Here is a 47,598-nt window from a genome sequence, read left to right on the forward strand (position 1 = left end):
GAACGAGAGTTATCTTTAAAGGTAATCGGATGAAAAAAGATATATTTAATGTGCAGTTTTGAGGGAGCAATCCTTTGGCATAGGGGTGTGGTGAAGTGGTATCATAGGGGTCTCCAAAACCTTTGGTGGGAGTTCGATTCTCTCCACCCCTGCTACGATTTTAAAAATCAAAAATGCTGTGTGAAGTCACATAAATACTGGACGAATGTGGAATTCTGAACGTCATCAGTTTTTGTTAAAATTTAAGAAGTAATTAAAGTTATGAAACGCCGTGAAGGCGTTATTTTTTTACTTATTTTTGATGTATAACTGATTAATTTATGGCAGATAATCCATCTTTTTATGTCAAAATTTAATACGAGGTGATAATTATAGAAATATAATATAATGAAACAATTTAAACATCCATTTATGTAGATTGACAAAAATATTACAAGAGAATATATTTGAGATAACAAAGATATGGAGGTGCTTTAATATGTCACTTTTGCAAAAACTATTGAGTATTGGAATGTATAATCAACAACCGAAGCAGATTCAGCAAAGACAACCACAATTAAATCCTGATTTTAAAGGGGTTTATAGACCTGTTGGCAATACATTACAAGAAGTTTATTGCCCGAGGTGTGGAAGTTGGGAGTGTTCACATACTCAAATTCCAATAAATGTACCCGGTAGAGTTAAAACAAGGTATACAGCTAACCTAAATCCATTTAGACCTTTTACGTTAGTAAATAAAAAAGAAAAAGTTGTTCAACAGTGTGGGACATATTATCAACATAGATTTGTATGCAATAAATGTGGCTTGATTTTTATGTAAATGTTATAATCAATTTAATAAGATTTTATTGATTAAGAGGTAAACATTATGTATACTAATAACAAAGTAGGAAATGTTATATATAAAGTAATTGAATACTTTGGAGATGACGTAAGAAGAATAAATCATTTTCTTAAAGTTTATGGTTATGTTAAGATGATTGGTGAGTGTGAGAATCTTGATGACAGCATGCAGGAGATTCTGGAGGTTACGGCTGTTTTGCATGATGTAGGTATCAAGGTGGCAGAACAGAAGTATAATTCAAGTGCAGGACATTACCAGCAGTTGGAGGGACCTCCTGTTGCAAAGAAGATTCTGGACGAACTTGGATACCCGGATGATTTTGTAGAAAGGGTTATGTATCTAATAGCACATCATCATACATACACTAATATTGATGGCATGGACTATCAGATTTTAGTTGAAGCAGATTTTCTTGTTAACGCGGATGAAGATAGGCTTAGCAGTGATGCGATAGAGAATTTTAAAGAAAAGATTTTTAAAACTACGACAGGAATTGCAGTTTTGGAGAATAATTATCTTAATTTATAAAAGCTGTACTTTTATGGATTGGGATTATTTATATAATTTTAGATAAGATTTTAATTACATTTCAGGAGGAGTTATGCCAAACGTTAACGGAAAGATGTTCAAAAATAATCAGCCACAGAAAAAAAAGGTTAATCCAATTGTTGCATTGATTTTTATAATGGTTTTAGCAGCGGTATTAATAGGATTACAGTATTTTCTGTTGGATGTTCAGACTGAGATATATAATCAGCAACAGCTTGAGTCTACACAGAGTGCAGAATAATAGAGCAGTGACGAAAAAGAAAATAAAAGATTCTAAATTTTATTAGCAAGTAAAGTTTGAAGCATAAATAAAACCAGAGCGGTAACGTAATTAATACATACGCTCTGGTTTTTCTTTATTAATTAATCACTTTTAAGCTGTGATTGTTGTGCCGCTCTTTCCGGCAAGGCTGAGTTTTGCTTTATCTAGGTTAGATATTACAGCTTTACGGCTTGAATCGGCAGTTACAAATCGAATTGATGCATCAACTTTTGGGAAAGTAGTCTTTGCAGGGAAATGACCAGCTTTTATGTAGCCATGTAAATCTGATGCAGTAACATTATCAAATGACTTTTCGTCAGGAGTTCCGTTTCCGATTGTAAGTTTGTCATAAGCAGTAAGGAAAAGAAGTGTTTCTGCATCTACAAGTTCCGCAAGTTTAGCTGCAGTGTAATCTTTCTCAATGATAGCACTTGCACCTTTGAGGTGTGAACCCTGCTGAAGAACAGGAATTCCGCCGCCGCCGGCAGCGATTACAATCTGGTCTGCATCAAGAAGAGCTTTGACAGCATCAATTTCATAAATGTCAATTGGCATAGGAGATGCTATGATTCTTCTGAATTTACCAGGTTCTTCTTCTGTAACATAGTTACCTTTTTCTTCTTCAGCTTCAGCTTCTTCTTTTGTCATATATCGTCCGATAATCTTTGATGGTTCACTGAATGCAATATCAAATGGGTCAACGCGTACCTGTGTGATGATTGTAGATACTGTTTTGTAAATACCACGATTTAAAAGTTCTTCTCTTATAGCATTCTGTAAGTCATATCCTATATAACCTTCGCTCATTGCACCACAAACAGACATTGGTGCAACTGTTCTGTCGTCAGGATTCAAACGGGCAAATTCAGTCATGGCTGTCTGAATCATTCCAACCTGTGGTCCGTTACTGTGTGTAATTACAACCTGGTATTTAGCTTCTACGAGGTCAGCTATAGCACAGGCAGCTTTTTTAACATTAGTCTGCTGCTCAGGGAATGTTTCACCGAATGCATTTCTTCCAAGAGCAACAACAATTCTTTTATTATTCATAATCAGCCTCCGTTTTATCGTAGCACAATTTAAAAATGTGTACATATAATAAATTATTATAAGATATTTACATACAAAAAGCAAATTATTACGTGCTTTTTTTGAAAATTAAAAGAAGTGAAAATATAAATTAAAAATCGATTGAAATAAATTTTGAAAACAGTGTTGAGTGGGGAATTAAAATGTATGTCAGTGTTGCTGTTATGGATACCGGAATTTTCAGACATATGGATTTTGATACAAGGATAGCTGGATTTGCAGATTTTGTCGGAAGAAAAAAATATTTATACGATGATAATGGTCATGGTACGCATGTTGCAGGAATAATTGCCGGGAGCGGAAAAGGTTCTAATGGAAAATACAGGGGAATTGCACCGGATACATTTCTTGTAAGTGTGAAGGTGCTTGATAAATCAGGAAATGGCAAGATAGAAAATGTTGTGGAGGCAGCCGGCTGGATTATAGAAAATAAATCGGCTATGAATATAAGAGTTGTGAATATTTCATTTGGGACGCGTGCAAAAATGGAGAATGGACCGGCAATTGAGACAGGAGAGGATGATTATGCACTTATCATGGCAGTTGAAAAAATGTGGGATTCCGGAATAGTTGTTGTTGCGGCGGCGGGGAATAATGGACCGGGAAATGCAAGTGTTACCGCACCGGGAATAAGTAAAAAAATTATAACGGTAGGTGCATTTGATGATAAGAATTTTTTTTCCGGAAGAGGACCGACAAGGGAGTGTATCGTAAAACCTGAGGTTGTTGTTACGGGAAGTAATATTATTGCATGTAACAATCATCAGGGAAGGTATTCTTCAAAAAGTGGTACCTCTATGGCGGCACCAGTAGTTTCAGGGGCCGTGGCACGACTTATTAAAAACAATCCAGATATTACTCCTAAAGAGGTAAAGATATGGATGAAAAGCTGCTGTAAAAAGATAAACGTGCCATCGGAAAAACAGGGATGGGGAGTGCTGGATATCAGAAAGTTTGTTACCGGATGAAATATTATTATAAAAAAACGAAAAAAGTAATAGCATTTATATAAAAATAATGGTATACTTATTACAGGCGTTCAAATTAAATATTTAGGAGAAGAACAGGGAAGTGATACTTATTTATGAAAAAGGGAAGAAGGGCAGCATCGAAGTTATAGCGGAGGATTTACAAACAAGGCTTGAAGGATATGGAATAGATATTCATAAAGAATCATATGATTTGGGCGAATGTATGATGGCAGCTGATGAATCGAAGGTTTACATGTCCGGGAAGAAGAGAAGCAGGAGCAGAGGATTTGAGATATGTTATGATATACAGGATTCTGGCAGCGAATTCGACAACATGACATATGATGAATTATATAGCAGATTTTTATGGGAAAAGTATGTGGTCGTGATAGCATCGGATGAACTTTTTTCAGAGGCAGAAGGCTTAATTAAGCTTGATATTGCAATGCAGCTGTTTCAGAGTTGTAATATTACAGTTTTTACAATATATAATGACAGAATATTAAAAAAGATACCTAAGAGGGCAGAGTGGCTTGAAAAAACATATTTATTGAGTATTCCAAAGAATATGGATTTACAGAATGTGACGGCTGCTATTGCAAAGATTTACTGGAGAGACAGGCTGTCTGTTCAGAAGAGTAAAGGAAATGACATATATACTGATAATGTAAGAAGGAGCAAGCTGTGTATTGATACAGTTTTGTCAAATATTCTGGCTGATAATGCGACATGTGATGATGAATTAACAGCGATGAACTACTGTATGCTTGATATGATTAAGAATTTATAGTATACTATATTTATATTGCCGTTTTATGCGTTGCTTTTGATAAAAAGCCTGCATAAAACGGTGTACATTTGAGTTAAATGCAGTATTTTAGTTTTGGAGGAAATTTTTTAATGATTAGTGCAAATAATGTAACACTTCGTATTGGTAAGAAAGCACTCTTTGAAGATGTTAATATTAAGTTTACGGAAGGCAACTGCTATGGTCTTATTGGTGCAAACGGTGCCGGCAAGTCAACATTTCTTAAAATACTTACAGGACAGATTGAACCGAGTAAAGGTGATGTGAGTATCACACCTGGACAAAGACTTTCATTCCTGGAGCAGGATCACTTCAAGTATGATGACTGTGTTGTTCTTGATACCGTAATCCGTGGCAATGAGCGTCTTTATGAAATAATGAAAGAAAAAGAAGCAATATATGCAAAGGAAGATTTTACGGAAGAAGATGGCAATAAGGCAAGTGAGCTTGAAGCAGAGTTTGCTGATATGAACGGATGGGAAGCAGAGTCTGATGCGGCACAGCTTCTTAACGGACTTGGTGTTACAACAGATTTGCATTATAAACTTATGTCAGAGCTTAATGGTAGTGAAAAGGTTAAGGTTCTTCTTGCAAAGGCTTTATTTGGTAATCCGGATATACTTCTTCTTGATGAGCCTACGAACCATCTGGATCTTGATGCTATTGCATGGCTTGAAGAGTTCCTTATTAATTTTGAGAATACTGTAATTGTTGTATCACATGACCGTTATTTCCTTAATAAAGTATGCACACAGATTGCTGATATTGACTATGCAAAGATTCAGCTTTATGCAGGTAATTATGATTTCTGGTATGAGTCAAGCCAGCTTCTTATTAAGCAGATGAAAGAGGCCAATAAGAAGAAGGAAGAAAAGATTAAGGAACTTCAGGATTTCATTCAGAGATTCTCTGCTAATGCATCTAAATCTAAGCAGGCTACTTCAAGAAAGAGAGCATTGGAGAAAATTGAGCTTGATGAAATCAGACCATCAAGCAGAAAGTACCCATACATTGATTTCAGACCGGCAAGAGAGATTGGTAATGAAGTTCTTCAGGTAGAAGGAATTTCTAAGACTATTGATGGTGTAAAGGTGCTTGACAATATTTCATTTATTGTTGGACATGATGATAAGATTGCATTCGTAGGCTCAAATGAGCTTGCAACAACAACACTTTTCAAAATTCTTACGGGTGAGATGGAACCGGATGAAGGAAGCTTCAAATGGGGAGTTACGACATCAAGAGCATATTTCCCTAAGGATAGTGCAGCAGAATTTAACTGCGACGATACTATTGTGGAGTGGCTTACACAGTACTCACCGGATCCGGACCCAACATATGTAAGAGGTTTCCTTGGAAGAATGCTTTTTGCAGGTGAAGACGGAGTAAAGAAGGTTAAGGTCCTTTCAGGTGGTGAGAAGGTAAGGTGCCTTATTTCAAAGATGATGATTATGGGTGCTAATGTACTTATATTTGATGACCCTACAAACCATCTTGATATGGAATCTATTACAGCACTTAATAATGGTCTTATTAAGTTTAGCGGTGTTTCATTATTTACATCGCATGACCATCAGTTTATACAGACAACTGCCAACAGAATCATGGAGATTGTTCCAAGCGGACAGCTTATTGATAAAATCACAACATATGATGAATATCTTGAGAGTGATGAGATGGCAAGAAAACGTCAGGGATTTGCTGAAGCAGCAAATGATGATGAGGATTAATATTATGATGTACACAAGCCTGTGTCCCATTGGGATACAGGCTTGTTTTAACTGCTGGTAAATGGTATAATATTAAAATATGCAAAATAATGGCTAATTGTCTGCATTGCATCCGGCAGCAGATATCAGAGCTGAAAGTGGAGGAAAGAAAATGGCGGAAAGCAGAAAGAAAAAAGACGTGCCGGAACGCTCAGGTAAAAGTAGTAAAACAACGCAGAAAAGTGCCGCTAAAAGAAAAACCACAAATTCTTCGGCAAAGAAAAGTACAAGACAGACAAAACAGGAAGCAGCTGCTAAAGCTGCTTATGGTGCCAAAATGCAGGATGAAGTTATGGTACTTTTGTCTTTTGCTGTTGCACTTATTCTTATTCTGAGTAATTTTAATCTTGTAGGAAGTGTCGGTAAAGGCATTAAATGGTTTATGTTCGGGCTGTTTGGCGTAGTAGAATATATATTTCCTGTAATTATGGCATTTACGCTTGTTTTTATGATTTCCAATAAGAATATTATTGCTGTAGCAAGAATTAAGACGGCAGCAGTATATATTTTTACAATAATTTTATCAGCTGTATGGTTAAGAATTGTTAATGAACCTAAGATAGCCGATGCAGGAATTATGGAATTTTTTACATACAGTGCTGATTATAAATCCGGTGGAGGATTATTTGGAGGAATTTTATGTAGAATCCTTTCGCCTATGGGATTCTGGGGAACAATGGTTGTCCTTATTATTCTTGCAATTATATGTATTATTGTAATTACGGAAAAATCATTTATTAATGGTATTTTAAAGGTTAAAAAGAATGGTTCACGTATGATGATGGCTGCAAAACAGGATTATGATATTTACAGGGAACATTCAAATGAGCGTCTTGCGGGTCGTGATATGTATGATGATGAAGATGAAGAAACACAGGAAGAATATCTTGCTAGACGGCGTCGTGAAAAAGAGGCAAAGCTTCAGGAAAAATATGAGAGGCAGGAAGAGCGTGCAAGGAAAAGAATGAATAAAAAAGCACACGGTGTGACACTTGATACACAGCTTCCGAAGAAAGAAGAGGCTGTAAAAAGTGTGGATGTGCATGAGATTGTACCTGATATATCAGTGCATGATGAATATTCGGCAGATATATATGATCCGGGTGACTCATTTGAATATATGCAGGAAAATGTAGATGATAATATAGAAGAACATATAGAGAATGATTCATATATTGATTTATCTGATAGTTCAGGTGTTGATTTATATGAAGATTCAAATGAAAATTCAAATGAAGATTTATATGAAAATTCATATGGAAACCCAAATGAAGGTACAGACACTAATTCATATGATAATACATATGAGAGTCCGGCAGAGGATACAGATATATCAGTAACTTCAGATAATAGAACCAATACAGCAGACATGGCTGAATCAGATAGTCAATTAGAAGAAACTGAAGAAATCCGGATGGAAAATAGTGTGGATAAAAAGAAACAGGAATATGTTTTTCCACCTGTCAGCCTGCTTAACAGAGGAAAAGGTACAGATAAAGCCGGACAATCGCGTGAAAATAAAGAAACTGCAATGCGGCTGCAGCAGACATTGCAGAACTTCGGTGTTAAAGTTACTATCACAGATATTAGCTGCGGACCTGCAGTTACAAGATATGAACTGCAGCCGGAGCAGGGTGTTAAAGTAAGTAAGATTGTATCACTGTCAGATGATATAAAACTTAATCTTGCAGCAGCAGATATCCGAATAGAGGCACCAATTCCGGGAAAAGCCGCAATAGGAATCGAAGTTCCAAATAAAGAAGCGGGAAGTGTATCTTTAAGGGAACTTATAGAGACGGATGCATTTAAAAACAATACATCTCAGATTGCATTTGCAGCTGGAAAAGATATTGCCGGAAAACCTATAATAGCAGATATAGCAAAGATGCCGCATCTTCTTATTGCAGGTGCGACAGGCTCAGGTAAGTCTGTATGTATAAATACAATTATTATGAGTATTCTTTACAGGGCAAATCCTGAAGATGTCAAGCTTATAATGATTGACCCTAAGGTTGTTGAACTTAGTGTATACAACGGAATTCCACATCTTTTAACTCCGGTTGTGACAGACCCGAAGAAGGCGTCTGGAGCATTGAACTGGGCTGTTGACGAGATGACGAAGAGATATAAGCTTTTTGCAAAAATGGCGGTCAGGGATTTGAAAGGATACAATGCTAAGGTATCAAAGATACAGGTTGGTGAAGGCGAGACACCGCCTGAAAAGATGCCACAGATTGTAATTATTATAGATGAGCTTGCAGACCTTATGATGGTTGCACCGGGAGAGGTTGAAGATTCAATCTGCCGTCTTGCACAGCTTGCAAGAGCAGCGGGTATTCACCTTATAATTGCAACACAGAGACCGTCAGTTAATGTTATAACAGGTCTTATCAAGGCGAATGTACCATCAAGAATTGCATTTTCGGTATCATCAGGTGTTGATTCGAGAATTATTATTGATATGAATGGTGCAGAAAAGCTGCTTGGTAAAGGTGATATGTTATTCTTCCCATCGGGATATCCAAAGCCTGTACGTGTGCAGGGAGCATTTGTATCAGATGATGAAGTTGGAAAAGTTGTCGATTTCTTAAAAGAACATATGCAGCAGGAAGTTACATATAACGAAGAAGTGACTAATACCATGACGGCAGCAGCGGGAAATGTGTCAGGACAGGATAATGAAAAAGACAGTTATTTTGCCGATGCGGGACGATTTGTAATAGAAAAAGAAAAAGGTTCTATTGGAATGCTGCAAAGATATTATAAAATCGGATTTAACAGAGCCGGACGAATAATGGACCAGCTTGCAGATGCCGGCGTTGTAGGTCCGGAACTTGGAACAAAGCCGAGAAAGATATTGATGACAGCCGAAGAGTTTGAAGAATACTTAAAGAAAAATAATTTATAATTAAAGGAGAACAGACATGGGCGTAAAGAGTGATATTGAAATAGCACAGGAAGCACAGATGCTTGATATAAGAGAGGTGGCAGCAAAAGTAGGCGTTGCAGAAGATGACCTTGAACTTTATGGTAAGTATAAGGCAAAGATTTCTGATGATTTATATTCAAAACTTGAAGATAAAAAAGATGGAAAGCTTATCCTTGTAACAGCAATTAACCCTACACCGGCTGGAGAGGGAAAGACAACAATAACGATAGGGCTTACACAGGCACTTAATAAGATGGGCAAAAAATCAGTTGCAGCATTAAGAGAGCCTTCACTTGGTCCATGTTTTGGAATAAAAGGCGGTGCAGCAGGTGGTGGATATTCACAGGTAGTGCCTATGGAAGAACTCAATCTTCATTTTACAGGAGATTTTCATGCAATAACATCTGCAAATAACCTTCTTGCAGCAATGCTTGATAATCATATTATGCATGGCAATGAATTAAGAATTGATACCAAGCATATCGTTTGGAAACGCTGCATGGATATGAATGACAGAACATTAAGAAATATCGTAATCGGCATGGGCGGACGTATGGACGGTGTTATGAGAGAAGATCATTTTATCATAACAGTTGCATCAGAAATAATGGCTGTTTTATGTCTTGCAAAGGATATGAAAGATTTAAAGGATCGTCTTGGAAGAGTAATAGTTGCATATAATGTTGACGGTGAACCTGTTACAGCAGATGATTTAAAGGCAACCGGTTCTATGGCGGCACTTCTTGCAGACGCAATTAAGCCTAATATGGTACAGACACTTGAACATACACCTGTACTTGTTCATGGCGGACCATTTGCCAATATTGCACATGGATGTAATTCAGTAAGAGCTACGAGACTTGCATTAAAATTATCAGATTATGCTGTTACAGAAGCCGGATTTGGAGCTGACCTCGGGGCAGAAAAGTTCCTTGATATAAAATGTCGTCTCTCAGGATTAAAACCGGATGCAGTTGTCATTGTTGCTACAGTAAGAGCACTTAAATATAATGGTGGTGTTGCAAAAGATAAGCTGGGTGAAGAAAATATGGACGCACTTAAAGCCGGCATTGTTAATCTTGACAAACATATTGAAAATATGCAGAAGTTCGGCATACCTGTTGTAGTTACACTTAATGCATTTATAACAGATACACAGGAAGAATATGAATTTATAAAGAAGCATTGTGAAGATGCAGGCTGTGAGTTCGCACTTGCAAAAGTATGGGAGAAAGGCGGCGAAGGCGGTCTTGAGCTTGCAGAAAAGGTAATAGAGAGTATAGAAAATAAGAAAGCTGAATATAAACCAATTTATGAAGATTCAGATTCGCTTAAAGAAAAGATTGAAAAAGTTGCAAAAGAAATATATGGTGCAGATGGTGTTACATATGACGATGCAGCTACAAAAGAATTACAGCATATTGAGCAGATGGGATTTGGAAACTTTCCTGTATGTATAGCTAAAACACAGTATTCACTTTCTGATAATCCTAAGCTTCTCGGAAGACCGGAAAACTTTACAATAAATGTAAGAGAGGCATATGTTGATGCCGGTGCCGGATTTGTTGTAATACTTACAGGAAAAATACTTACAATGCCGGGACTGCCTACTCATCCGGCTGCCGAAAATATTAATTATGATGAAGAATCAGGTAAAATAACAGGTCTGTTTTAATATGAAAGGAGAACTGCATGAAATTATCAGAACTTTTACAGGGACTGGAATGTGAAATTGTACAAAAAGGTTTTGAATGTGAGATAACTTCTCTTACTTCTGACTCAAGAAAAGTTACTGAGAATGGTGTGTTTATATGTATCACCGGAGCTGTGAGTGATGGACACAAATATATTCCACAGGTTATACAAAAGAAAGCAGGAGTAATTGTAATTCAGGATAGTGCACTTGGAAATGATGAAACGGCTTCTCTTATAAAAGAGATTCCTTCAGATATAACAATTGTCAAAGCACAGAATACAAGACTTGCACTTGCAGTTATGTCGGCAAACTATTTTGGCAATCCGGCAAAAAAGCTTTTTACAATTGGAATTACAGGAACAAAAGGCAAGACAACAACAACATATATGGTCAAGAATGTTCTTGACGCATGTGGAATTAAGACCGGTCTTATAGGTACTATTGAGACAATTATAGGAGATGAACATACGCCGGCATGCAATACGACACCGGAGTCTTACGATATTCATAAAAGTTTTGCGAAAATGGCTGAACAGGGATGTAAGGCTGTTGTAATGGAAGTGTCATCACAGGGGTTAAAGCTTGACCGTACTGCCGGAATTATGTTTGACATAGGCGTATTTACAAATCTTGAGCCAGACCATATAGGACCTAATGAACATGCATCATTTGAGGAATATCTTGAATGTAAGGCAAAGCTTTTTTCACAGTGTAAGGTTGGCATTGTCAATGCCGATGATGAACATACGCCAAAAATTCTTGAACATGCAACATGCAGTATTGAAAGTTATGGTATATCAGATAAGGCTGATATTCGTGCAAAAAATATAACGCTTTTCCATGAACCGGGAAAAATAGGACTTAGTTATGACTGTGAGGGGCTTGTGAACATGCCTGTTACATTAAAACTGCCGGGTAAGTTTTCAGTGTATAATTCACTGTGTGCAATAGCTGTTACGAGACATTTTAATGTGGATAAAGATACGCTTGAAAAAATGCTGTATGAAGTTAAGGTAAAAGGCAGAATAGAGATAGTTCCTGTATCTGACCGATTTACACTTATGATAGATTATGCACATAATGCAATGGCATTGAAAAGTATACTTGAAACATTAAAAGAATACAATCCTAACAGACTTGTATGTCTTTTCGGATGTGGCGGCAACCGCTCAAAGGAAAGACGTTTTGAAATGGGAGAAGTTTCCGGAAAGCTTGCTGATCTTACAATAATCACATCAGATAATCCAAGATTTGAGGAACCTCTTGATATTATTGAGGACATTAAGACAGGTATTTCAAAGACAACAGGAAAGCATGTTGATATTCCTGACAGAAAAGAAGCAATAAAATATGCAATAAAAAATGCACAAAATGGCGATATTATTGTTCTGGCAGGAAAAGGACATGAAGATTATCAGGAAATAAAAGGTGTAAAATATCCTATGGATGAGAGAGTTCTTATAAAAGAAGTTGTTAAAGAACTTGAATCAGAAGGCTGGAAAAGATAAAGCTGCAAAAATATGTGAAAGGGTGTGACGGATGTACGCAAATATTATTGTTGATATTTCACATGAACAATTAGATAAAACATTTCAATATCATGTACCCGATGCATTACTTTCGCAGATAGATACAGGAGTTATGGTTAATATTCCGTTTGGAAGGGGAAATCGTATTATAACAGGCTATGTTATAGAACTTACATCGAAAGCAGAGTTTGATGAAGAAAGAATAAAAGACATAGACAGTGTCGTTCCTAATCGTGTAAAAGCTGTTGAAGATATGATAAAGCTTGCAGCATGGCTTAAACATAATTACGGCGGAACTATGAATCAGGCTTTAAAAACAGTAATTCCTGTCAAAGAAAAAATCAGGCAGAAAGAAAAAAAGCATATAAAGCTTAATGTTACAAAAGAAGAAGCAAAAGAATTTATAAAAAATGCGAAGAGAAAATCACCGTCAAAGGAGAAACTCATAGAGTATCTTTCTGATAGAGAAGAAGCAGATATGGATGTGCTGAAAAATGAAACAGGCATATCGCCTTCGACAATAAAATCGTTGGAAAACGATGGAATAATACAGATTATTTCAAGGCAGCTATACAGGAATCCTGTAAAAGAAGATGAAATACAGGAAGATAAGATAAGCCTTAATAATGAACAAAAAAATATTGTTGATGATTTTATAGGTGATTATGATAGAGGAATAAGAAAAACATATCTTATTCATGGTGTGACAGGAAGTGGAAAAACTCTCTGCTATATCAATATGATTGAACATGTTGTCAGACAGGGAAAACAGGCTGTTATGCTTATACCTGAAATTGCATTGACATTTCAGACTGTAAAAAGATTTTATGACAGATTCGGTGAGAGAGTTTCAATTCTTAATTCAAGAATGTCCAAAGGGGAGCGTTATGACCAGTTTTTAAGGGCTATGAGAGGTGAGATTGATGTGATAATAGGACCCAGGTCTGCTTTGTTCACACCATTTTCAAATCTTGGACTTATAGTTATAGATGAAGAGCATGAAATGGCATATAAAAGCGAGCAGACACCATCATATCATGCAAGGCAGACGGCAATTCACATAGCGGAGACAAAAAATGCTTCTGTTGTGCTTGGCTCTGCAACTCCGTCGGTTGAAAGTTATTATAATGCAAAAAAAGGCATATATAAGCTTTATGAATTAAAGAACAGAGCTGCGGGGGCAGATATGCCGGACGTTGCCGTGGTAGATTTAAGAGAAGAATTAAAACAGGGGAACCGTTCGATATTTTCAAGAAAGTTAAAAGAACTGATTGAAGACAGAATAAGAAAAAAACAGCAGATAATGCTTTTTCTTAATAAAAGAGGTTATGCCGGTTTTATTTCATGCCGTTCGTGTGGTTATGTCATGAAATGTCCACATTGTGATATTTCTTTGACATCACATAATAATGGCAGGCTTGTATGCCATTACTGCGGATATCAGACTGGGTCTGTTAAGTTATGTCCCAAGTGTGGTTCAAGATATATCTCTGGATTTAAAGCCGGGACACAGCAGGTTGAGGAAATGCTGAAAAAAACATTTCCGGGAATAAGAGTTCTCAGGATGGATATGGATACAACATCAGGTAAGGATGGGCATGAAAAAATAATTTCAGAATTTGCAGCTCATAATGCAGATGTGCTTGTAGGCACACAGATGATTGTAAAAGGCCATGATTTTCCAGATGTTACACTGGTAGGTGTGCTTGCGGCAGATATGTCTTTGTATACAAGCGATTTCAGGGCAGGAGAGAGAACATTTCAGCTGCTTGTCCAGGCGGCAGGGCGTGCCGGAAGAAAAAATCTTCACGGTGATGTTATAATACAGACATATACGCCGGATAATTATAGTATTGTGGCTGCACAAAAACAGGATTATGAAATGTTTTATGATGATGAAATATCATTCAGGAAACTTATGGGATATCCGCCGGTAATGCATATGCTTGAAGTAAAAATTTCATCAAAGAATGAAGGAAATCTTGAAAAATCATGTGATGATATGAAAAAATTTTCAGACATGGCAGACGATAAAAAGCTTTTTATAACAGGTCCCGTTGTTCCGCAGGTATATAAGCTCAATGATATTTATACACAGGTATTATATGTTAAGGCGGCTGATTATGAGAGGCTTACGCAATTTAAAGATAATATAGAAGTGCATGTAAAGGATAATATATTATATAAGAATGTAAGTGTACAGTTTAATTTTGATTAAGGAGGTAATGCATAATGGCATTAAGAAACATTAGAATACTCGGAGATGAGATTTTAAAAAAGCAGGCAAAAGAAGTTACAGAGATGACACCTAAGATTGAGGAATTAATCGATGACATGTTTGAAACTATGTATGATGCAAACGGATGCGGACTTGCTGCACCACAGGTAGGAATAAGAAAAAGAATAGTTGTAATTGACTGCGGTGACCAGCCACTGGTACTTATTAATCCTGAAATTCTTGAGACAAGCGGAGAACAGACAGGTCAGGAGGGCTGCCTTTCTGTTCCAGGAAAAGTGGGCATTGTGACAAGACCCAATTATGCAAAGGTTAAGGCTCTTGATGAAAATATGGATGAAATAATTGTCGAGGGCACAGAACTTCTGGCAAGATGTCTCTGCCATGAAATAGACCATCTTAACGGAATAATGTATGTTGATAAAGCGGAAGGACCGCTTATGGATACAGAGGAGGCAGAAGAAAATTAATGAAAGTTGTATTTATGGGAACGCCTGATTTTTCAGTTGGTACATTAAAGGCAATTGTAGAAGCAGGACATGAAGTTGCAGCAGTTGTCACACAGCCTGATAAACCGAAAGGAAGAGGCGGTGCGATGAGTTTTTCAGATGTAAAGCAGGCAGCTATTGAACTAGGACTTTTAGTGCTTCAGCCGAAACGTGCAAGGGATGAAGAGTTTGTAAATGAACTTAGAAAGATAAATCCGGATGTTATAGTAGTAGTCGCATTCGGACAGATTCTTTCAAAAGAAATTCTTGATATGCCAAAATATGGATGTGTCAATGTTCATGCTTCACTTCTTCCAAAGTACAGAGGTGCATCGCCGATACAGTGGGCAGTAATTGACGGTTGTGAGTATTCCGGCATAACAACAATGATGATGAATGAAGGAATTGATACCGGTGATATTCTTCTTGTTGAAAAAGTAAAGCTTGATAGTAAAGAGACAGGAGGAAGCCTTTTTGATAAGTTAAGCGGTGTCGGTGCTGCTCTTCTGGTGAAAACTCTTGATGAACTTGAAAAAGGTACAGTAAAGCCTGTAAAGCAGAATGAGACTGAAGCAACTCATGTAAAAATGCTTGATAAATCATTTGGTAATATAGATTTTTCAATGGAGGCTGCAAGAATTGAGAGACTTATAAGAGGTCTTAATCCGTGGCCGAGTGCATTTACACATTTCAATGGAAAATTGTTGAAAATATGGGATGCGGATGTTTGTGATGATGTTGTTTGTGAATCATGTGAATCTGTTGTGAACGGAATGATAACACATGTGGACAACAATTCGTTTATCGTAAAATGTGGGGATAACTCGCTTAAAATCAATGAACTTCAGCTTGAAGGCAAGAAGAGAATGAAAACACAGGATTTTTTACGTGGAAATCATATTAATACAGGGGATATCCTTGGAAAATAAATGATTTTTGTGGATATATGTTAGTATTTGGATTTAAGGAGGTAGCAGCTTATGCCATATGGATATTACGGATATTATTTTGACCCGACATATATTTTGATAATTATTGCAGCTATTATATCACTTATTGCACAGTGGAGAGTTAATTCAGCATTTTCAAAATATTCAAGGGTGGCGAGCATGTCAGGAATGACAGGTGCACAGGCAGCAAGAATGATTTTGCAGTCAAACGGAATAAATGATGTGTCTGTACAGAGGATATCAGGTAAACTAACAGATCATTATAACCCATCTACGAAAGTGCTTAATCTTTCGGAATCTGTGTATGGTTCAACATCTGTTGCAGCTATAGGAGTTGCGGCACATGAGTGCGGTCATGCTATACAGCATGCAAGAGGATATTTTCCACTTTCTTTAAGAACTGCACTTGTGCCTGTTGCGAATATCGGTTCACAGCTCTCATGGGTATTTATCATAGTTGGTGCAATTTTAAGCTTTAACCAGACACTTATAACAATAGGTATTATTATGTTTAGTGCGGCCGTGCTTTTTCAGCTTGTTACGCTTCCTGTGGAATTTAACGCTTCTGCAAGAGCTCTTGAACAGCTGGAAAGTAATGGTATACTTTACAGGGATGAAGTAAGCCAGACAAGAAAAGTATTGTCAGCTGCTGCACTTACTTACGTTGCAGCAGCGGCTACAGCAATCTTGCAGCTTTTAAGACTTATAATTCTTTTTGGAGGAAGAGGCCGGAGAGATGACTGATAAAATGCAGGTTAATTTACGACAGGTAGCTATGGAAATACTGTATGAAGTACAGAAGAATAATGGACTGCTTCATGTTGTATTATCGGATGCTTTAAAGAAATACCAGTATCTTGATAAAAATGAGCGTTCATTTATCTCAAGACTTGTACAGGGAACAGAAGAAAGAAAAATAGAACTTGATTATATTATAGACAGTTTTTCAAAAACTCCTGTAAAAAAACAGAAAGATGTTATAAGAATTATTCTGGAAATGTCTGTCTACCAGTTAAAATATATGGACAGTGTGCCGGCTTCAGCAGTCTGCAATGAAGCGGTAAAGCTGGCTGTAAAGAAAAACTTTGGGACGCTTCGCGGTTTCGTGAATGGTGTTTTGAGAAATATAGCAAGAAATATTGATAATATTGAATATCCGGATAAAAGTACGAATACAGATAAATATTTATCTGTAAAATATTCAGTTCCGGAGGAGCTTGCAGGATATTTTCTTAAAAAATTCGGTGATAATGAAACAGAAGAAATGTTTGAAGCATTTAACAAAGATAAGTCAACATATATAAGATGTAATACAAAAAAGACAGATATTGCAGGCCTTACGGCTGCACTTGAGGCAGAGGGAGTTACAGTTACAAATGAAGGCATAGATAAAAGAATTGATTATGCTTTGAAAATATCAGGGTATGATTATCTTGGCGGACTGAAGTCATTTCGCGATGGACTGTTTTTTGTGCAGGATATAAGTTCCATGCTTGCATCACAAGGCGGCTTTATTAAGCGGGATGCGTATGTTATAGATGTGTGTGCCGCACCGGGTGGAAAGAGTATTAATGCTGCTTTAATGGCTGACATCGGACATGTAAGTTCAAGAGATATAAGCGGGCGTAAAGTATCACTTATAAAAGAAAATGCTGAAAGACTTGGGATTGATAATATTACGTATAAAGTATGGGATGCTGTTAAAAAGGATGAAGAAAGTGTAGAAAAAGCAGATGTGCTTATATGTGACCTGCCTTGTTCCGGACTTGGAATTATAGGAAGAAAGCCGGATATAAAGTATAATGTTACATATGAAAAAATAAAAGAACTCGCTTTACTTCAGAGGAAAATACTTTCAACAGTCTGGGAATATGTAAAAAAAGACGGAATACTTATATATAGTACATGTACGGTTACTCCTGAGGAAAATGCAGAAAATACTGAATGGCTTGTGAATAATTATCCATTTGAACTCATTGGAAAACCGGAACAGATTATGCCTCAGGACGGCACAGGAGACGGATTTTACATAGCAAGGCTTAAAAGGACGGAATGACAATGGAAAATATTGATAACAGAATAGATATAAAGTCAATGACAATTGATGAACTTGAAGAACTTCTTGTGTCAATGGGAGATAAGAAGTTCCGTGGAAAGCAGATTTTCTCATGGCTGCATGAAAAACTTGTTGTTTCATTTGATGACATGACTAATTTATCAAAACCGCTACGTGAAAAACTTGAAGAAAAATGCAGAATTACAGCGTTAAAAGCAGAAACTGTGCAGGTTTCAAAAATTGACGGAACATCAAAATTTCTATTTGAATTATATGACGGCAATCTTATAGAAAGTGTTCTTATGAAATATCATCATGGTAATTCTGTATGTATATCTTCACAGGTTGGCTGCCGTATGGGATGCCGTTTCTGTGCGTCCACACTTGATGGCTGTGTGAGAAATCTTACGCCATCAGAGATGCTTGACCAGATATATACGATTCAGAAAATTTCCGGTGAGAGAGTTGATAATGTTGTAGTCATGGGTTCTGGTGAGCCAATGGATAATTTTGATAATATTATCCGCTTTTTAAGTCTGTTAAACAGTGAACAGGGGCTTAATATCAGTGCGAGAAATATTACTGTATCGACATGTGGAATTGTACCTAAGATTATAGAGCTGGCAGATAAAAAACTGCAGATAACGCTTGCAATATCGCTTCATGCTCCTAATGATGAATTAAGAAAAACGATGATGCCCATTGCAAATAAATATTCAATTGAAGAGATTATGGAAGCATGCCGGTATTATTTAAAGCAGACTAACAGACGAATTTCATTTGAATATAGTCTTGTAAAAGATGTTAATGATACAGAGGAGTGTGCACAGCAGCTGATATCGCTTGTGAAAGGGATGAATTGCCATATAAATCTTATTCCGGTTAATCCTATTAAAGAAAGAGATTACAGGCAGTCAGAGCAAAAAGCTATTTATGCTTTTAAAAATAAACTTGAAAAAAATGGAATAAATGTTACTATAAGAAGGGAAATGGGCAGAGATATTGATGGTGCCTGTGGACAATTAAGAAAAAGCTATATAGGCAAATGAATGTAAAGAATGGAGATAACAATGGAAGCATTTGCTTTGACAGATGTGGGGATTGAAAGAAAAATTAATCAGGATTATGTCTATTTTACCCTGAAACAGACAGGGCATCTTCCGAATTTGTTTATAGTTGCTGACGGCATGGGAGGACATAAGGCAGGAGACGTTGCATCAAGGTACACTGTTGATGAATTTGTATCTTTAATAGAAAATGCTACTGAAAAAGATGACATAACGGTTATAAGTGAGGCAGTTACAAAGGTAAATACGATGCTTCTTGAAAAGGCAAAAGAGTCACCTGACTATACAGGAATGGGAACAACTCTTGTTGTTGCTACGATTAAAGATGAAATGCTTCGTGTTGCAAATGTCGGTGACAGCAGACTGTATGTTATAGGTACAGATGGCATACGTCAGATTACAAGAGATCATTCGCTTGTTGAGGAAATGGTTTCTATGGGAGAAATAGACAGAAAAGAAGCAAGAACACATAAAAGGAAAAATATTATTACAAGAGCTATAGGTGGAGACAGTTATGTTGAACCGGAAATGTTTTGCGTAGAACTTATGCCGGATGATATAATTATGATGTGTTCTGACGGACTTACGAATATGATTGAAGACGAAGATATATTTAAGATTGTTAAACAGAATCTGCCGCTTGATAAAACAGCAGAAACATTAGTTGATACAGCTAATAGTAATGGCGGTAAAGATAATATTTCAGTCATTTTAATAAAACCTTAAAAGGTGAAACAGCAAACAGAAATGGAGAATTTTATGTTAAGAAAAGGAATGTTTTTGGCAGACAGATATGAAATTCTGGAACAGATTGGTACAGGTGGAATGTCTGATGTCTACAGAGCAAAGTGTCATAAGCTCAACAGATTTGTAGCAATCAAGGTCTTGAAAAAAGAGTATAGCGAAGATAAGACTTTTGTATCAAAATTCCGTGCAGAAGCACAGGCAGCAGCAGGACTTACACATCCTAATATTGTAAATGTATATGATGTTGGTGATGAAAATGGCATTTATTATATTGTAATGGAACTTGTAGAGGGAATTACCCTTAAAAAATATATAGAAAAGAAGGGAAAGATTCCATATAAAGAGGCTGTAAGCATTGCAATCCAGGTAGCAAAAGGCATGCAGGCGGCTCACAGCCATCATATCGTGCACCGCGATATCAAACCGCAGAACATTATTATTTCAAGGGATGGCAAAGTCAAGGTTACTGATTTTGGTATAGCAAAAGCAGCATCTTCAAGTACAATTACATCTTCTACAATGGGTTCTGTTCATTATATAAGCCCTGAACAGGCCAGAGGTGGTTATTCAGATGAGAGAAGTGATATATATTCATTTGGTATTACACTATTTGAGATGCTTACCGGAACAGTTCCGTTTGATGGGGATTCAACAGTTTCTGTAGCTGTACAGCACATACAGGAAGAGATTCCAAAGCCATCGACAGTTGCCGATGGTATTCCTGTAAGCATTGATATGATTGTACTTAAATGTACACAGAAAAAAACAGAGAGAAGATATCAGGATGCAGCAGAACTTATTGCTGATTTGAAAAAATCTCTTGTGGCACCTGATGAGAATTTTGTTAAGATGATGCCTGTATATAATGCACCTGGTCAGCCTGAAACAGTTCAGGCTGCAGAGGAAAGCAGCGAAAATAATGATGAACAGGAAAATCAGAATAGTAATGAAAGTATGGCAGAAAATAAAAAAGACAGTGAAGATATCGATGATGAATTATTAGATGATGAACTTCTTGACGATGATGACGATGAAGAAGATTCTGATTCCGATGATGACGATGAAGAAGATATTGACGATGAGAATAATGATAAACTTGATAAGATATTCAAGTGGATTGGTGCCGGAATTATAGCATTAATAGTTATTATAACAATATTTGTTGTTGCAAAACTTTTCATAGGTGGTTCTTCAAATAAAAAGGAAGAGGAAACAACAACTCAGGCACAGACAACTACAGCAGCTTCAAAAGAAGATGCTTCAAAGAAAGTTTCTGTTCCTAGTGTTATCGGTAAGACTGAGGAAGAAGCAAAGACAACACTTAATTCACTTGGTCTTGGATATAAGGCGACGTATCAGCCATCGAATACAATCCCTGAAGGAACAGTAATTTCACAGGGAACAAGTTCAGGTACAAAGGTAGCAAAGAATACAACAATAACACTTTCAATAAGTTCAGGTCCTGAAAGTTCATCAGTTCCTAATGTTGTCGGACAGGATCAGGTTGGAGCATCATCGCTACTTGAGTCTGCCGGATTTAAGGTATCGGTAAAACAGTCATACAGTGATTCAGTAGAACAGGGCAAGGTAATAAGCCAGTCACCTTCAGGCAGCACAACTGTATCACCGGGTTCAACTGTAACAATTACAGTAAGCCAGGGCAAAGAGACAAAGATGGTTACAGTGCCAAGTCTTGCAGGAATGAATCTTAAAGATGCACAGAATACTCTTAGTTCATTGGGACTTAATTATAGTATTGAATATAAAGAGGGTGGCACTAAGAAAGATACAGTAATTAATACCAGCCCATCAGCAGGACAGTCAGCTGAGGAAGGCTCATCCGTTAAGATTTATGTAAGTAAAGGTCAGGAGACAACACCTGCTGCACCTGGGAGCGGAGCGGGAAATAATAATTCCGGTTCAGGAAATAATACAGGAAATAACAGCCAGCAGGGTGCTGCAGGCAGTAACTAACAGAATATGGTTTACGGAAAAATAATTAAAGGTATTGCAGGCTTCTACTACGTTCATGTAGAGGCCTGCGGTATTTATGAATGTAAAGCAAAAGGAACCTTCAGAAATAAAAAAATCAAACCGCTTGTAGGAGATAACGTACGTATTGAAATAATTGACGAAGAAAATTTCAAAGGCAATATTGAAGAGATACTTGAGCGGAAAAATGAGCTTATACGTCCCGCTGCGGCTAATATTGACCAGGCACTGCTTTTATTTGCAATTAAAGATCCTGCTCCAAACCTGAATCTGCTGGACAGATTTCTTGTTATGATGGATTACCAGAATGTACCAGTTATAGTATGTTTTAATAAAGTGGAACTTGTAGACGAAAAAGAGCAGGAAAGGCTTCGCAGCATATATGAAAAATGTGGATGCTGTGTTTTATTTATGAGCATATACGAGAATAAAGGCGTAGATGAATTAAAGAAACTTCTGCATGATAAAACAACAATTCTTGCAGGACCATCAGGTGTTGGTAAATCGTCATTTACTAATATTTTACTTGATTCAGATACAATGGAGACAGGCGGAATAAGCAGAATCGGAAGAGGAAGACATACTACAAGGCATTCAGAGATATTTAATATGTATGGAAAGTCATATATATGTGATACACCGGGATTTACTTCACTTATGCTTCCTGAACTGGAAAAAGAGGATTTAAGATATTATTTTCCGGATTTTGAAGAATTTGAAGGTAAATGCAGATTTAATGGCTGTGTTCATGTAAATGAGCCGGGATGTGCGGTTAAAATGGCTGTTGATGAGGGAATACTAAGCAAAGACAGATATCAAAGTTATGTCACTTTGTATGAAGAGTTGAAAAATAAAAAGAAGTATTAATTTCTTTTGAAGAACAAGGAGAAAATTATGAATATTTTATCGCCGTCTATTCTTTCAGCAGATTTTACCAAGCTGGGAGAAGAGATTGAGACAATAGATAATGCCGGGGCAGAATATATCCATGTTGATGTAATGGATGGAATGTTTGTTCCGAGCATTTCTTATGGAATGCCTGTTATAAAGTCAATAAGAAAATCAACAGGCAAAGTCTTTGATGTTCATCTTATGATAAGCGAGCCAATAAGATATATTGCTGATTTTGCTGCATCAGGAGCGGACATGATTACTGTTCATGTTGAGGCGTGTTCGGATGTTGTTGCAACAATTGAGAAAATAAGAGAGTATAAGCTCAAAGTTGGTATAACCTTAAATCCGGACACACCGGTATCAGCTATAAAACCTTATCTTAACAGAGTTGATATGGTATTGATTATGAGTGTTAATCCGGGATTTGGAGGGCAGAAGTTTATTACTTCATCAGTCGATAAGATAAAAGAAGTCAAAAGATTAAGAGATGAGTTGAATCTTTCATATGATATCGAGGTCGATGGCGGAATTAATATTGACAATCTGGCAACGGTTCTTGAAGCAGGTGCCAATGTCATTGTTGCAGGTTCTGCAATTTTCAGAGGTGATGCCGCTGAAAATGTTAAGAAATTTAAGAGTATTATGAGTGTATGGTAATATTTTATGATGAGTCCTGTGACGGTTCTGACAGGACTCAAAATTAATTATGTAAATTAATAAAAAAGTGTTGATATTTACAAAAAACATGTATATAATACAGATAGGAACAGATAAAGTTCTCTTCATCATCTATGATGAGTCCTGTAACGGTTCTGACAGGACGGTAAAATAAAAATTGACCGAGTAATGAGTCCTGTGACGGTTCTGACAGGACGGTAAAATAAAAATTGACCGAGTGATGAAGCTGATTACGAGAGGCTTATAAAAGTCTCTCGTTTCTTTTACCCTGCTTAATCAAGCAGATATTTCCCAAAGGAGAAAATTGAATGATATTATCTGAGAATGATTATCAGATTCTAAAATTGACGGACGCATTTTATAAGGCATACCCTAATCCGCCATATAGAGAGATTTTAAAGAAAAAACAGAGAGCGTATAATTGTTTATTGTTTCAGACTCATTATAATTATTTTATATGTATTCCATATAGAACAGAAATCAGTCATAGATATGCATTTCATTTTACCAATACATTAAGAGCAAAAAAACATAAATCAGGATTGGATTACAGCAAAATAGTTATTATAGAGAAATCAGAATATATTGATTCTACAGATGCGATTATTGATAAAGATGAATTTAATGAGACTATGGTGAATCTTGGACGTATAAAAAAAGAGTCATTAAATTTTGTTGAAGATTATATTGCACATATGAAAGGTGAAAAGCCGTTACATAAAAAAGAATTTGACAGAAGGTATGGTTTTTCTCCGTTGAAATATTTTCATAAAGAATTGGGAATATAAGAAAATCCTTCCTGCATTTCATTCGTGCTGAAAAAACTGTAATTCGTGCAAATTGTTACACAAGATGTTTTATTTTTTATATTATAAATACAACGTATAGCAGAAACAATTAAATAGAAGTACATTTTATTTCAAATGTGAAGGAGGAAACAAGATGAAGAATAAATTATTTACAATTTTAATCGGTCTTGCCATGGTGGCAGCAATTCTACCTGCCTATAAAGTAAAGGCGGAAGAAACAGGACACAAACATTGCATATGCGGTGCACAGCATACAGAAAAAGGAGACCATATAAGCGATACGCAGACAGAGTATTCTACAAGATTGTATATGAAAGACGGAAAACTTATGATGGGTGACGGAGAGTGGGAAACAAGAGAAACTGCTCTTACACCATATGTTTCATATGATGCGTATTCATTGGAAAGCGGAAATTATTATCTTGACACGGACCTTGAGTTTAGTTATGAACTTATAGAAATGCCTGTTCTTTTTATTGACGGAGATGTAAATCTTTGCCTTAACGGTCACAGTATTATACTGGCTTCATCACAAAGTTCTGTAATTGAAGTTATTAAAGGAAAAAGTCTTACTTTGACCGATTGTAAAGGCGGAGGAAATATTTCACACAAAGGTATTTATTCTGCAGGACACGGAATAACTACAGCAGGAACATTTAATATGTATGGAGGAAATATCACTAATAATTTTACATTTGGAGTGACCAACAATATTGCTGATAAGGCCAACAACGGCGGTGGTGTGTTTATTGAACCGAACTGTACAATGAACATGTATGGCGGAACAATCACTAATAACAAAGCTGTAAGCGGAAAGGATTCTTCAACAGGTGAAGCCATTGAAGGACACGGCGGCGGTGTCTATGTTTCAAAAGACAGCGAATTTAACATGTATGGCGGTGAGATTAGTGGTAACAAATCAAATTTAACAGGAGGCGGTGTATACAATCTCGGCACAATGACTGTGTCAGGTGATGCAAAGATTTCCGGAAACGGAAAAAACAGCAGAAATTACAGCAATGCTTATATGGGAGAAGGAGGAACACTCACAATCGGCGGTAAACTGACAGGAAAGATAGGCGTCAGCAAGTATGACAGTAAAGTTGGTGACGTTGTCGTAACAGGTGCCGATGCGGACAAAGATTACAGTGCAATATTTTTTAGTGACAATTTTAACTTCGATGTTAAACATGATGGTAATAATATTGTGTTGATACCACATACACATGTTTTGGGAGAATGGGAACACAATGGTATTTTACACTGGCATGAATGTGAGGTTTGTTCCAAAGTGCTTGATGATGCAGAACATACATGGGATGAGGGCGTAATTACAAAGGAGCCTACAACCGATGCTGAAGGTGAGAAAACTTTCACATGTGATGTATGTAAAGCAACAAAAACGGAAGCGATTGACAAGCTGCCTGTTGTAAATGACGAAATTCAGGATGGCTCAAACAACTCACAGTATACAGATACTTCTGACAAAAATCAGAATAATGGCACAACAGGTGAACAGAATAACGACACGTCTGCAATAACATCTCCAGAGACAGGAGACAAGATGAATCTTGTATTGTGGATTGCCCTGCTGGTTGTAAGTGCAAGTACAGTTATTGGTACGGCTGTTGTAAACAGAAAAACAATATAATATATAAACAATAAAATGTATTAAATTGCAAGGCGGCTATCGGAAACGATGGCCGCCTAAAATTATGAGAGAATAGTATTGAGAAGGTTAGTAAATAATGATATTATTATTACAAAATACAGATAAAAGAGGAAATATGTCTATGCAATCAAAAGTGAATGAAGCGGCAAAAAGAAAAAATTGTGGTTATAATTGTGCCCAGGCAGTGGCATGCACGTATTGTGACATGGCTGGTATTGATGAAGAAACAGCAAAAAATCTTACACAGGGTTTTGCTGCTGGTATTGGAGGCAGTATGGAAGCAACATGTGGAGCGATAATAGGTGCAGTTAGTGTATTAGGTATGATTAATAAAGATGCCGTGAAAACAATGCAGGGTTCAAGAAGAATAATCAATAGATTTAAGGAACAAAATGGTACAGTTGTCTGTAAGGAATTAAAAGGAATAACTGATGGAGTTGTAAAAAGAGAATGTATTGACTGTGTGAAAGATGCAGCGTTATTTCTTGAGGATGAATTAAAATAAGATGGTATTTTGAGCTATACTTTTAATGTGTTATTTAATAATTATCAGAGGATATTTTTATGAAAGAAAATGAAAAAAAATCCAGAATACTTTTACAGCTTTTTATAACATTTATGAAAATAGGCACATTCACTTTCGGCGGTGGTTATGCAATGATTCCGCTTATTCAGAGAGAGACTGTGGTGAAAAGAAAATGGGTAGATGATGAAGATATACTTAATATTGTAGCAATAGCAGAGAGTACGCCGGGCCCCATAGCGATAAATACTTCGACATTTGTAGGGTATCGTGTTGGCGGATTTTGGGGAGCTGTTGTTGGAACGGCTGGCATGATACTGCCGTCATTTGTAATAATACTGGCGATTTCTTTTGTATTGAAAAGATTTCAGGATATACAGATTGTAAAGTATGCATTTAATGGTGTACGAGCTGGTGTACTGGCACTTATAATAAGAGCATTGTGGCTTATGTACAAGAATGTTAAAAAGTCAGCTGTGACATATATAGTTATGGCTGCAGTATTTGTTTTAAGTGCATTTGCTGATGTTAATGTAATTATTGTTATAGCATGCTGTGCATTATTTGGACTTATAACATCTTATATAAAAACAGGAAATGAGAAGCAGAATATATGATATATATCAGATTATTATGGACATTTTTTAAAATAGGTGCTTTTACATTCGGAGGAGGCTATGCAATGCTTCCGCTTGTAGAGAGTGAAGTCGTGGCACATGGGTGGATGGATGAACAGGATATCGTTAATTTTATAGCGGTCAGCGAAAGTACGCCGGGCTCATTTGCTGTAAATGTTGCTACATATGTAGGAGAAGAAGTTGCCGGTATTGCCGGTTCGGTATGTGCAACACTTGGTGTTGTGCTGCCGTCGTTTATAATAATTCTCATAATAGCCGGATGTTATAAGAAATTCAGGGACAGCGGCATTATAAAAGGGTGTATGAGCGGACTTAAACCAGCAGTTGTCGGACTTATCGGAGCTTCAGTTATATCAGTAGGCAGGGAAGTATTTATTCCTGATGGATTAGCAGTGGGAATTTTTAAGGCAGCAGGTACATATGTTTCCGCAGGAATACTTGTGATTGCACTTATTTTGTCATTTAAAAAAGTACATCCGATTATAATAATCATTTTAAGTGCAATATTAGGGATAGCAGCCGGATATATTGCATAAAAATAAGAAATGTACATTTTACCATATATGTGATATACTATATTCTATTGTATTATGACATTAAATACTTTTAAAGGAGAAAATAAATTATGAAACTTGGTATCGTAGGTCTGCCAAATGTTGGTAAGAGTACATTATTTAATTCACTTACAAAAGCCGGAGCTGAGTCTGCAAACTATCCGTTCTGTACAATTGATCCTAATGTTGGCGTTGTTACAGTTCCAGATGAAAGACTTGACAGACTTGCAGCACTCTATAATTCAGCAAAGATTACACCTGCTGTTATTGAATTTGTTGATATTGCCGGTCTTGTTAAAGGTGCATCAAAAGGTGAAGGACTTGGTAATCAGTTCCTTGCAAATATCAGGGAAGTTGATGCGATTGTCCATGTTGTAAGATGTTTTGAAGACAGCAATATTGTTCATGTAGATGGTTCAATTGACCCATTAAGAGATATTGAGACAATTAATCTTGAGCTTATTTTCTCAGATATGGAAGTTCTCGAGAGAAGACTTTCTAAGCAGAAGAGAGCATCATATAACAATAAAGAGATTGCAAAAGAATGTGATTTGATTGAGAGACTTATTGCGTTCCTTGAAGCAGGCAATCTTGCAAAGAATTTTGAACTTGAAGATGAAGATGAAGAGGCATTTTTCAAAGAATACAATCTTCTTACAGCAAAGCCTGTAATTTTTGCGGCAAATGTAACAGAGGATGATCTGGCAAATGATGGTGCTGATAACAAGTATGTTCAGGCAGTACGTGAATTTGCAGAGAAAGAACATTGTGGAGTATTTGTAATCTGTGCACAGATTGAGCAGGAAATTTCAGAACTTGATGATGATGAGAAGAAGATGTTCCTCGAAGACCTTGGACTCAAGTCTTCAGGACTTGACAAGCTTATTTCAGCAAGCTACAGTCTTCTTGGACTTATCAGCTATCTCACAGCAGGTGAGACAGAGACAAGAGCGTGGACAATTACTAAGGGTACAAAAGCACCTCAGGCAGCCGGAAAGATTCACAGTGATTTTGAGAGAGGCTTTATTAAGGCAGAAGTTGTATCTTATGACGATTTAATTAACTGCGGTTCATATAATGCTGCAAAAGAAAAAGGTCTTGTAAGAATGGAAGGAAAAGAATATGTTGTTAAAGATGGCGATGTTATTCTTTTCAGATTCAATGTATAAAACCAATTTATAAAGAATTATAAAAATTTTGTGAAATATATTACAAAATAAAAAAACTATATATTGTGGACTTTACTACGTTAATACACTATATAAATATAAACAGAGCAGATATTGAGGAATTTCCAATATTTGCTCTGTTTTTTTTGTACAAAAAAGACTTGTATTTTATCTAAAATAAGTATAAAATTGACCATAAAGTGGTGGAAAGTGGTAGCAAATGGTTTAAAGTGGTAAATGGAGGCACGAAATTATGTTTATGGGAGAATATAACCATACAATTGATGCCAAAGGGCGTCTTATTGTACCGGCGAAGTTCCGTGAAATATTAGGTGATAATTTTATTGTTACCAAAGGTCTTGACGGCTGCCTTTTTGTTTACCCGAATGATGAATGGACCAGATTTGAAGAAAAGCTGAAAAGCTTACCACTTACTAATAAAAATGCCAGACAGTTTACACGTTTTTTCCTTGCCGGAGCAGCGGCATGCGAAGTTGATAAACAGGGAAGAATACTTCTCCCACAGGTTTTAAGGGAGTTTGCCAGTCTCGAGAAGGACGTTGTGCTTGTCGGAGTTGCAAGCAGAATCGAAATATGGAGCAGAGAACGCTGGGATGAATCTATGAATACATATGATGGTGACATGGATGAAGTGGCAGAAAATATGGAAAGTCTGGGATTTAGTATATAGCAGTTTACTAAGTGTAAAGGAAAGATTCGGATATGGAGTTTAAGCACAAATCAGTTTTATTGGAAGAGACAATTGAAAATCTGAATATAAAGCCGGATGGTATTTATGTGGATGGAACGCTTGGCGGAGGCGGACATTCATATGAGATTGCTAAAAGACTCACTGCCGGAGGAAGACTTATAGGAATAGACCAGGATGCAGATGCGATTAAGGCAGCTACAGACAGATTAAAGGAATTTGCTGACAGGGTTACGATAGTAAGAAATAATTATTGTAATATTGCAGATGTACTTGACGAACTGGGAATAGTCAAGGTTGACGGAATAATACTTGACCTTGGAGTTTCATCTTATCAGCTTGATACAGCTGAACGTGGATTTACATATAATGTAGATGCACCTCTTGATATGAGAATGGATCAGAGGCAGCAGATAACAGCAAAAGACATAGTAAATACATACAGTGAATTTGATTTATACAGAATAATCCGTGATTATGGAGAAGATAAATTTGCAAAAAATATTGCAAAACATATAGTTGCAAGACGTACTGAAAAGCCAATAGAGACAACATTTGAACTCAATGATGTCATAAAGGCAGCTATACCGATGAAGTGCAGGATTAACGGAGGACATCCCGCAAAAAGGACATTTCAGGCAATAAGAATAGAATTAAATCATGAGCTTGATGTTCTTGAAAATTCTATTGATACAATGATAGACCGCCTAAATGCGGATGGAAGATTATGTATTATTACATTCCATTCTCTTGAGGACAGAATTGTAAAAGTAAGATTTAAAAATAATGAGAACCCATGTACATGTCCACCAGATTTTCCGGTATGTGTATGTGGAAAGAAATCAAAGGGAAAGGTTATTACAAGAAAACCGATACTTCCGTCTGAAGAAGAACTTAGTGTTAATTCACGTTCGAAAAGTGCTAAGTTAAGAGTGTTTGAAAGAGCAGGGGAGGCTTAAAAATGGCTGGTAGGAGAGTTGAAAATCAAAGAAGACAAAAATATGGCACAAGTTCATATGTGAGTGGAAATACAGCAAGAAAACTTGCAGCTGCACCACAGAGAAGATATGAAGAATATGATATACCTAAGGAAGTTGAAATAACAGAGGAAGACCGGATTGCCATCAGAAAGAAGCGTAAGGCAATACATCGTGCCAACAGACTTAATTTCCTGTATACAGTCGGAGTGTCAGCTATTATTATTACAATATTTGCAATATGCTTACAATATCTGAATGTCCAGTCACAGGTCAAGACAAACTCAACAGCAGTTACAAAGCTTCAGTCAGAACTTAATGAACTTACTAATTCTAATGATGAACTTGAACTTGAAATTAATGCAGGCATAGACTACGAACAGATTTATAATACAGCTGTAAATGAACTTGGAATGGTTTATCCTGAGAGAGATCAGGTTATTACATATGATGCGGGAGTAAGTGAGTACGTAAAACAGTATCATGATATTCCATAAGAGTATATTACATTTGATATATGGGAGAATTCGGAACGCATATGAATAACGAAGAACTTAGACGTAATAAATACAGAAGAAAAAAGGCAATGCTTAGGAAAGTACAAAACAAAATGGGCGTTGCCTTTTTTGTTATAATTCTTGCACTCTTTGCATTGGCAGTGAGAATACTTCTCATCAATTATAATCACGGAGAAGCTTATTCTAAGACGGTACTTGACCATCAGAGTTATACATCTACAACAATACCTTACAAGAGAGGTCAGATTCAGGATGCTAATGGAACAGTTCTTGCGTATAGTGAGAGAGTATACAACCTGATACTTGACCCGAAACTTATATTGTCTGATGAAAAGTATAAAGAACCGACACTTACGGCATTGACAGAATGTTTTGATTTAAAAAGAAGTGATCTTGAGTCAATTCTTGCAACTAAAAGCACAAGCCAGTATGAGAAGCTGTTAAAAGAGCTGACAAAAGATGAAATCTCAGAATTTGAGAACCGTGTGGAAGATACAAAAAATAATCCATATATAAAAGGTGTGTGGTTTGAAGACAGCTATATAAGAAAATATCCATTTTCTACACTGGCGGCCGATGTAATTGGATTTGCAAGTGCTGCAAATGGCGGTGAGCTTGGGCTTGAAAATTATTATGATGAGGAACTGTCCGGAACCGATGGTATTTCATACAGTTATGTAGGTGAAAATCTTGATGTTGAGACACAGGAGAAAAAAGCTGAAGATGGCTATAATCTTGTGACAACAATAGATTATAAAGTACAGAGCATAATTGAAAATAAAATAAAAGAATTAAATGCCGAAAGACCATCAAAGTCAACGGCTGTAATTGCAATGAATCCAAAGACGGGGGAGATTCTTGCAATGGCAAGTTATCCGACATTTAATCTTAACAATCCGAGAGACCTGAGTGGTGTGTACACACAGGAAGAATTGAGCACAATGACTGATATAGAGATGACTAATGCCATGTATGCATTGTGGAGTAATTATTGTGTTTCTACTATATATGAGCCGGGTTCAACTTTCAAGCCATTTACGGTAGCAGAGGGACTTGAGGAAGGTGTTATACATGATGGCGATACATTTTACTGCGGCGGTTTCATGGAAGTCAGCGGAAGCATAATCAACTGCCATGAACACAGCGGACATGGTACTGTTACAGTAAAAGAAGGTCTTATCCAGTCATGTAATCCGACTATGATGCAGATTGCAGCAAAGCTTGGTGGTGTGAAAATTGCGAAATATGAGGCACTTTTTGGATTTGGTAACAGGACAGGCATTGATTTGCCGGGCGAGGAAGCCGGTCTTACAATCGGTGAGAAGATGAAAGTCATTGATGCAGCATGTAACTCTTTTGGACAGAATATCAATGTAAATATGGTTCAGATGGCAGCGGCATTTTCATCACTTGTAAATGGTGGTAATTATTATCAGCCTCATATAGTAAAAAGAATTGAAAAGAGTACAGGAGAAGTCGTAAAAACGATAGAACCTAATCTTGTAAGACAGACTGTAACATCAGAGACATCACAGCTGCTACGCACATATTTAAGAGCCGGCGTAGATGAAGGACTTGCCAGAAAGTCAGGTGTTGCAGGATATGCTATCGGTGGTAAAACGGGAACGGCACAGAAACAGCCGCGAGAAGATAAGAAGTGGGTTGTATCTTATATAGGATGTGCACCTACTGATGACCCACAGCTTGTGTTGTATACAGTAATTGATGAACCATTTGAGACAAACGGAACATCAGGAAGTTCTCTTGATGCACTTAATCTTTCAAGAAGTATCTACGAGGAGGCTCTTCCATATCTTAATATTTATAAAGATATTAAGGCAGAACCGGTTGATACAACCAATAGTGCAGTTGAATCAACTGTAGAACTTCCAGATACAACAAATACAAATAATAATTAAAAAGAGTGATTATATCCGTTATATAGTACATAAAATTATGTAAGCCACTGACATATCAGGAGATGTTTATGAAAAACCGTGATGAAGGCATGGTTAAGACTTATCACCGCAAGAAGCTGCTGGTTAGTATTACATGTGTGATTCTCGCACTCTTACTTATAAGCATAAGACTTTTATATGTATGTGTATTCCAGTCATCGTACTATCTTGAAAAGGCACAAAAGCTGCATGAAAGAGAGCGTGACATAAAAGCGTTAAGAGGTGAAATCCTTGACAGAAACGGAGTTGTGCTTGCATCAAACAAAACAGTATGTACCGTTTCGGTTATACATAGCCAGATTACACAGCCACAAGAAGTAATACAAATGCTTGTAAAAGAGCTTGACATTACGGAAGAAGCTGCAAGAAAGAGGGTTGAGAAAGTATCCTCAATTGAGAGGGTGAAGACAAATGTAGACAAAGAGACCGGTGACAGGATAAGAGAATATAATTATTCAGGTGTCAAAGTGGATGAAGATTATAAAAGATATTATCCATATTCAAAATTATGTTCCAAAGTTCTTGGGTTTACAGGAAGTGACAATCAGGGGATACTTGGACTTGAAGCGAAATACGACGCATATCTTTCAGGTACTCCCGGGCAGATACTCACACTGACTGATGCGTGGGGGGTTGAGGTGAAAAATGGTAATGAAGAACGTGATGAACCTGAAAAGGGGAGTAACCTTTATACCAGCATAGATATTAATATACAGTCATATGCACAGCAGCTTGCACAAAAAACTCTTGAACAGAAACAGGCAAAAAGCGTTTCAATAATCGTTATGAATCCTGAAAACGGAGAGATTCTCGCTATGACAAATGAACCGGAATATGATTTGAATAACCCGTATGAATTAAACAGTGATTTGCTGATATCATCAACAGGAACATCAAAAATGGATTTATTAAATAATATGTGGAGAAATTTCTGTATTAATGATACATATGAACCAGGCTCAATATTTAAAATGGTGACAGCAACTGCCGCACTTGAAACGGGGAGTGTAACATTAAATGACCATTTCACATGTGGAGGAAGTGCTATTGTTGCTGACAGAAAAATAAGGTGCCACAAGACGACAGGACATGGAACACAGACGTTTACACAGACCGTAATGAACTCGTGCAATCCGGCATTTATAGAGTGGGGAAGAAGAGTCGGAACTGAACGGTTTTTTGAGTATATGGGAAAACTTGGGCTGCTTGAAAAGACAGGAATTGATATAGCAGGTGAAGCATCGACAATCATTCACAAGCAGGAAAATGTAGGTGAAGTTGAACTTGCAACAATGTCTTTCGGACAGTCATTCCAGATAACACCGCTTCAGATGCTTCGTGCTGCAAGTGCAATCATAAACGGCGGAAATCTTGTCACACCTCATTTTGCAGTTAAAAGCGTGTCAGAGGCAGATGGAACAGCGGTTGAATTCAATTATGAAATTCAAAGTAATGCCATAGAAGAAAAAACAAGTCTTATGATGAAAGATATTCTCAGGCAGGTAGTTGAAGAGGGAGGCGGTAAAACTGCAACCTCGCAGAAACTTCCGCGAGGCTCGGGAAAATATATTTCAAGCTTCATCGGATTTTCACCTGTTGATAATGCAAAGGTAATAGCAATGTGTCTTATTGATGAACCACAGGGCATATATTATGGCGGAACAATCGCGGCACCCGTTATAAGGGAGCTTTTTGAAAATATACTGCCTTATCTTGAAATACAGAATAATTGAGAGTAAAATGTGAACATAAAAGCGAATTTAAAGCATGCAAGGGAGAAAGCTGAAATGTTAGATTTAAAAAATAAAAAGATTATGGTCGTAGGAGCAGGAATAAGCGGAATCGGAGCAGTACATCTTCTTAATCAGGTAGGAGCTGATGTTGTATTGTACGATGGTGGTTCAAAACTTAGCGAAGACGATGTGATAAAGAAGTTAAATGGAGATAAAGCACAGATTATTCTTGGCGAATTCAGCAGAGAGTATATGGAAGGAATAGATATGCTTGTCATAAGCCCGGGCGTACCTATAGATAATCATGTGGTTGTAGAATTTAAAAAGGCAGGCGTTCCGGTATGGGGAGAAGTTGAACTTGCATATAATTATGATAAAGGAACGGTGCTTGCAATAACAGGTACTAACGGAAAGACAACAACAACAGCACTCACAGGACAGATTGTCGGAGCATGGGCAAAAAAGACATTTGTTGTCGGCAATATTGGCAATTCTTATACAAAAGAAGTGTTAAATTCAGATGAAAATTCATATACAGTGGCAGAAATAAGCAGTTTTCAGCTTGAAACAGTGCATGAATTTGCACCGAAGGTAAGTGCAGTTTTAAATATTACACCAGATCATCTTAACAGACATCATACAATGGAATGTTATGAACAGACAAAAGAAATGATTGCAGCTAATCAGACAAAACAGGATACATGTGTACTTAATTATGATGATGAGCGTTTAAGAGAATTTGGCGAAAACAAGTGCAAAGCATCTGTTGTATGGTTTTCAAGTAATGGAAAGGTTCCGGTTGGTGCATATGTTGATGGTGATATGATTAAATATACAGACGGCACATCTACACAGGATATTATTAATGTGCATGATATGAATCTGCTTGGAAAGCACAATTATGAAAATGTTTGTGCGGCTGTAGCAATAAGCAAGGCAGCAGGTGTGCCTGATGATATTATAGTAAATCAGGTACGTGTATTTAAAGCAGTTGAACACAGAATTGAATATGTTGCGACAAAAAATGATGTAATGTATTACAATGATTCAAAAGGAACAAATCCGGAAGCGGCAGTCAAAGCAATTGAGGCAATGCAGCGTCCTACAATTCTTATCGGTGGAGGATATGATAAAGGTTCTGAATTTGATTTATATGTAAAAGCATTCAAGGATAAAGTGAAGCTTCTTGTGCTTATAGGTCAGACAAGTGAAAAAATTGCCGCGACAGCCAAAAAGTATGGATTTGATTCAATTATTTATGCTGATTCAATGGAAGAAGTTGTAAAAATATGTGCACAGAATGCGAAACCAGGAGATGTAGTGCTTCTTTCTCCTGCATGTGCAAGCTGGGGAATGTTTGATAATTATGAACAGCGTGGAAGAATGTTTAAAGATTATGTAAATGCACTTTAAATATTATAAATTAGAAAAGTTATTAAGGAGACAGTTGTGGATAGAACCAGAAAGAAATCGGTAAAAAGATATTTTGACTATAGCCTTTTATTTGTTACAATATTTATTGCCGGCTTTGGTCTTATAATGATTTATAGTACAAGTTCATATACTGCCCAGATGAAATTCGGCAATGCACAATACTACTTCAAAAAACAGCTTATGTTTATGCTGCTGGGGTTTGTTGCCATGTATATTGCATACAGGATTGATTATCATGTATGGCATAAACTTGCATTTCCGTTTTTTATATTTGCATCTCTTCTTGTATTTGCATTAATTCCATTTGGCAGTGAGGCAAATGGTGCAACCCGCTGGATAAGATTCGGTTCAATTGGTGTACAGCCGGCAGATGTGTGTAAGCCTGCGGTTATAATGATGGTATCTTCGGCGGTCTGTTCATATGGAACAAAGTTAAAGAAGTTCCGGTATGTAATGCTGATATGTATTCTTACCGGGGGTGTTGAGGCTGCACTTGTATTTGTTATTTCAAATAATATGAGTAGTGCTATAATAATTTTTCTTATTGCATTTGTTCAGACATTTGTAGCATATCCGGGATATAAAATATATGTGGCATTGACCGGGCTTGCGGCTGCCGGTGTCGGAGGTATTTATGCATGGCTTACGAATATGATTAAAAGTGGAAATATGACAGAGAGTTTCAGGCTTAACAGACTGCTTGTCTGGATAAATCCTGAAAATTATGCAAGCGATAAAGGCTTCCAGACTGTGCAGGCTCTTTATGCCATAGGTTCAGGCGGACTTTTTGGAAAAGGACTTGGAAAGAGTCTGCAAAAGCTGGGATACATACCTGAATCTCAAAATGATATGATTTTTTCGATAATATGCGAGGAACTTGGACTTTTTGGAGCTATTTTCGTTATTATTGTTTTTGGAGTAATGTTATGGAGAATTGCCCATGTGGCACAGAATGCACCAGATTTATTCGGAACACTTCTTGTATCGGGTGTATTTGCACATATTGCGATACAGGTTGTCCTTAATATTGCAGTTGTAACTAATTTTATACCAAATACAGGTGTTTCACTTCCATTTATAAGTTATGGCGGAACATCAGAGATAATACTTCTGGCTGAAATAGGGCTTGTTCTTAACGTTTCAAGTAAAATAAGGCTGGAAAGCTGACAGGATGGATGCACAGATTGTAAATAAATTCATATAATGTTATATAGCATTTCCGGAGGCAGAGTTTTGAAAAATCTGTGTGTTCAGGGTGGACGGAAATTATACGGAAGTGTAAGAGTGCAGGGTTCAAAGAACATATGTCTTCCAGTTATGGCAGCAAGTATTCTCAATGAAGGTATCAGTGTTATTGAAAATTGCCCATGCATTGATGATGTATTTATAATGCAGGAGATTCTTTCCAGTCTTGGATGTGTAATTAACAGGGAGCAAAATACACTGATAATTGATACTGCTAATGCTGTAAGCAAGCCTGTTTCGGCTGATATGGCAGGAAAACTGAGAGCATCTTCTGTGCTTATGGGACCGCTTCTTGCAAGATTCGGAAGCGTTAAGACGGCAAAACCGGGAGGATGTCAAATTGGAAAAAGACCGATTGATATACATCTTGATGTATTTAAAAGACTTGGTGCATCATGGGAGCTTGATGATGAGAATGTAAGTGTTTCGTCATTAAAACTTCATGAGGCTGATATATATCTTAGATTTCCAAGTGTGGGTGCAACACAGAATGCTATTATGGCATCGGTTAAGGTGCCGGGAATTACTATTATCAGAAATGCAGCTAAAGAGCCGGAAATAGTCGGTCTTTGTGATTATCTGACAGGTTGTGGCGCAGACATAAAAGGAGCAGGTGGTGACACAATTGCAGTAAGAGGTGTAGATAATTTAAATGACACAGTGTATACAATTCCGGCTGACAGGATGGTAATGGGAACGTATATTGCTTCTGTATGTGCGACAAGGGGGGATATAAAGCTTACCGGATGTAACATATGTGATGCAGGGGGATTCCTGGATGTATACACGGGCATGGGGCTTGAGTACAAAGAGTGCGAAGATGGAATATGTATATTCCAGAAAGAAAGACCCAAAGCGGTTAATTATATAAAAACAAGTGTATATCCGGGATTTCCTACAGATATGCAGTCTGTGACAATGAGTGTGGCTGCATATAGTGATGGAAAGACAGTGTTTGAAGAGAGCATATTTGAAAACAGATTTGGCGTTGCCGGACAGCTTAAAAAGATGGGAGCAGACATATCGGTTGATAAAAATATGGCTCATGTTACCGGCAGAAGCAGACTTACCGGAGCAGATGTTGCCGGAACTGATTTGAGAGGAACGGCGGCTTTATTTGTGGCAGCACTCGCAGCTGATGGCGAAAGTATAATCAGAAACACGCAATATATAAACAGAGGATATGAGAAATTTGTATCGAATTACAGAGAACTTGGAGCAGAAATAATAGAAATATGAAAAGGCAGAAAAACAACAACAGAGTTATAAAAATAGTAGTGCCTGTTATTATATGCCTTGTGGCAGCACTTGTGGTGGCAGGTTATTTCCTGTTCAGGGTAAATAATATATCATACGAAGGAAACAGGCACTACTCTGATGAGGAGATGAATAATTACATATTTGGAACGGATACACCGAATGCGGTTGTATATAACATTTTCGGCAAAAAAAACAAACAGATTCCTTTTATACAGAAATATGAAGTTGAGACAATCTGGCCGGATAAAATGAATGTTACAATATATGAGAAGGCGGTTGTAGGATATATTAATTATATGGGCTGCAACATGTATTTTGATAAGGATGGAATAGTTGTTGAAAGCTCGTCAAAATTATACAGCGGTGTTCCTCAGATAGAAGGATTGAAATTTACATCAATCGTTTTGGGAAGCAAGCTTGATGTTGGAGATGACAGTGTATTTTCGGATATACTTGAACTTACGCAGGCATTTGAAAAGTACAATCTTGATATAGATAAAGTATATTTTGATTCTTCTTATAATGTTACACTTTATATGAATGAAGTCAAAATTATTCTTGGAAATGCAGCTGACATCACGGACAGGCTTTACGCTTTGAAACGCATGGAAAATAAGATTGCCAATCTGAAAGGAACATTATATTTGTCAGATTATAACGGAAGTGAATCGTCTGTTATATTTAAGAAAGAAAATTGAAAAATGTATTGATATTTTGTTTAAAATTTTATATTATATTTAATAAGTGCAAATTGGTTAAGGAGGCAAATACCCTTGTTAGAGATTATGACAAATGACGCAGAGTCATCAGCAAAAATTATAGTAGTAGGTGTTGGCGGGGCAGGTAACAATGCAGTCAACAGAATGATAGATGAAAATATTAGCGGTGTTGAGTTTATCGGTATTAACACAGATGGACAGGCATTGCAGTTATGTAAAGCACCAACAACAATCCAGATTGGCGAGAAGCTTACAAAAGGACTTGGTGCAGGTGCACAGCCTGAGATTGGACAGAAGGCAGCAGAAGAGAATATAGAGGAACTTACACAGGCTATTGATGGTGCTGATATGGTATTTGTAACATGCGGTATGGGCGGTGGAACAGGAACAGGTGCAGCACCTGTAGTTGCCAAGATTGCAAAAGAAAAAGGTATTCTTACAGTAGGTGTAGTTACAAAACCTTTTAAGTTTGAAGCAAAGACACGTATGACTAATGCTATTGCTGGTATTGAAAGATTAAAAGAAAGTGTTGATACACTTATTGTAATTCCTAATGACAGACTTCTTGAGATTGTTGACAGAAGAACAACAATGCCGGATGCATTAAAGAAAGCAGATGAAGTTTTACAGCAGGCAGTTCAGGGAATCACAGACCTTATTAATGTTCCTGGCCTTATTAATCTCGACTTTGCCGATGTTAAGACTGTCATGACAGATAAAGGTGTCGCACATATCGGTATTGGTACTGCCACAGGTGATGACAAGGCGATTGAGGCAGTTAAGCAGGCTGTTACAAGTCCTCTTCTTGAGACAACAATTGAAGGTGCAACACATGTTATCATTAATATATCAGGTGATATAAGTCTTATTGAAGCAAATGAGGCTGCAAGTTATGTTCAGGAGCTTGCCGGTGAGAATGCCAATATCATATTTGGTGCCATGTTTGATGAAAATGCAGCAGATACAGCAACAATCACTGTTATTGCTACAGGTCTTGAAGACAGCAACGTGAATAATGCAATGGCAGGTTTTTCAGCAAAAGTACAGACACCAAGACAGGCAGTTAAGCCTTCATATACATATTCTGGTTCATCATCAGCTGCTGCTTCAACAGGTGTTAATGCAGGACATGCATCAACACAGCAGACTGTATCAACGATTTCACAGACACCGCTTCCGGGCTTAAAACAGCCGGGACAGGTTACAAGTAATGTTAAGGAAAAAGGAATAAACATTCCTACATTTTTACAGAAGACAAAGAAGTAATAATGGTTTTGTAAAAAATTATATTTATGATTAATACAGGCTGCCTTGCTTATCATAGTGAGGCAGCCATGTCTTTTTGCTTCGCAAAAACAAGGAGGGAAAATCCTCTCCTCACCATAGAGCATAGTGCATCAAAGATGCACATTTGGATTTTTGTTTCGCAAAAACAAGGAGGCAAATCCTCTCCTCACCATAAGGTTCGGATTTTTGCTTCGCAAAAACAAGGAGGCAAATCCTCTCCTCACCATAAGGTTCGGATTTTTGCTTCGCAAAAACAAGGAGGATGTTATGAAGTATAAAATAAGTGAGCTTGCAAAGCTTTTAGGGGTTTCTACAAATACTGTGAGACGCTACGAAGATATGGGGTATATATCTGCGGTGCGTGACGAAAAAAGCGGATACAGATATTACAATGATGATGATATTTTTTCTGTGATGAATGCAAAAATGCATGTAAAATATGGTTTTTCGCATGAACAGATAAGCCAGATGCAGTCATTTTCTCTTGAAGAGACAATTGATGCATACAAAAAAAGAATGGATGAGATGGATAAGCAGATTGCATATATGACTTATCTGCGTCATCGCCTCAAAGATGATTACCTTCTTATGAATAAGGCAGCTACATATTCAGATATTTATGAGAAAATGAGTCTTACTATGTATACAGTTATATATAAAGATGGTGAAAAGCTTCTTCAGGAGCCTGAAAGATTGCAAAAGCTTGGTGAATTTATATATAATTCACCGGAGGTACTGCATACGTATATTATACCGAAAGAATCCGTTGATAATGGCAATTTCCGTGTATGTTGTGGATGGTCAGTAAAGGAAGAACATATGGACAAATATGGAATGACAGAAAACAGTTATACACAGATATATAAAGGAAAACCATCTGTAATGGGCATATCAGAAGTACCGGCAGATATAGGACGGCTGGCAAATGAAAATCCAGAATATTTAAAAGAACTTATGATTGGCAAGCATCTTGATTATATGAAAGAACATAATCTTTATCTTAATGGGGATATAATCGGAATTGTAATTACAAAAGTCCGGGATAGCGGTAAAAATGTTATTTACATGCTTATGAGCCTGCCTTTTGGGAAGAATGATGTATAAAAATTCAAATAGATTATTAAATACATTTGTAAAATATTCTACAGGATATTTTTATAAGTGTACTTATAAAAAAACAATTTTATGTAATTTATGCAAAAAATGTTGACCTTGACATTGGTTCATACTATATAATTTGTACCTGAAAGAACTTGTATGTAGCGTACAGGTTCTTTCAGGTATTTTTAATATAGCAAAAAAGAAGGAGGAGAAGCATGAAAAGAATTGCAAAAAGACGTCTCAGTTGTCTTTTGAGTGCCATACTGCTGCTTGTTATGAGCCTTGATATGAGTGCTTTTGCAGGGGTTTTTGAAAAGACAGCAAGAAAAATTGATGTCTGGGATTTCGGTGGTGTTGCTGAGAGTAACACTGAAATGTATCAGAATAATATCAGTGCATCAGACTGGGACAATTGCAGTGATGTAGGAACCAATGCGAAGTTTAATGCAGCAAGCATTAAGTTTGGCGATTTGACACTCATTACAACATCAGGAGACAGATTGTATTCTACTTCATCAAAGAATTATGGTGCAAGTGGTTATGCAACTACAAAGTATGCAGATGGTTATGCTGCAAATGGTATGTTTTATTCAAATGGTACCGGAGGAGAATCAAGAAGATGCTTTACAATTGATAATGTAAAAGCTGGAGACAAGATTGTTGTCTATATGGTATCAAGTAATGCAGCAACAAGTAATCTTATTTTTAAGTATCTTGGTGAGTCCGGAAAACAGCAGGATTCAAAAGAATTTTCAAACACAGCAGGAAAGTATGAATTTATCGCAAAATACGACGGACAGTATAAAGTATATGCTGATGCTGTGGCAGGAAAACCTTGCTACAACAGAGTTGTAAGAATTCCGGGTGTAAATGTAAGCGGTACAATTGATTTAAATGGTGCTGATATTAAAGATTATAAAATAGTCTTTAAAGATGAAGCTAATGATATTTCATATGAAGCAGAAGTAAAAAATGGAAGCTTTAATGTAGTGCTTGCTGCAGGCTGTGATTATACAGCTGCATTGTCAGGAGTTACAGGATATGGATTTACATCTGACACAAAAGTAATATCTACAAAGACAGATGATGTTATATCAGGTAAGGATGGCGTTATATTAAAAGTCGAGGCAAAGTCTGTATACAAGTATACAGGTAAGCTTACAGGATTTGATAAGAACTATGACATTTCAAAATTAAGCGTAAAACTTGAGGCAGATAAGAATACACTTGCAGATGATGTTACACTTAATTTAAACAGCGATATGATGTTTGAGGCAACTCTTGAACCTGATGTTGAGTATACAGCGGTTCTTTACGGAGTAAATGATTATGAAATCGTAAAGGGTGCGACAATTCTTGACAACAAAGATGTAAGCAGTGACATTGAAGTTGCTTTAAAGAAAGTATATAAAGCAACAGGTAAGTTTAACGGACTTGATGATGCTTCAAAAGTAACGGCAATTAAGTTTGTTAATGTTGAAGATAAGTATGAATATACAGGAACTGTTAAGGACGGCGGTTATGAAGTTTCATTAAGAGACGGTTCATATCAGGTTGTTACAACAGTTGCTGATTACAGAACTACAACCCATGTTGTTGTAAAAGGTTCTGATGTCAGCAAAGATATTTTATTTGTATCAACAAAGAAAGCAGACGCACTTACAAGAGTACCTGACATATATGTAGGCTACGAGGATAAGGCAGAACTTAATTATAATACGGTGAAGGAAGCTGTTGCGGCAGCGGCTGCGATGAATCCTTCAAAAGAAGACGAAAGAGTAACAATTCATATCAAACCGGGTACATATAGAGAACAGATTGTTGTTACAACACCTTATATCTCATTTGTAAATGATGAGAAGAATTCAGGTAAAGAAGTTCTTCTTACATGGTATTACGGTATCGGATACGAATATTACAGCATTGATTCAACAGGTTTCTACAATGAAGAAAATGCTTATGACAAATATGAAAAAGCACAGGCTTCAAAATGGGGCTGCTCTGTATATGTAAAGAACAGTGCTGCTGCATTCAGAGCCGACGGAATTACATTTGAGGCTTCATTCAACCGTTATATAACAGATGAAGAAATAGAAGACGGCGTAAATGCGGCAAATACAAATCTTCCTCAGAGAACTTACGGACTTGATGTAACATCAAAGGCTGCAACAGAGAGAGCTACAGCACTTGCTATTGAAGCTGATAAAACGGAATTTACAAACTGTGCATTTTTGGGAAGCCAGGATACACTTTATACAGGAAATTCTGCAACAAACCTTTATTTCAAGAACTGCAGAATCGAAGGTAACACGGATTATATCTTCGGTGACGGCAATGCAGTATTTGATGGTTGTGAACTCAGATTTTTCGGTTATAGCACAGGTTCTGTAGGTGGTTATATCACAGCACACAAGCCGGGCACGGCAACACAGTATGGTTATCTTTTCAGAAATTGTACAATAACAGGAAACAGTGACCTTACAGTAAAAGCAGGTTATCTCGGAAGACCTTGGGGTGCAGATGCCCGCGTTACATTTATCAATACTAAGATGACAGATAATCTTATTAATGATGCGGGATGGCATGAGATGGCTGTTAAGCCTGAAAAAGCTAATTTTGCAGAGTATAATACACGTCTTACAACGGGTGAAACTGTTGATTTGTCAAAGAGAGCAGGCAAGGCATTAAGTGACAGCGATGCAGCTGCAATAAATGTTAAGTCATACTTTGGCAGCTGGACACCTGTATCATATAAAGATGAGAATGGCACAGTGGAATTTAAGACAGTTCCTTTTGTTGTTGATAACGGCGACATCAATGCACCATATCCTGGACATACACTTACAGCAGGATATTCTCTCGGTGATGTTAATGATGCAAGTGATGCTTCTGTTATACGCTGGTACAGTGTTGACAAAAACGGCGAAGAGACTCTTGTTAAGTCATCAACAGCAAATGTTGACAAGACATATAAAATCACTAAAAACGATATAGGAAACTATATTAAAGTCGTTGTTGTTCCTGAGACATTGAGCGGAAACAAGGCAGCAGAAAAGTCTTATAAGGTTGAAGCTTTTGTAAGAGACGGATTTGAAGACCCTTCGGGAAGCACAGATATTGAACTCGGAGATGGTGTAAATATCTTCCTTGCAGGTGATTCTACAGTTAAAGATTATTCCGCAGCAGGCATGTATATGAGCGGAAAAGCACAGAGCGAAGGTGCGTGGGGTGAATTCTTACAGTCATTCTTTGATTCTTCAAAGGTTAAGGTACAGAATTATGCCAACGGCGGAAGAAGCAGCAGAAACTTTATAAACGAAGGTTCTCTTGACAAGATTAAACAGAATATCAAAGAGGGAGATTATCTCTTTATTCAGTTTGGTCATAATGATTGTGCAAACAAATCAGGTTACCTTGAGGATAGATATGTACCGCTCGGAACACCGGATGCAGATGGCGTATATCCAAGTACAGCAGGTACAAAGACAGTAACACCTTCATCACTTGTAAGCAAATATGGTGATACATTCTATTCTTATGACTGCGGCGGTACATACAAATGGTATTTACAGCAGTATATAGATGCAGCAAAGAGTGTCGGAGCAATTCCTGTTCTTGTTACACCGGTATCAAGACTTTACTATAATTCAGATGGTACAATTAAGCCGCATCATGATTCTACAGATAAGACAACAGGTACATATGTTTCATCAAATGATGCTTATGTTACTGCAGTTAAGCAGCTTGCAAGTGAGCAGAATGTTCTTCTTCTCGATGGTTTTGCAATTACAAAATCACTCTATGAGGAGACATATAAGAATGATTCATCTGCAAAGTCAGGTGTTTCACAGCTTGCAACACAGATTATGGCAGCTGGAGATAAGACACACAGCAATAAGCTTGGTGGTTTTATCACAGCAGCATTATTTGCTTCAAAGCTTCAGGATATGAATTTATCAATATCAAAAGCAGTCAGCATGCCTGCAAAGACAGCGGGAATCAATCCTGACGGACAGCAGATTTTCAGTATTAACGGAAGCAGTGTATTTACTGCATATGCAGCAGATGATAATGGTAAATATTCAGCACAGTCTGAATATTGGACTAATTATGGACAAGAACTTATTAAGGCAATCGGAACCAAGAAAGATGAACTTAATAAGACACCAGACCCGGTACCGGACCCTACACCTACACCGGATCCTACACCGAATCCAGATCCAACACCGGATCCATCAGCAAAAGCTACAGTATGGGTTGTCGGAGATTCAACAGTTTCATCTTTCAGTGATAAGTATTATTATCCTAGATATGGCTGGGGTACACAGCTTTCTGCATATTTTGATGATACTCTTACAGTAAATAATCTTGCATTGTCAGGAAGAAGTTCTAAGAGTTATACATCAGAACCACAGTATAAGACACTTATTGAGGGTATGCAGAGCGGCGATTATCTTCTTATCGGTTTCGGACATAATGATGAGAAAGCAGAGGAGGCAAGATATACAAATCCTAACGGAGATTATAAGACAGCTGGTTCATTTGCCAACTCATTATATGAAAATTATATTAAGCCTGCACAGGATAAAGGCGTTACAGTTGTTGTATGTACTCCTATCGTAAGGAGAACATCAACTAAAGAATGGGCAAATTCAAATCTTCATATTACATCGGCAAGCGGTGCATTTGAAGGTGGAGATTATGCAAAATCAATTATTAATCTTGGAAAAGATACAGGAGTTGCAGTTGTAGATATGACATCACTTACAAAGCAGCTCTATGATGAACTTGGACCTGATGAGACAGTTAATTTACACGCATGGACATCATCTAAGTCATCAAGTGTAGATAATACACATACAAATATATGGGGCGGAAGATATAATGCTTACCTCATAACAAAGACAATCAAGCAACTTGGCGTAAAGGGAATTTCTTCACACATTATTGATGCAGAAGCACCTAAGAAAGAAGATGTATTAAAGAAGAATCCTGACTATAAGGAAGCAGAATATGTCGGTGTTGTAAAAGACAGTACAATATGGTCACCTGCTGGTGTATTTAAGGGAACTGTATTCGGCAATGTCGGCGGAGCTCCAAGTAAATCAAATCAGACACTTGAAATGAATGATAACAAATTCCATATTCAGGTAAAGAAAAATAAAGGTAAAATAGGTGCATCAGCAGATGGTGTTGCAATGTTTTACTATAAAGTTCCTGTAAAGAGCAAATTTACAATTACAGCAAATGCAACTGTAAACAGTTTTGATTTAAATGACCAGGTATCATTTGGCCTTATGGCAAGAGATGATATGTATATTGATGAAAACCGTACAGATGTACTTGGCGATTACGTTGCGGCAGGACCGTTGAAGCTTGCAACAGCAGGCGGTGTATGGAACTGCTTCGCAAGAAAGAGCGGTGTTCTTACACAGGGTGGAACATGCAAGAATGAAGTTAAGGCAGGACAGACATATGCGTTAAAGATTGAAAGCAATTCAGACGGATATGCATGCACATTCGGCGATGAAGACACAATAACAGGCGGATTTGACTTTATGCTTACAACAGTTGATTCTGAATATGTATATGTAGGTATGTTCGTTGCTAGAAATGCTGATGTAACATTCTCAGATGTAACACTTATTGTTGACGGTGAGGTTATTACGGGAAATGTTCCGACACCAGACCCAACACCAGACCCAACACCAGACCCGACACCAGACCCGACACCTTCT

At 37.1% G+C, this 47,598-nt stretch carries 38 protein-coding genes and 1 tRNA gene; 38 read left to right on the top strand and 1 reads right to left on the bottom strand.

What is annotated here, in order from left to right:
* Positions 1-81: 81 nt before the first annotated feature.
* The 4 genes from WMO38_RS12735 (at position 82) to WMO38_RS12750 (ending at position 1,634) form a co-directional block, all read left to right on the top strand.
* A tRNA-Trp gene (locus WMO38_RS12735) sits at positions 82-152 on the top strand.
* 326 nt (positions 153-478) lie between these two features.
* Entirely contained in the window at positions 479-820 is a 342-nt protein-coding gene (locus WMO38_RS12740; RefSeq protein WP_349162960.1) for a hypothetical protein, read from the top strand.
* A 48-nt stretch (positions 821-868) separates the two neighbouring features.
* Positions 869-1,372 carry an HD domain-containing protein gene (locus WMO38_RS12745; RefSeq protein ID WP_349162961.1) on the top strand — a complete coding sequence of 168 codons (504 nt, stop codon included), beginning with the start codon at positions 869-871 and terminating at the stop codon, positions 1,370-1,372.
* A 73-nt stretch (positions 1,373-1,445) separates the two neighbouring features.
* Positions 1,446-1,634 carry a hypothetical protein gene (locus WMO38_RS12750; protein WP_021866149.1) on the top strand — a complete coding sequence of 63 codons (189 nt, stop codon included), beginning with the start codon at positions 1,446-1,448 and terminating at the stop codon, positions 1,632-1,634.
* A gap of 132 nt (positions 1,635-1,766) precedes the next feature.
* Here the strand turns inward: WMO38_RS12750 and arcC are convergent, their stop codons facing one another.
* Positions 1,767-2,705 (bottom strand): carbamate kinase, encoded by a 939-nt coding sequence (gene arcC / locus WMO38_RS12755; RefSeq protein WP_186836975.1) that lies wholly within the window; start codon positions 2,703-2,705, stop codon positions 1,767-1,769.
* A gap of 182 nt (positions 2,706-2,887) precedes the next feature.
* Between arcC and WMO38_RS12760 the strand changes: the two genes are divergently transcribed.
* From WMO38_RS12760 to WMO38_RS12925, 34 genes are all read left to right on the top strand, one after another.
* Positions 2,888-3,712, top strand: coding sequence for a S8 family peptidase (locus WMO38_RS12760; RefSeq protein WP_349162962.1), 825 nt, complete (start codon positions 2,888-2,890; stop codon positions 3,710-3,712).
* 103 nt (positions 3,713-3,815) lie between these two features.
* On the top strand, positions 3,816-4,505 hold the full coding sequence (locus tag WMO38_RS12765) for a hypothetical protein (RefSeq protein ID WP_349162963.1): 690 nt from the start codon (positions 3,816-3,818) through the stop codon (positions 4,503-4,505).
* Between the two features lie 110 nt (positions 4,506-4,615).
* Entirely contained in the window at positions 4,616-6,253 is a 1,638-nt protein-coding gene (locus WMO38_RS12770) for an ABC-F family ATP-binding cassette domain-containing protein (RefSeq protein WP_021866145.1), read from the top strand.
* A 151-nt stretch (positions 6,254-6,404) separates the two neighbouring features.
* Complete coding sequence (locus tag WMO38_RS12775) at positions 6,405-9,200, top strand: FtsK/SpoIIIE family DNA translocase (RefSeq protein WP_349162964.1); 2,796 nt, start codon at positions 6,405-6,407, stop codon at positions 9,198-9,200.
* 16 nt (positions 9,201-9,216) lie between these two features.
* Entirely contained in the window at positions 9,217-10,896 is a 1,680-nt protein-coding gene (locus tag WMO38_RS12780; protein ID WP_349162965.1) for a formate--tetrahydrofolate ligase, read from the top strand.
* Between the two features lie 17 nt (positions 10,897-10,913).
* The gene (locus tag WMO38_RS12785) at positions 10,914-12,425 is read left to right on the top strand and encodes a UDP-N-acetylmuramoyl-L-alanyl-D-glutamate--2,6-diaminopimelate ligase (RefSeq protein WP_021866142.1); all 1,512 of its coding nucleotides are present in this window, start codon (positions 10,914-10,916) and stop codon (positions 12,423-12,425) included.
* Between the two features lie 31 nt (positions 12,426-12,456).
* Positions 12,457-14,664, top strand: a complete 2,208-nt coding sequence (gene priA, locus WMO38_RS12790) for a replication restart helicase PriA (protein WP_349162966.1) — start codon at positions 12,457-12,459, stop codon at positions 14,662-14,664.
* Between the two features lie 14 nt (positions 14,665-14,678).
* Positions 14,679-15,152 (top strand): peptide deformylase, encoded by a 474-nt coding sequence (gene def / locus WMO38_RS12795; protein ID WP_021866140.1) that lies wholly within the window; start codon positions 14,679-14,681, stop codon positions 15,150-15,152.
* A complete protein-coding gene (fmt, locus tag WMO38_RS12800) occupies positions 15,152-16,099 on the top strand; it encodes a methionyl-tRNA formyltransferase (RefSeq protein ID WP_349162967.1) in 948 nt (315 codons plus the stop codon). Before def ends, fmt begins: the two co-directional genes overlap by 1 nt.
* Positions 16,100-16,150: 51 nt before the next feature.
* Entirely contained in the window at positions 16,151-16,864 is a 714-nt protein-coding gene (locus WMO38_RS12805; protein ID WP_021866138.1) for a zinc metallopeptidase, read from the top strand.
* Entirely contained in the window at positions 16,857-18,176 is a 1,320-nt protein-coding gene (gene rsmB / locus WMO38_RS12810; RefSeq protein ID WP_021866137.1) for a 16S rRNA (cytosine(967)-C(5))-methyltransferase RsmB, read from the top strand. Before WMO38_RS12805 ends, rsmB begins: the two co-directional genes overlap by 8 nt.
* 2 nt (positions 18,177-18,178) lie before the next feature.
* Positions 18,179-19,225 carry a dual-specificity RNA methyltransferase RlmN gene (gene rlmN, locus WMO38_RS12815; protein ID WP_186836982.1) on the top strand — a complete coding sequence of 349 codons (1,047 nt, stop codon included), beginning with the start codon at positions 18,179-18,181 and terminating at the stop codon, positions 19,223-19,225.
* 21 nt (positions 19,226-19,246) lie between these two features.
* Positions 19,247-19,969 (top strand): Stp1/IreP family PP2C-type Ser/Thr phosphatase, encoded by a 723-nt coding sequence (locus WMO38_RS12820; RefSeq protein WP_021866135.1) that lies wholly within the window; start codon positions 19,247-19,249, stop codon positions 19,967-19,969.
* 33 nt (positions 19,970-20,002) lie between these two features.
* Positions 20,003-21,964: a Stk1 family PASTA domain-containing Ser/Thr kinase gene (gene pknB, locus WMO38_RS12825; RefSeq protein ID WP_349162968.1), complete on the top strand. Its 1,962-nt coding sequence runs from the start codon at positions 20,003-20,005 to the stop codon at positions 21,962-21,964.
* Between the two features lie 6 nt (positions 21,965-21,970).
* Entirely contained in the window at positions 21,971-22,849 is an 879-nt protein-coding gene (rsgA, locus tag WMO38_RS12830; protein WP_349162969.1) for a ribosome small subunit-dependent GTPase A, read from the top strand.
* 27 nt (positions 22,850-22,876) lie between these two features.
* On the top strand, positions 22,877-23,533 hold the full coding sequence (rpe, locus tag WMO38_RS12835) for a ribulose-phosphate 3-epimerase (protein WP_021866132.1): 657 nt from the start codon (positions 22,877-22,879) through the stop codon (positions 23,531-23,533).
* A 329-nt stretch (positions 23,534-23,862) separates the two neighbouring features.
* The gene (tenpIN, locus tag WMO38_RS12840; protein WP_349162970.1) at positions 23,863-24,342 is read left to right on the top strand and encodes a type III toxin-antitoxin system TenpIN family toxin; all 480 of its coding nucleotides are present in this window, start codon (positions 23,863-23,865) and stop codon (positions 24,340-24,342) included.
* Positions 24,343-24,496: 154 nt separating this feature from the next.
* Positions 24,497-26,014, top strand: coding sequence for a hypothetical protein (locus tag WMO38_RS12845; protein WP_349162971.1), 1,518 nt, complete (start codon positions 24,497-24,499; stop codon positions 26,012-26,014).
* A gap of 142 nt (positions 26,015-26,156) precedes the next feature.
* A complete protein-coding gene (locus WMO38_RS12850; RefSeq protein WP_349162972.1) occupies positions 26,157-26,540 on the top strand; it encodes a C-GCAxxG-C-C family protein in 384 nt (127 codons plus the stop codon).
* 59 nt (positions 26,541-26,599) lie between these two features.
* Positions 26,600-27,175: a chromate transporter gene (locus WMO38_RS12855; RefSeq protein ID WP_349162973.1), complete on the top strand. Its 576-nt coding sequence runs from the start codon at positions 26,600-26,602 to the stop codon at positions 27,173-27,175.
* On the top strand, positions 27,172-27,732 hold the full coding sequence (locus tag WMO38_RS12860) for a chromate transporter (protein ID WP_349162974.1): 561 nt from the start codon (positions 27,172-27,174) through the stop codon (positions 27,730-27,732). Before WMO38_RS12855 ends, WMO38_RS12860 begins: the two co-directional genes overlap by 4 nt.
* A gap of 89 nt (positions 27,733-27,821) precedes the next feature.
* Positions 27,822-28,919: a redox-regulated ATPase YchF gene (gene ychF, locus WMO38_RS12865; RefSeq protein ID WP_021866126.1), complete on the top strand. Its 1,098-nt coding sequence runs from the start codon at positions 27,822-27,824 to the stop codon at positions 28,917-28,919.
* A 253-nt stretch (positions 28,920-29,172) separates the two neighbouring features.
* Positions 29,173-29,610 (top strand): division/cell wall cluster transcriptional repressor MraZ, encoded by a 438-nt coding sequence (mraZ, locus tag WMO38_RS12870; RefSeq protein WP_021866125.1) that lies wholly within the window; start codon positions 29,173-29,175, stop codon positions 29,608-29,610.
* 32 nt (positions 29,611-29,642) lie between these two features.
* Positions 29,643-30,587, top strand: coding sequence for a 16S rRNA (cytosine(1402)-N(4))-methyltransferase RsmH (gene rsmH / locus WMO38_RS12875; protein WP_349162975.1), 945 nt, complete (start codon positions 29,643-29,645; stop codon positions 30,585-30,587).
* Between the two features lie 2 nt (positions 30,588-30,589).
* On the top strand, positions 30,590-31,102 hold the full coding sequence (locus tag WMO38_RS12880) for a hypothetical protein (RefSeq protein WP_349162976.1): 513 nt from the start codon (positions 30,590-30,592) through the stop codon (positions 31,100-31,102).
* Positions 31,103-31,143: 41 nt separating this feature from the next.
* Positions 31,144-33,042: a peptidoglycan D,D-transpeptidase FtsI family protein gene (locus WMO38_RS12885; RefSeq protein ID WP_349162977.1), complete on the top strand. Its 1,899-nt coding sequence runs from the start codon at positions 31,144-31,146 to the stop codon at positions 33,040-33,042.
* A gap of 68 nt (positions 33,043-33,110) precedes the next feature.
* The gene (locus tag WMO38_RS12890) at positions 33,111-34,814 is read left to right on the top strand and encodes a peptidoglycan D,D-transpeptidase FtsI family protein (protein ID WP_349162978.1); all 1,704 of its coding nucleotides are present in this window, start codon (positions 33,111-33,113) and stop codon (positions 34,812-34,814) included.
* Positions 34,815-34,868: 54 nt separating this feature from the next.
* A complete protein-coding gene (gene murD, locus WMO38_RS12895) occupies positions 34,869-36,227 on the top strand; it encodes a UDP-N-acetylmuramoyl-L-alanine--D-glutamate ligase (RefSeq protein WP_349162979.1) in 1,359 nt (452 codons plus the stop codon).
* 36 nt (positions 36,228-36,263) lie between these two features.
* Positions 36,264-37,415: an FtsW/RodA/SpoVE family cell cycle protein gene (locus WMO38_RS12900; RefSeq protein WP_349162980.1), complete on the top strand. Its 1,152-nt coding sequence runs from the start codon at positions 36,264-36,266 to the stop codon at positions 37,413-37,415.
* 66 nt (positions 37,416-37,481) lie between these two features.
* Positions 37,482-38,732 carry a UDP-N-acetylglucosamine 1-carboxyvinyltransferase gene (gene murA / locus WMO38_RS12905; protein WP_349162981.1) on the top strand — a complete coding sequence of 417 codons (1,251 nt, stop codon included), beginning with the start codon at positions 37,482-37,484 and terminating at the stop codon, positions 38,730-38,732.
* Complete coding sequence (locus WMO38_RS12910; protein ID WP_349162982.1) at positions 38,729-39,451, top strand: cell division protein FtsQ/DivIB; 723 nt, start codon at positions 38,729-38,731, stop codon at positions 39,449-39,451. The genes murA and WMO38_RS12910 overlap by 4 nt, the downstream gene beginning before the upstream one ends.
* Before the next feature lie 75 nt (positions 39,452-39,526).
* Entirely contained in the window at positions 39,527-40,738 is a 1,212-nt protein-coding gene (ftsZ, locus tag WMO38_RS12915; RefSeq protein WP_349162983.1) for a cell division protein FtsZ, read from the top strand.
* Positions 40,739-41,026: 288 nt separating this feature from the next.
* Complete coding sequence (locus WMO38_RS12920; RefSeq protein ID WP_349162984.1) at positions 41,027-41,863, top strand: MerR family transcriptional regulator; 837 nt, start codon at positions 41,027-41,029, stop codon at positions 41,861-41,863.
* Positions 41,864-42,075: 212 nt separating this feature from the next.
* Positions 42,076-47,598, top strand: a 5,523-nt coding sequence (locus tag WMO38_RS12925; RefSeq protein WP_349162985.1) for a pectinesterase family protein, incomplete at its 3' end; no start/stop codon positions are given.

Source organism: Lachnospira hominis (ex Hitch et al. 2025), from assembly GCF_040096395.1.
Taxonomy (GTDB): domain Bacteria; phylum Bacillota; class Clostridia; order Lachnospirales; family Lachnospiraceae; genus Lachnospira; species Lachnospira hominis.

Bases quoted from the DNA above. Each gene is read 5' to 3' on its own strand.
- ychF (WP_021866126.1), top strand. From the start codon at position 27,822: ATGAAACTTGGTATCGTAGGTCTGCCAAATGTTGGTAAGAGTACATTA.
- arcC (WP_186836975.1), bottom strand. From the start codon at position 2,705: ATGAATAATAAAAGAATTGTTGTTGCTCTTGGAAGAAATGCATTCGGT.
- fmt (WP_349162967.1), top strand. From the start codon at position 15,152: ATGAAAGTTGTATTTATGGGAACGCCTGATTTTTCAGTTGGTACATTA.
- WMO38_RS12850 (WP_349162972.1), top strand. From the start codon at position 26,157: ATGCAATCAAAAGTGAATGAAGCGGCAAAAAGAAAAAATTGTGGTTAT.
- tenpIN (WP_349162970.1), top strand. From the start codon at position 23,863: ATGATATTATCTGAGAATGATTATCAGATTCTAAAATTGACGGACGCA.
- WMO38_RS12885 (WP_349162977.1), top strand. From the start codon at position 31,144: ATGAATAACGAAGAACTTAGACGTAATAAATACAGAAGAAAAAAGGCA.
- mraZ (WP_021866125.1), top strand. From the start codon at position 29,173: ATGTTTATGGGAGAATATAACCATACAATTGATGCCAAAGGGCGTCTT.
- WMO38_RS12745 (WP_349162961.1), top strand. From the start codon at position 869: ATGTATACTAATAACAAAGTAGGAAATGTTATATATAAAGTAATTGAA.
- murD (WP_349162979.1), top strand. From the start codon at position 34,869: ATGTTAGATTTAAAAAATAAAAAGATTATGGTCGTAGGAGCAGGAATA.
- WMO38_RS12880 (WP_349162976.1), top strand. From the start codon at position 30,590: ATGGCTGGTAGGAGAGTTGAAAATCAAAGAAGACAAAAATATGGCACA.
- rpe (WP_021866132.1), top strand. From the start codon at position 22,877: ATGAATATTTTATCGCCGTCTATTCTTTCAGCAGATTTTACCAAGCTG.
- WMO38_RS12805 (WP_021866138.1), top strand. From the start codon at position 16,151: ATGCCATATGGATATTACGGATATTATTTTGACCCGACATATATTTTG.
- WMO38_RS12750 (WP_021866149.1), top strand. From the start codon at position 1,446: ATGCCAAACGTTAACGGAAAGATGTTCAAAAATAATCAGCCACAGAAA.
- WMO38_RS12770 (WP_021866145.1), top strand. From the start codon at position 4,616: ATGATTAGTGCAAATAATGTAACACTTCGTATTGGTAAGAAAGCACTC.
- WMO38_RS12910 (WP_349162982.1), top strand. From the start codon at position 38,729: ATGAAAAGGCAGAAAAACAACAACAGAGTTATAAAAATAGTAGTGCCT.
- WMO38_RS12920 (WP_349162984.1), top strand. From the start codon at position 41,027: ATGAAGTATAAAATAAGTGAGCTTGCAAAGCTTTTAGGGGTTTCTACA.
- rsgA (WP_349162969.1), top strand. From the start codon at position 21,971: ATGGTTTACGGAAAAATAATTAAAGGTATTGCAGGCTTCTACTACGTT.
- WMO38_RS12780 (WP_349162965.1), top strand. From the start codon at position 9,217: ATGGGCGTAAAGAGTGATATTGAAATAGCACAGGAAGCACAGATGCTT.
- priA (WP_349162966.1), top strand. From the start codon at position 12,457: ATGTACGCAAATATTATTGTTGATATTTCACATGAACAATTAGATAAA.
- WMO38_RS12890 (WP_349162978.1), top strand. From the start codon at position 33,111: ATGAAAAACCGTGATGAAGGCATGGTTAAGACTTATCACCGCAAGAAG.
- rsmH (WP_349162975.1), top strand. From the start codon at position 29,643: ATGGAGTTTAAGCACAAATCAGTTTTATTGGAAGAGACAATTGAAAAT.
- rsmB (WP_021866137.1), top strand. From the start codon at position 16,857: ATGACTGATAAAATGCAGGTTAATTTACGACAGGTAGCTATGGAAATA.
- WMO38_RS12785 (WP_021866142.1), top strand. From the start codon at position 10,914: ATGAAATTATCAGAACTTTTACAGGGACTGGAATGTGAAATTGTACAA.
- WMO38_RS12775 (WP_349162964.1), top strand. From the start codon at position 6,405: ATGGCGGAAAGCAGAAAGAAAAAAGACGTGCCGGAACGCTCAGGTAAA.
- def (WP_021866140.1), top strand. From the start codon at position 14,679: ATGGCATTAAGAAACATTAGAATACTCGGAGATGAGATTTTAAAAAAG.
- WMO38_RS12845 (WP_349162971.1), top strand. From the start codon at position 24,497: ATGAAGAATAAATTATTTACAATTTTAATCGGTCTTGCCATGGTGGCA.
- rlmN (WP_186836982.1), top strand. From the start codon at position 18,179: ATGGAAAATATTGATAACAGAATAGATATAAAGTCAATGACAATTGAT.
- WMO38_RS12860 (WP_349162974.1), top strand. From the start codon at position 27,172: ATGATATATATCAGATTATTATGGACATTTTTTAAAATAGGTGCTTTT.
- WMO38_RS12760 (WP_349162962.1), top strand. From the start codon at position 2,888: ATGTATGTCAGTGTTGCTGTTATGGATACCGGAATTTTCAGACATATG.
- pknB (WP_349162968.1), top strand. From the start codon at position 20,003: ATGTTAAGAAAAGGAATGTTTTTGGCAGACAGATATGAAATTCTGGAA.
- WMO38_RS12855 (WP_349162973.1), top strand. From the start codon at position 26,600: ATGAAAGAAAATGAAAAAAAATCCAGAATACTTTTACAGCTTTTTATA.
- WMO38_RS12740 (WP_349162960.1), top strand. From the start codon at position 479: ATGTCACTTTTGCAAAAACTATTGAGTATTGGAATGTATAATCAACAA.
- WMO38_RS12820 (WP_021866135.1), top strand. From the start codon at position 19,247: ATGGAAGCATTTGCTTTGACAGATGTGGGGATTGAAAGAAAAATTAAT.